This is a genomic window from Candidatus Polarisedimenticolaceae bacterium (assembly GCA_036275915.1).
Lineage (GTDB): Bacteria > Acidobacteriota > Polarisedimenticolia > Polarisedimenticolales > DASRJG01 > DASRJG01.
In genome coordinates this window covers 748,006-805,676 of the sequence record DASUCV010000004.1, presented here as the reverse complement: position 1 = coordinate 805,676, position 57,671 = coordinate 748,006, and the positions used below count along the sequence as shown (strand labels likewise).

The 57,671-nt window shown below is 68.6% G+C and carries 42 protein-coding genes (1 of these 42 running past the window's edge); 14 read left to right on the top strand and 28 right to left on the bottom strand.

What is annotated here, in order from left to right; genetic code table 11:
- The first annotated feature begins 914 nt into the window (after positions 1–914).
- From VFV19_05760 to VFV19_05740, 5 genes are all read left to right on the top strand, one after another.
- Positions 915–1,748, top strand: a complete 834-nt coding sequence (locus VFV19_05760) for a class I SAM-dependent methyltransferase (GenBank protein ID HEX4823796.1) — start codon at positions 915–917, stop codon at positions 1,746–1,748.
- Between the two features lie 9 nt (positions 1,749–1,757).
- Complete coding sequence (locus tag VFV19_05755; GenBank protein ID HEX4823795.1) at positions 1,758–3,227, top strand: hypothetical protein; 1,470 nt, start codon at positions 1,758–1,760, stop codon at positions 3,225–3,227.
- On the top strand, positions 3,224–3,973 hold the full coding sequence (locus tag VFV19_05750; protein HEX4823794.1) for an endonuclease/exonuclease/phosphatase family protein: 750 nt from the start codon (positions 3,224–3,226) through the stop codon (positions 3,971–3,973). The genes VFV19_05755 and VFV19_05750 overlap by 4 nt, the downstream gene beginning before the upstream one ends.
- Positions 3,974–4,072: 99 nt before the next feature.
- A complete protein-coding gene (locus VFV19_05745; protein ID HEX4823793.1) occupies positions 4,073–4,594 on the top strand; it encodes a hypothetical protein in 522 nt (173 codons plus the stop codon).
- 202 nt (positions 4,595–4,796) lie between these two features.
- The gene (locus tag VFV19_05740) at positions 4,797–9,236 is read left to right on the top strand and encodes a hypothetical protein (GenBank protein ID HEX4823792.1); all 4,440 of its coding nucleotides are present in this window, start codon (positions 4,797–4,799) and stop codon (positions 9,234–9,236) included.
- A gap of 62 nt (positions 9,237–9,298) precedes the next feature.
- On the opposite strand, the gene ahcY is transcribed toward VFV19_05740, so the two are convergent.
- Positions 9,299–10,801, bottom strand: coding sequence for an adenosylhomocysteinase (gene ahcY / locus VFV19_05735; protein ID HEX4823791.1), 1,503 nt, complete (start codon positions 10,799–10,801; stop codon positions 9,299–9,301).
- Positions 10,802–10,812: 11 nt separating this feature from the next.
- Positions 10,813–11,793, bottom strand: a complete 981-nt coding sequence (locus VFV19_05730; GenBank protein HEX4823790.1) for a metalloregulator ArsR/SmtB family transcription factor — start codon at positions 11,791–11,793, stop codon at positions 10,813–10,815.
- 73 nt (positions 11,794–11,866) lie between these two features.
- Here VFV19_05730 and VFV19_05725 point away from each other — a divergent pair, with 73 nt between their 5' ends.
- Complete coding sequence (locus tag VFV19_05725) at positions 11,867–12,250, top strand: TonB C-terminal domain-containing protein (GenBank protein HEX4823789.1); 384 nt, start codon at positions 11,867–11,869, stop codon at positions 12,248–12,250.
- Between the two features lie 131 nt (positions 12,251–12,381).
- Here the strand turns inward: VFV19_05725 and VFV19_05720 are convergent, their stop codons facing one another.
- The 6 genes from VFV19_05720 to VFV19_05695 all read right to left on the bottom strand — a co-directional run bounded on the left by VFV19_05720 (position 12,382) and on the right by VFV19_05695 (position 16,319).
- Entirely contained in the window at positions 12,382–12,822 is a 441-nt protein-coding gene (locus tag VFV19_05720; GenBank protein ID HEX4823788.1) for a hypothetical protein, read from the bottom strand.
- A gap of 66 nt (positions 12,823–12,888) precedes the next feature.
- Positions 12,889–13,410 carry a GNAT family N-acetyltransferase gene (locus VFV19_05715; protein HEX4823787.1) on the bottom strand — a complete coding sequence of 174 codons (522 nt, stop codon included), beginning with the start codon at positions 13,408–13,410 and terminating at the stop codon, positions 12,889–12,891.
- Positions 13,407–14,255, bottom strand: coding sequence for an SUMF1/EgtB/PvdO family nonheme iron enzyme (locus tag VFV19_05710; GenBank protein ID HEX4823786.1), 849 nt, complete (start codon positions 14,253–14,255; stop codon positions 13,407–13,409). The genes VFV19_05715 and VFV19_05710 overlap by 4 nt, the downstream gene beginning before the upstream one ends.
- On the bottom strand, positions 14,255–14,638 hold the full coding sequence (locus tag VFV19_05705) for a hypothetical protein (protein HEX4823785.1): 384 nt from the start codon (positions 14,636–14,638) through the stop codon (positions 14,255–14,257). The genes VFV19_05710 and VFV19_05705 overlap by 1 nt, the downstream gene beginning before the upstream one ends.
- Before the next feature lie 52 nt (positions 14,639–14,690).
- On the bottom strand, positions 14,691–15,716 hold the full coding sequence (locus VFV19_05700; GenBank protein HEX4823784.1) for a putative sulfate exporter family transporter: 1,026 nt from the start codon (positions 15,714–15,716) through the stop codon (positions 14,691–14,693).
- 30 nt (positions 15,717–15,746) lie between these two features.
- Entirely contained in the window at positions 15,747–16,319 is a 573-nt protein-coding gene (locus VFV19_05695; protein HEX4823783.1) for a cysteine dioxygenase family protein, read from the bottom strand.
- A 145-nt stretch (positions 16,320–16,464) separates the two neighbouring features.
- Between VFV19_05695 and VFV19_05690 the strand changes: the two genes are divergently transcribed.
- A complete protein-coding gene (locus tag VFV19_05690; GenBank protein HEX4823782.1) occupies positions 16,465–16,794 on the top strand; it encodes a DUF6370 family protein in 330 nt (109 codons plus the stop codon).
- 90 nt (positions 16,795–16,884) lie between these two features.
- On the opposite strand, the gene ettA is transcribed toward VFV19_05690, so the two are convergent.
- From ettA to VFV19_05665, 5 genes are all read right to left on the bottom strand, one after another.
- The gene (ettA, locus tag VFV19_05685) at positions 16,885–18,540 is read right to left on the bottom strand and encodes an energy-dependent translational throttle protein EttA (GenBank protein HEX4823781.1); all 1,656 of its coding nucleotides are present in this window, start codon (positions 18,538–18,540) and stop codon (positions 16,885–16,887) included.
- Between the two features lie 88 nt (positions 18,541–18,628).
- Positions 18,629–22,279, bottom strand: a complete 3,651-nt coding sequence (locus VFV19_05680; GenBank protein ID HEX4823780.1) for a S8 family serine peptidase — start codon at positions 22,277–22,279, stop codon at positions 18,629–18,631.
- A 114-nt stretch (positions 22,280–22,393) separates the two neighbouring features.
- Positions 22,394–25,519 (bottom strand): efflux RND transporter permease subunit, encoded by a 3,126-nt coding sequence (locus VFV19_05675; GenBank protein ID HEX4823779.1) that lies wholly within the window; start codon positions 25,517–25,519, stop codon positions 22,394–22,396.
- On the bottom strand, positions 25,516–26,607 hold the full coding sequence (locus VFV19_05670; GenBank protein ID HEX4823778.1) for an efflux RND transporter periplasmic adaptor subunit: 1,092 nt from the start codon (positions 26,605–26,607) through the stop codon (positions 25,516–25,518). The genes VFV19_05675 and VFV19_05670 overlap by 4 nt, the downstream gene beginning before the upstream one ends.
- On the bottom strand, positions 26,604–28,046 hold the full coding sequence (locus tag VFV19_05665) for a TolC family protein (protein HEX4823777.1): 1,443 nt from the start codon (positions 28,044–28,046) through the stop codon (positions 26,604–26,606). The genes VFV19_05670 and VFV19_05665 overlap by 4 nt, the downstream gene beginning before the upstream one ends.
- A gap of 91 nt (positions 28,047–28,137) precedes the next feature.
- On the opposite strand from VFV19_05665, the gene VFV19_05660 reads away from it, so the two are divergent.
- Both VFV19_05660 and VFV19_05655 read left to right on the top strand, forming a co-directional pair.
- Positions 28,138–29,313 carry an MFS transporter gene (locus VFV19_05660; protein ID HEX4823776.1) on the top strand — a complete coding sequence of 392 codons (1,176 nt, stop codon included), beginning with the start codon at positions 28,138–28,140 and terminating at the stop codon, positions 29,311–29,313.
- Positions 29,314–29,459: 146 nt separating this feature from the next.
- Positions 29,460–30,326: a DUF4349 domain-containing protein gene (locus tag VFV19_05655; protein HEX4823775.1), complete on the top strand. Its 867-nt coding sequence runs from the start codon at positions 29,460–29,462 to the stop codon at positions 30,324–30,326.
- Between the two features lie 2 nt (positions 30,327–30,328).
- On the opposite strand, the gene VFV19_05650 is transcribed toward VFV19_05655, so the two are convergent.
- The 5 genes from VFV19_05650 to VFV19_05630 are packed head-to-tail and all read right to left on the bottom strand — an operon-like array spanning position 30,329 to position 35,041.
- Positions 30,329–31,045: an ABC transporter ATP-binding protein gene (locus VFV19_05650; protein HEX4823774.1), complete on the bottom strand. Its 717-nt coding sequence runs from the start codon at positions 31,043–31,045 to the stop codon at positions 30,329–30,331.
- Positions 31,046–31,047: 2 nt separating this feature from the next.
- On the bottom strand, positions 31,048–31,821 hold the full coding sequence (locus tag VFV19_05645) for an ABC transporter ATP-binding protein (GenBank protein ID HEX4823773.1): 774 nt from the start codon (positions 31,819–31,821) through the stop codon (positions 31,048–31,050).
- The gene (locus VFV19_05640) at positions 31,818–32,876 is read right to left on the bottom strand and encodes a branched-chain amino acid ABC transporter permease (GenBank protein ID HEX4823772.1); all 1,059 of its coding nucleotides are present in this window, start codon (positions 32,874–32,876) and stop codon (positions 31,818–31,820) included. The genes VFV19_05645 and VFV19_05640 overlap by 4 nt, the downstream gene beginning before the upstream one ends.
- On the bottom strand, positions 32,873–33,799 hold the full coding sequence (locus VFV19_05635; protein HEX4823771.1) for a branched-chain amino acid ABC transporter permease: 927 nt from the start codon (positions 33,797–33,799) through the stop codon (positions 32,873–32,875). Before VFV19_05635 ends, VFV19_05640 begins: the two co-directional genes overlap by 4 nt.
- A 24-nt stretch (positions 33,800–33,823) precedes the next feature.
- Positions 33,824–35,041, bottom strand: a complete 1,218-nt coding sequence (locus tag VFV19_05630; protein HEX4823770.1) for an ABC transporter substrate-binding protein — start codon at positions 35,039–35,041, stop codon at positions 33,824–33,826.
- An 80-nt stretch (positions 35,042–35,121) separates the two neighbouring features.
- On the opposite strand from VFV19_05630, the gene VFV19_05625 reads away from it, so the two are divergent.
- Positions 35,122–36,051: an ATP-binding cassette domain-containing protein gene (locus VFV19_05625; GenBank protein ID HEX4823769.1), complete on the top strand. Its 930-nt coding sequence runs from the start codon at positions 35,122–35,124 to the stop codon at positions 36,049–36,051.
- Positions 36,048–37,367, top strand: a complete 1,320-nt coding sequence (locus tag VFV19_05620; GenBank protein ID HEX4823768.1) for an ABC transporter permease — start codon at positions 36,048–36,050, stop codon at positions 37,365–37,367. Before VFV19_05625 ends, VFV19_05620 begins: the two co-directional genes overlap by 4 nt.
- A 1,337-nt stretch (positions 37,368–38,704) precedes the next feature.
- On the opposite strand, the gene glmM is transcribed toward VFV19_05620, so the two are convergent.
- The 9 genes from glmM to VFV19_05575 all read right to left on the bottom strand — a co-directional run bounded on the left by glmM (position 38,705) and on the right by VFV19_05575 (position 48,961).
- On the bottom strand, positions 38,705–40,045 hold the full coding sequence (gene glmM, locus VFV19_05615; GenBank protein HEX4823767.1) for a phosphoglucosamine mutase: 1,341 nt from the start codon (positions 40,043–40,045) through the stop codon (positions 38,705–38,707).
- Entirely contained in the window at positions 40,042–40,953 is a 912-nt protein-coding gene (locus VFV19_05610; GenBank protein HEX4823766.1) for a CdaR family protein, read from the bottom strand. The genes glmM and VFV19_05610 overlap by 4 nt, the downstream gene beginning before the upstream one ends.
- On the bottom strand, positions 40,946–41,791 hold the full coding sequence (gene cdaA, locus VFV19_05605) for a diadenylate cyclase CdaA (protein HEX4823765.1): 846 nt from the start codon (positions 41,789–41,791) through the stop codon (positions 40,946–40,948). Before cdaA ends, VFV19_05610 begins: the two co-directional genes overlap by 8 nt.
- A 12-nt stretch (positions 41,792–41,803) precedes the next feature.
- Positions 41,804–42,973, bottom strand: coding sequence for a dihydropteroate synthase (gene folP, locus VFV19_05600; protein HEX4823764.1), 1,170 nt, complete (start codon positions 42,971–42,973; stop codon positions 41,804–41,806).
- Positions 42,974–43,019: 46 nt separating this feature from the next.
- The gene (gene ftsH / locus VFV19_05595; protein HEX4823763.1) at positions 43,020–44,960 is read right to left on the bottom strand and encodes an ATP-dependent zinc metalloprotease FtsH; all 1,941 of its coding nucleotides are present in this window, start codon (positions 44,958–44,960) and stop codon (positions 43,020–43,022) included.
- A 94-nt stretch (positions 44,961–45,054) separates the two neighbouring features.
- On the bottom strand, positions 45,055–45,567 hold the full coding sequence (locus VFV19_05590) for a phosphoribosyltransferase family protein (GenBank protein ID HEX4823762.1): 513 nt from the start codon (positions 45,565–45,567) through the stop codon (positions 45,055–45,057).
- 12 nt (positions 45,568–45,579) lie between these two features.
- Complete coding sequence (tilS, locus tag VFV19_05585; protein ID HEX4823761.1) at positions 45,580–46,557, bottom strand: tRNA lysidine(34) synthetase TilS; 978 nt, start codon at positions 46,555–46,557, stop codon at positions 45,580–45,582.
- The gene (locus tag VFV19_05580) at positions 46,554–48,197 is read right to left on the bottom strand and encodes a hypothetical protein (GenBank protein HEX4823760.1); all 1,644 of its coding nucleotides are present in this window, start codon (positions 48,195–48,197) and stop codon (positions 46,554–46,556) included. The genes tilS and VFV19_05580 overlap by 4 nt, the downstream gene beginning before the upstream one ends.
- The gene (locus VFV19_05575) at positions 48,194–48,961 is read right to left on the bottom strand and encodes an ABC transporter ATP-binding protein (protein ID HEX4823759.1); all 768 of its coding nucleotides are present in this window, start codon (positions 48,959–48,961) and stop codon (positions 48,194–48,196) included. Before VFV19_05575 ends, VFV19_05580 begins: the two co-directional genes overlap by 4 nt.
- A gap of 77 nt (positions 48,962–49,038) precedes the next feature.
- On the opposite strand from VFV19_05575, the gene VFV19_05570 reads away from it, so the two are divergent.
- Together VFV19_05570 and VFV19_05565 are read left to right on the top strand one after the other, a co-directional pair.
- Positions 49,039–49,938 (top strand): ABC transporter ATP-binding protein, encoded by a 900-nt coding sequence (locus VFV19_05570; protein ID HEX4823758.1) that lies wholly within the window; start codon positions 49,039–49,041, stop codon positions 49,936–49,938.
- Entirely contained in the window at positions 49,935–53,528 is a 3,594-nt protein-coding gene (locus VFV19_05565) for a M1 family aminopeptidase (protein ID HEX4823757.1), read from the top strand. Before VFV19_05570 ends, VFV19_05565 begins: the two co-directional genes overlap by 4 nt.
- A 74-nt stretch (positions 53,529–53,602) precedes the next feature.
- Here the strand turns inward: VFV19_05565 and VFV19_05560 are convergent, their stop codons facing one another.
- Complete coding sequence (locus VFV19_05560; GenBank protein ID HEX4823756.1) at positions 53,603–55,924, bottom strand: sulfatase-like hydrolase/transferase; 2,322 nt, start codon at positions 55,922–55,924, stop codon at positions 53,603–53,605.
- 113 nt (positions 55,925–56,037) lie between these two features.
- Here VFV19_05560 and VFV19_05555 point away from each other — a divergent pair, with 113 nt between their 5' ends.
- On the top strand, positions 56,038–57,671 hold the 5' portion of the coding sequence (locus VFV19_05555) for a TonB-dependent receptor (protein HEX4823755.1). It continues 1,117 nt past the right edge of the window; only the first 1,634 of its 2,751 coding nucleotides appear in the window; it begins with the start codon at positions 56,038–56,040; its stop codon lies off the right edge, out of view.

Genomic DNA, 57,671 nt, shown 5'->3' with positions numbered 1-57,671 from the left:
GGCGAACGAGCGCGCGATCCACGCGCCGAAGGAACGGTAGCCCTCTTCGGCGGCTCCCGCCTTCGGGAGGACGCCGTTCGCGCGCTCGCGCGCGATCGCGTAGTCGACGACCGAGCGGAGGCGCGTCAGGTCGTTCTGCTTGAGCGGCGCGAAGAGGTGCGAGGGACGCAGGAGGTTCTTCGCCGCGCGGACGTTGATCGCGAAGCCGCCCGGGAGCGCGATCACCGCGAGCACGCGCTCGGTCGCGATCCCGTTGCGGTGGAACGTCTCGGAGAGGAGCGCCGCGGCCATCCCCTCGTCGACCGACGCGGTGCCGCACCCGTACGAGGCACTCCGGCTCCCGCTCTTGTAGAAGCGCTTCGTCTCGGCGGTCGCGGGGCAGAGGCGCGTGACGCCGGTCCCGCAGCTCGAGAGGTCCCAGGTCGTCCCGTCGTGGCGCCACGAGCCGTTCCAGACGCTGCGGCCGTCGCCCGACGTCGTCCCGCGGCGGTCGGGGTGCTGGAGCTGGAGGTAGCGCGTCGCCATGTAGGGGTGGGGCATGCGGTCCTTACGCTTGACGGCGAGACCGTGCGCGAGGTCGTACTCGTTGATGATCGCGAGCGCGAAGGCGTCGAGGACGGCGCGCCTCAGTCCCGGCGTCAGCCGGTCGGGATGCGTCTCGGGCAGGAGGCCCATCTCGCGCGCGAGCGCGAAGTTGAAGAAGGCGACCTCGCCGTCGTGGCGGCGCCTGGCGGCGTAGTCGACCGATCCGCCGGGCACCGCGTCGCGATACGGGTGCCGGCCGTCGATCGCGGCGAACCCGCGGTACGCGAAGGTCGAAGTCGAGCGCGCGGCGGCACCGGCCATGCACAAAAACCTAGGTTCGACGCCCGGCACGAGGCAAATCGGGCGCCGGCGTGGCAGGATGGGCCCTCATGAGCGAGGCGAAACACCCGCACAACCCCCAGTACGAGCAGATGGCGGACGAGTCGATGGTCCGGAACCTGGCGCACCAGGCGGAAGCGATCTGGCCGCAGGAATCGGCGATCTTCCGGGCGTACGACCTCAGCGGACCGCTGGCCGTTCTGGACGTCGGGTGCGGCACCGGGGAGATCACGGGGCGCCTCGCCGAGATGTACCCGGAGGCGACGCTCGCCGGCGTCGACCTCATCGAGGATCACCTCCGCGTCGCCCGCGATCGCTGCGCTTCGATCGGGGCGCGGGTCACCTTCCGCACCGCGGACGCGTTCGCGCTCCCGTTCGGTGAGGGCACCTTCGACCTCGTCGTGTGCCGCCACATGCTCCAGGCGGTTCCGCGCCCGCACGAGGCGATGGCGGAGATGGTCCGCGTCCTGAAGCCGGGCGGACGGCTTCACCTCCTCGTCGAGGATTACGGCATGATCCAGATGGCGCCGACGAAGCTCGACGCCGACCACTTCTGGAAGATCGGTCCGCCGGCGTTCGGGCGCGCGACGGGGACCGACCTGCACATCGGGCGCGACGGCTTCCATCACCTGAAGAAGCTCCCGGTCGACGAGATCCGGATGCACTACGTCGTCGTCGACACGATCCGGGTGCCACGCGAGACGTTCGCCGGCATCTGGGAAGCGTGGCGCGACGGTTACGTCGATCCGATCGCCCAGTACACGCCGTTCACGCGCGAGGAGGCGCTCGCGTACTTCGACGACATGATCGCCTGCATCCGCGACCCCGAGGGGTACGCCGTCTGGCAGGTGCCGATCCTGAGCGCCCGCAAGCGCCGAACGTAGAATTCCTCCGTGGAGGCGCTTCTCCTCGCGGCGGCGCTCGCCTCGGCCCCGAAGCTCGCGGCGGCCGAGCGCGCATTCGTCGCGTTCCGCGACGCCGACGATCTGCAGCGGCGCACGCCGTCACCGGCGCACGAGCGCGCGCGAGCGCGGGCCGTACGGTCGGTCGAGGAAGCACTTCGCACCGTCGCGCCGGGCGCGGACGACCGCGCCGTCGACGCGATGAGGCACGCCATCGGCCCGGATGATTCAGCTCCCGACGCGGAGGCGAAGCGCGTGTACGAGGCGTTCGGCAAGGCCGCGTCCTCGATCCGGTTCGACGGCGAGACGCTCGACCGCCTGACCGTGCTGAGCCGGCTCGGGTCCGAGCCCGATCCCGAGCGGCGCCGCCGGTTGTTCCTCGCCCTCGCTCCGATGTGGGAGACCATCAGCGGTCCGTATCCCTCGCTCGTCGCGTCGCGACGGGAGACCTTCACCGCCGAAGTGACCAAGAAGGCGCAGGCGTGGGGGATGTCGGTCGGCGCGCTCGAAGCGCTCCTCACGACGATCCTCAACGCGTGGCGGGACCAGCTTCCCTCGGCGAAGCCGGTCGAGCCGTGGGATTGGTTCCACGAGAACACCGCTGCGAGCCGCGCGCTGGCGCCGAGGCTTCCGCGCGATGTCGCGATCGAGACCGCGCTCCGCTACTACCGCGACCTCGGCGCGGATCCCGAAGCGCTCCATGTGAGGCTCGACCTCTTGCCTCGTCCCGGGAAGGATCCGGTCGCCTTCACCGATTTTCTACGGCATGGACGGCTTTCGGGAGATACGTTCCAGCATGGGCGGTTCTTGATCTCGACCTCGTACGCCGAAGGCGGTCTCGGCAATGTCTACGAGCTGATGCACGAGATGGGGCACGCGGCGCACATCGCCGCGATCCGGACTCGGCCCGCGTTCAACGATTGGCCCGACGACGACGTCTTCACGGAGGCGCTCGCCGACATGCTCGGCACCGAGGCTTACGAGCCGGGGTTCGTGCGCCGCTACATCGGCGTGGATGTCGACCGGCGCGCGCTCGTCCGCGAGGCGCTCGCCGCGACGATGATGGATGTCGCCTGGGCGCTCTTCGAGATCCGTGTCCAGGCCTCCTCCGTCCACCCGAGCGTGATCTGGACGACCATCACCACCGAGTACCTCGGAATCGCTCCGCATCCCGAGCTTCCCTGGTGGGCGATGCGCGGCCAGCTCATCGACGCCCCCGGCTACATGACGAACTACGCGCTCGGGGCCGTCATCACCTCGGCGCTCCGCGCGCGGGTGCGGGAGCTCTACGGCGCGCGGGCGTTCGAGGATCCGTCGCCGGCGCTCTACGCACGGCTCTCCGAGCGGCTCTACCGCTTCGGCCTCGAGCGACCGTCGCGCGCCGTCGTCGAGGAGTTCCTCGGAGGACCGCAGGGCACGCGCGCCCTCACGTCCGCGATCGCGGAGGCGAGCGCGCGATGATCGTCAAGCTCGTCACCTACAACATCCACCGGGCGATCGGGGTCGATCGCCGCTTCCGCCCGGATCGCGTGATCGACATCTTGAAGCACCACGACGCCGACCTCGCCCTCCTCCAGGAAGTCGACGAGGGCGCGCCGCGCTCGCGCGAGATGGACCTCGCCCGGGAGATCGGCAAGGAAGCCGGCTACGCGCACGTCGCCGCCGGCTACAACGTCTCGCTCCGGAAGGGCCGCTACGGAAACGCCATCCTCAGCCGTTGGCCCTTGCTCATCACCCGCAACATCGACCTGACGATCGGCACGCGGAAGCGTCGCGGCTGCATGCACGCGCGCATCGCGATCGAGAAGCCGCAGCACAAGACGCCCCGCATCCTCGACGTCTTCAACCTCCACCTCGGCCTCTCCGCCAATGAGCGCATGCGCCAGGTCGGCGAGCTCGTGCGCTCGAAGGAGTTCGAGGACGTGCCGCAGGATGCTCCGTGCTTCGTCGGGGGCGATTTCAACGACTGGCTCAGCCAGCTCCACCCGATCTTCCTCGACATCCTCGGATTCAGATCGGCGACCGGCGATCGCTTCGGCTACCCGGCGCGCATCCGGACGTACCCCTCGTTCACGCCGACCGGCACGCTCGATCGCATCTACTTCCGCGGGCCCCTGCGTCTCATCGCCGCGCGCGGCTGCCGCCTCGCGGTCTCCCGCGTCGCGAGCGACCACCTCCCGATCGTCGCGGAGTTCGAGCTGACCTAGTGGGGACGGATCGCGCGGAGCGAATGCCGCGACAAGATCGATCGTCCGGGCAAATTCAAGCGCGTAGTACGAGACACTTCATTCCTTCGGAGGGGCGTCATGCGACTGCATGCCATCGTCTTTGGAACGCTCGCACTCGGACTGGGAGGTTGGTCGGCCGCGCAGGACGCTCCTCCGAAGCCCCCGCCGCAGAAGCCGTGCAGCGCGCCCGAGAACCGTCAATTCGATTTCTGGCTCGGCGAGTGGAACGTCACGAACGCGCAGGGCGCGCGCGCGGGCTCGAATCGGATCACGGCGGAAGAACAGGGCTGTGTCCTCCACGAGCACTGGAGCGGGGCCAAGGGCGGCACGGGGCAGAGCTTCAATCTCTACGATGCGACGGACGGTAAGTGGCACCAGATCTGGGTCGACAGCCAGGGCGGCCTGCTGCAACTCTCCGGCGGCATCGTCGACGGCAAGATGGTTCTCGAAGGGCCGGGACGCGGAAGCAAGAGCGAGCCGGTGATCAACCGGATCGTCTGGACGAAGCTCGACGGCGGCAGAGTCCGCCAGACGTGGACGGTCTCGAGCGACGACGGAAAGACGTGGACGACGTCGTTCGACGGAATCTACGCGAAGTAGTCGACCGTCAGGCCTTGCAGCCGGGAATCCTGACGCAGCTCGGACAGCGGAAACAGCTTCCGCCCTTTGGCAACGCGCGATGAACCTGAACGCTCTCCTTACCGGAGTGAACTGGTCGACTTGGTTGTGATGTGTCGAGCGAAGAATTCACATTCGCGACGTCACAGCGCAGGCGTAACCTCCGCGGTCGGGGGGTCCAGCCATGTCGCGACGTTTCCTCTCGATCCCGCTCTTCGTCTTCTTCCTATTGCAGCTCGCCGTGTCCGCGAACGCCGGGGTCGCGATCGGCGGCTACAAGTGGAGCTCGATCGGCCCCGCGCCGACCTGCTGCTTCTTTCCCGGCGGCGAGACCGGGCGCGCGACGTCGATCGCGGCCGACCCGCAAGATCCGAACGACATCTGGATCGGCACCGCAGGAGGCGGTGTCTGGCATTCGACCGACGGAGGCTCGACTTGGGCGCCGACGTCGGACGATCAAGCGTCGCTCGCGATCGGCGCGGTCGCAATCGCGGGCTGCACAGCGGGGAGCGGCTGCAGCGCGATCTATGCCGGCACAGGGGAGAACGCGATCCGGCGCGACACCTACTACGGCGCCGGCCTCCTCGTGGGAACGAGCGACATGTCGGGAGTGCACTGGACGCTCTCGGACGGCAAGCCGACCTACGACTTCACGCACGGATCGATCTACAACGTCGTGCTCGACCGGACGACCTCCGGCGCGAGCCAGGTCCTCTACATCACGCTGTCGAGCGGCGTCACCGCATCGGCGTCCGAGTCGACGGTCTCGGCACTCGAGCCGTCGCCCGGAGGGTGGGGGATCTACAAGTCGCTGAACAACGGGGGGAGCTGGAACAAGCTCACCGTCCCGGGAAGCGTCATTCCCGGCACCGGGCGACCGACCGATCTCGAGATGGACCCGACGAACGCCAGCGTCCTCTACGCTGGCTTCCTCGGCCGCGGCATCTTCAAGACCACCGACGGAGGCGCTACCTGGTGCCCGCTCGATCCCGGGATTCCGAGGCCGAACGGGTGCCCCTTCACGTACGGCCTCCCGAACCCGACGACCGACACGTTCGATCACGTCGAGATCGACATCTACCGTCAGGATCACCTCCATCTCTACGCGAGCTTCGGCCAGTGCCCCGACCGGCTGCTCAACGACTGCGAGGCGTCGATCTACGAGTCGACCGACGGCGGCATCCACTGGATCCAGCGCTATGCGGGCACGACGCAGCGAACGTTCCCGGGCTTCGATCTCACATGCCCGAGCGCTTACACCCGGTACATGCACGCGCTGACGATCTCGCCCACCGATCCGGCGACGCTCTTCCTCGGCGGCTATCACCTCTGCCAATCGAACGACAACGGACGGTCGTGGGGCCAGTCGGACGACAACACGGTCGCGACCTCGCTCGACGACTTCTGGATGCTCCACCCCGACCATCACCGGGTCGTCTTCCACGACACGGCGACGAACCGTGCCTACGACGCGAACGACGGAGGGATCGCCACTTCGACCGACGGCGGCAACAACTGGACGCCGAAGGCGTCCGGCGGCCTCGACACGATCGAGTTCCAATCGATCGCGACATCGCCTCTCACCACCGACGTGATCGGCGGAACGCAGGACAACTCCGGGATGCGCTGGACCGGGTCGAAGCAGTGGGAGCACCTGAAGTGCTGCGGCGACGGCGGCTTCTCGATCCTCGAGGCGTACAACGTGAAGAACATGTACATCACGTCGAATGAGGGCGACAAGGTGCTGCCGGTCCGGTCGCTCGACGGTGGAGGCAGCTGGCAGGATCAGACGACGTTCAACTACGACATCGGGATCAACACGCTCGAGCCGCGCTCGTTCTATCCGCCGATGATGGAGACCGTGGGCGGCGTGATCCTCTTCGGGACGACGCACCTCTGGAACAATACGAACGTGCTCGTCAATTTCAACGACATCAGCCCGACGCTCAGCTCCGTCGCGGAGCCGGAGATCGTCGGCGGCACCGACGCGGTGACCGCCGTCGCCGACGCGCCGTCGGAGCAGAACCGCATCTACCTGGGTTATTACAGCGGCAACATCTGGGTCTCGACCGGCGCGTGCAGCAGCCTGGGCTGCTGGCCGGTGCACGGCGCGGGCCTGCCCGGCGCACCGATCACCTGGATCGCCGTCGACCCCGCGACGTCGACGACGGCGTACGCCACCGTCTCGGGGTTCGGCCCCGGCGTGCACGTCTACAAGACGACCGACGGCGGTGCGACCTGGGGGCCGACCGGCTCGACCACCGGCATGAACGGCGTCCCTGCGAACACGATCGTGGCCGATCCCAGCAACGGCAGCAGCCTCCTGCTCGGGACCGACAACGGGATCTACAAGAGCATCAACGGCGGCGCCTCGTGGTACCGCTTCAGCGCCGGGCTCCCGAACGTTCCGGTTTACGCATTCGCGATCGACGCCACGCGCTCGCGAACCTACGCCGCGACGCATGGGCGTGGCGCGTACGTGCTCACGCCGGTGTTCGTGAAAAGCTATGTCGAGGGGCCTATCAAGAAGCTCGTCCTCGACCAGCCGGCGTTCGGCGGCGGCTACCGCGCGAACCTCGGCTGCTCGATCAAGGTCAAGGCGGCGAGCGGGCGGGTGTGCGCCTCGGGAACGCTCGACGCGCTCGGCGGGACCGTGCACACCGACGCCGAAGGCGTGCTCGTGTCGACGAAGAGCGGTGTTTTCCAGGACCTTCCGGTCGTGTGGGGATGCACGCAGGGGCATTGCCTGAGCGCCGACGCGGCCGATTGCATCGAGAACGGGGCTCCTCCGTCGTCGATCGAGGTCGATTGCGGGACAGAGATCGCGACCGCGGCCACCGCAGCCGTCCCGTCGAGCGCCGGACCGCCGAGCGCGTTGTTGACGATCGGTGGGGCGGGCCCGAGCCCGATGGCGCACGCCGGAGGGTTCCAGCTGGTGCCCGCGGTCCAGGCCGGCGGGGGCGCGACGCACGTCCTCTGCTCGGTCCCCGTCTCGTTCACCGCGGGTCAGACTCAGTCGAGCGTGCTCCATGCGGCGAGCGATGCGGTGAACGGCGACCCGTCGTGCGCGGCGAGCGGCGTCACCGCATCGGTGCAGGAGCCGGCGACGACCGGAGCCGTCGAGGACCAGTTCCCACACTCCGGCAGTCTCGTCCTCCAAGCGCCGGAGATCACCGGCAGCGCGCTCGTTCCGTCGATGCGCACGTCCCCCGGCCAGGCCCCCGGGGCGTGCTTCAGCTTGAGCGGGATCGACGACACGGTCGAGGGGCGAATTCGCAGCATGAAGGTGCGCTTCACGACCGCGGCCGTCGGGGCGGCAGGTGGGACGATCGGGATCACCGAGCGGTCGGGGTTGGGGGAATGCGGGATCATCATCGTGATTCCGGCCGGTAGCAACGCGGCCGCGGTCGCCAGCGCGATCGCTGCGGCGTTCCAGGCGCCCGGGATCCCCGGCCCGAACCCGGCGTGCCCGTCGAGCGTCAACGCGCGCGACCTCGTCGCCGACGGCGCGGCAGTTCGCACCGCGCTTGCCTCGGAGCTCGAGATCTGCGTGAACGACGCCGGCGTCGGAGCGTACCTGGCGCCGACCGAGATCTGCCAGACCGACGCCGAGTGCGACGACGGCAGCCCGTGCACCGTCGACACGTGCAACCCCGCGACCGGCCAGTGCCAGTACGCGAACGTTCCGAACGGGACGACGTGCGACGACGGGAACCCCTGCACGACCGGCACGCGCTGCATCTCCGGTACCTGCGGCACGCCGGTCGTCTGCAACGACGGCAACCCCTGCACGATCGACCATTGCTCTCCCACGGCCGGCGGCTGCGTCTTCACGCCCGTGGTCTGCGACGACGCGAATCCGTGCACCACCGACACGTGCGCGGTGGCCAGTGGCGCGTGCGTCTACACACCGAACCCGGGGGCGCCGTGCGACGACGGCGATCTCTGCACGCACCAGGACAGCTGCGTGACGCAGCCGGGCAACCCGATCCCGACGTGCCAGGGCACGCCCACGTGCGCCGACGCGGACCCGTGCACGGCCGACCTGTGCGATCCCGCGACGGGCGCGTGCTCCTTCCCGCCGATCGTCTGCGACGACGGCAACCCGTGCACGGCCGACGCGTGCGTGGGCGGCGTGTGCACGTCGTCGCCTCTCGTCGGCGCCCTCTGCAACGACGGGAACCGCTGCACGACCGGCGACACCTGCGTCAGCGGCCCGGCGGGACCGGTCTGTGTGGGCCAGCTGGCGGCCTGTGACGACTCGAACACGTGCACGGCGGACAGCTGCGACCCGGTAACCGGCGGCTGCGTCCACACGGCGATCCCACCCGGCGGAGTCACCGGCCTGGTCTTCACCTCGAAGACCGTCATGACGTGGTCCGCGGTCTCCGGCGCGCTCCACTACAACACCTACCGCGGTGTCTTCCCCGTTTACGACCAGACCTGCTTCGAGGCGGGCGACAGCCACGGGGACGGCGCGCTCGTGTCGACGGACGCAGCGATCCCGCCGCCGGGTGGCGTCTTCTACTACCTGGTGTCGGAGGTGAGCGGGTGCGCGGAGAGCGCGCTCGGCACCGACTCGAACGGCACGGTCATCCCGAACGCCGCACCGTGCGGACCGTGATGGGGACAGTAACCGGGTTTTTCTGACACCGTCAGAAAAACTCGGTTACTGTCCCGCCGCAGTCAGTAGCGGTAGTGGTCGGGCTTGTACGGCCCGGTCACCGGGATGCCGAGGTAGTCGGCCTGCTCCTGCGTGAGCTTCGTGAGCCGCACACCGAGGTGGTCGAGGTGGAGGCGGGCCACCTCCTCGTCGAGCGCCTTCGGGAGCACGTAGACCTTCCGCTCGTACTTCGCGTTGTTGAGATGCAGCTCGAGCTGCGCGAGCACCTGGTTCGTGAACGACGCCGACATGACGAAGCTCGGGTGGCCGGTGGCGCAGCCGAGGTTCAAGAGGCGCCCCTCGGCGAGCACGAGGATCGAGTGGCCGTCGGGGAAGACCCACTCGTCGTACTGCGGCTTGATGTTGATGCGGTTGATCCCGGGGAACTTCTTGAGGCCGGCCATGTCGATCTCGTTGTCGAAGTGGCCGATGTTCCCGACGATCGCCTTGTCCTTCATCTTCGCCATCTGCGCGGCGGTGATGATTCCCTTGTTGCCGGTCGCGGTGATGAAGATGTCGGCGGTGCCGAGCACGTCCTCGAGCGTCGAGACCTGGTAGCCCTCCATCGCGGCCTGGAGCGCGCAGATCGGATCGATCTCGGCGACGACGACGCGGCAGCCCTGGCCCTTGAGCGCCTGGGCGCAGCCCTTGCCGACCTCGCCGAAGCCCATGACGACCGCGACCTTGCCGCCGAGCATGACGTCGGTGGCGCGGGCGAGGCCGTCGGGGAGCGAGTGGCGGCAGCCGTAGATGTTGTCGAACTTGCTCTTCGTCACCGAGTCGTTGACGTTGATCGCGGGGAAGAGGAGCGTGCCGGCCTCCATCATCTGGTAGAGCCGGTGGACGCCCGTGGTCGTCTCCTCGGAGACGCCGCGGAGATCCTTCGCGACGTCGCGCCACCGGCGGGGGCTCTTCTTCATCTCGGCGCGGATGAGATCGAGGATGACGCCCCACTCTTCGGGGTCGGCGTTCGCGTCGAACGAGGGCACCGCGCCCTTCGTCTCGAACTCGGCGCCCTTGTGGACGAGGAGCGTGGCGTCGCCGCCGTCGTCGACGAGGAGGGTCGGGCCAGAGCCGTCGGGCCACTGGAGCGCCTCGCTCGTGCACCACCAGTACTCCTCGAGCGTCTCACCCTTCCACGCGAAGACGGGGATCCCGCGCGGCGCCTTCATCGTCCCGCCGGTCTCCTGGCGACCGACGACGACCGCGGCGGCGGCGTGATCCTGGGTCGAGAAGATGTTGCACGAGACCCAGCGCACGTCGGCACCAAGATCGGCCAAGGTCTCGATCAGCACCGCCGTCTGCACGGTCATGTGGAGCGAGCCCATGACCCGGGCGCCGGCGAGCGGCTTCCCGGCCGCGTGCTTGCGACGGATCGCCATGAGCCCGGGCATCTCGTGCTCCGCGAGGCGGATCTCCTTGCGGCCGAGCTCTGCCAAGGCGAGGTCGGCGACCTTGTACGGGACGCGGCCGCTTTTGGCGGCGGCGTCGAAGGCGTGGACGGTGTCGGTGACGGTGCGGGACATCGGGGATCTCCTCAGCGTCGCGACGACGCGGCTTGACGTTCTTTCGTGACGGCGGGCCGGACGGCGCGCGCCGCGAAGAGGACGGGACCCTTGGCTTTGGGATCGGCGGGGAGCGGGCGGACGCGCGCCTCCGCGAGCCCGGCCTCTTCCAGGGCGCGCAGGATGTCGGCCTCCTGGAAGCCGAGCCAGCGGTGCCCCATGTGCTGCCGGTACTCCTCGCGGTCGTGCGGGAGCATGTCGACGACGACGAGCCGGCCGGACGGCTTGAGCGTGCGGGCGACCTCGCGGAGCGCGGCCGCTGGGTCTTCGACATGGTGAAGGACGAGGACGACGATCGCGGCGTCGAGCGACGCGTCATCGAGCGGGAGCGCCTCGAGCGCGCCGGCCTTGACCTCGACGTTCGGGAAGCGCGCGAGGCGCTTGCGCGCCGCGCGGAGCATGGCGGGGGAGGCGTCGACGGCCACGACGCGGCCGACGTACGGCGCGATCGCCTCGGCGACGGGGCCGGTGCCGCACCCGAGATCGCCTACGACGGTACGGTCGTCCGCGAGACCGAGGAGCGCCGGCAGGAAGAAGCCGTGACCGAACATCTCGTCCCGTACGCGATCCCACTGCGCCGCCCCCGCGGCGAAGAACGCCTGCGAGCGCGTGCGGCGATCGGCGAGGACATCTTCGAGCCGGCGCTCGTCCTGGCGTGACGCCGGCGTGTCGGCCAGCTCCTTGCGCACGACGAGCCAGAGGGCGCGTGAGCCCGGGGGAAGGCCGGCGGTGTGGAGCGCGTAACGCCGATTCGTGCCGTCGGGGCGCGAGACGAGCCAGCCCGCGTCGGCGAGCGCCTTCAGATGGCGGCTGACGGTCGACTGCGGCGCCTGGAGGACGCGGCAGATCTCGCCGACGGTCAGCTCCCCGCGCTCGAGGACGGCGAGGAGGCGGCTCCGGAACGGGTCGCCGAGGACCGTCATCTGCTGGAGGATCGCGGGGGCGCGGCTCATCAGGACTCCATCCGTCAATGCGGATAGAAGGTTAGACCATCCCGCGCCGCTGTCAAGGGCTAGAATGCCGCCCATGCGATTCGGCTGTCTCGCGCTCGCCGGCCTTCTCTTCATCGGGAGCGCCTTCGCGGCGGGCAAGATCGTGCCGCGGTTCACCGCCTACTTCACCCCCGCGTTCACCGACGTGGCCTATCAGAAGGTGGCGGCCGAGAAGGTCCGCAAGGCGTGGCACGCGCCCGCGGGCGCCCCGGTGGGGAAGAAAACCGTACTGATCGCCGAGATCGCGACGGACGGCAAGCTCTCCGGCCTCCGCGAAAACATGCTGACCGGTTTCAAGCCCTGGGACGATGCCGCCGTCGCCGCGGTGAAAGCCGCCGCGCCGTTTCCGCCCCTGCCGAAGTCGTGGACCTTCCCGACGATGGAGGTCCACTTCCACTTCGAGGCCGCCGCGAAATAGTAAGGGGACAGTAACCGAGTTTTTTCTACACAGACACAGAGGGGACAGCTTCCGAAACACTGAGGTGCGAGTTTCGGAAGCTGTCCCCTCTGTGTCTGTGTAGAAAAAACTCGGTTACTGTCCCACTTCTATTACGCGCCGAGCTTAGCGGCCGGGCATTCGGCCCAGGCGATGGTCTTCACCGCGGCGGTGACGACGTAGATGCGCGCGTTGTTGCTGCGCGGATCGGCCGGGACGACGAAGAATCCCTGCTTGTCCTTCGCGTAGCCGGTCGTGAATCCGGCGACGACCTCGTCGTCCATGAACGTCACGATGATGCGGCGGCCCTGGCCCGCGGCGCCGGCGACGTCGAGGTTCTCGACGTGCCTGGCGTTCCCGTCGTACGTCTTCACGAAGAAGACGGCCTTCAACGACGCGAGCGGGACCAGGAGGCCGCGCGCGCTCGCGTCGCAGACGCCGTGCAGGTGGAAGACCTCCTTGCTTGGCGAGAAGTCGTGGGTCGTCCCCTTGAGCACGCGGCCGTCGACGAATCGCGCGACGACGGCGACGCCTGAGGCACGCATCGTATCCATGCGGCCAATGTTGGTTGCCGGGGGCCCGGCGGCAAGCCTCCGAAGCGCGTTTTTCCTGAAAAGAACCTAGGAAACCCGCGAGTTTGGAAGATGACCGGCGTTGTCGGCCAGCATGAGGTCGTAACGCTCTTCGACGACCTCGACTCCCCAGTGCCGGCCGGCCCGCTCCTCGACCTTGGCGAACCCCGCGGCCTCGTAGCGCCGGGCCGCCGCGGTCAGCAGGCTCACCGTCCAGAGGAAGATCGTTCGGTACCCCGACTGGCGAGCGAATGCGATCGCCTCGTCGAGGAGGGCGGTGCCGAGCCCGGCGCCCCGCGCGGCCGGGGAGACGAGGTACCAGCGGAGCTGCGCGATCCGCGTTCCCGTGTCGACGATCGCGATGCAGCCGACGATGCGCCCTTCGGATTCGGCGATCCAGATCCGCTCGTGACGCGACGTCCTGGCACCGAACGCCGCCAGCGGACCTGCGACGTAGGTCTCGAAGGTCGCGTTGAAGCCGCACTCGCTCGCGTAGACCGTTCCGTGGAGGCGGACGATCTCGTCGAGATCGCCCGCGCGGAGCGCCGTGCGCACGGCGATTCCCGTCATCGCTCGTCGGTCACGACACGGAAGCCGATGTGCTTGTCGCCGTAGCTCGGCGGATCCTCGAAGTGGCGATAGGCGGCCCGCGCAACGTACCGGTTCGCGCCCCACCAGCCGCCCTTCTCGACCTTCACCTTTCCGGTGGAGGGCCCCGCCGGATCGGTGACGTCGTCGACGGCGTACGGCGCGAGCCAGTCGGAGACCCACTCCATCGCGTTTCCCGCCATGTCGGAGGCGCCGACCCAACTCCGCCCCGACGGGAACTTCCCCGCGGGAGTCGGACCCGGGCTGTCCTCGACGTTGCAGCGCGACGCGTCGAACGCCATGCCCCAGGGGTAGACCGACGAGGCCGGGCCGCGCGCGGCGAATTCCCACTCGGCTTCGGTCGGGAGGCGCCCGCCGCGCCACCGCGCGTACGCCTCGGCCTCGAACCAGGTCACGCACCGCCGCGGCATCTCGGGCTCCGTGCCGAGGCACGTAGCGGGAAGGGCAGCGCGATCCTGGTGCGCGAGCCACGCGAGCCCGTCGGCCGACCAGAGATCGCGGCGTCCGTACCCGCCGTCCTTGACGAAGCGGTCGAACGCGGCATTCGTGACCTCGCGCTCATCGATCCAGAACCCGTGCGAGAGGCTCACGTGGTGCGCGGGCGCCTCACGCCCCACCGCGCGCGCGACCCAGTCCGGCGGCTTCTCCGCGCGCAGCAGCGCGATCTCGCCTTCGGTCGTTCCCATCGTGAAGCTGCCGGCCGGCACCCAGACCTGGCCGATTCCCGCGGCGTCGGTCCGCGGCGCGCCCGGGGCGCGGCACCCGGCGAGCGCCAGGGTGGTCAGCGCGGCGGCGGCCGCGCGCATCACGCCTTCTCGGGCCACACGGCGAGGCCGAGGAGGGCGCCCGGCACGATGAAGACGAGGAAGAACGGATTGAACCGGCTGGCGACGAACGCGCCGATCCCGAACAGGAGATAGGCGAGCGCGATGATCGCGACCGCGCCGAGCGATGCCTGAGGGTTCCGCTTCCGCGCGAGGAACGACGCGATCGCAATCGCTCCGAACGCGAACATCGCGACGCCTCCGAACGTCCAGCCCAGGCCGAGGTTGTCGACGACGTCCGAGCCGACTCCGGCGGCGTCGAGCGCCGCGCGCATCACCTTCCAGCCGACGAGTGTGTGCATGACGCCGTTGGCGATGACGAGAAGCGACGCCGTGATGCCGACGGCGAAACGCCAGCCCTTCATGTCGACCCCCTTGCGAAAGAAAAAGACTAACGCACTTTCGGGCGGAGCCGCGTCACGCGGACGCGGCGGCGCCGAAGGCGTGGATCATGGCGTAACTGGCGCCGGCGGTGACGAGGGCGGTCGCGAGCCCGACCCAGAACGGGCGGAGGCCGATCCGTCGCATCGCCGAGAAGCGCGTGCCGAGCCCGACGCCGGCCAGGGCCACCAGCACGAGGAACTTGGCGGCGGTCTGCGCGTCGGCGGAGAGGTCACGGTGGAGGAGGTTCCCCACGGTCGCCAGGACCCCCACGGTGTTGAGGAGGCACGTGAGGAGGAAGCCGAGGACGAACAGGGGCACCGACTGCTTCACGCGCTGGCCGATCGAGCCGGTGGCGCTCCTCCCGTAGAGGACCGCCATGAGGATGATGACCCCGCCCATGAGCGTGTTCCGTGTCAGCTTGACGACGGTCGCCACTTTCCCGGCGGCCGCGCTGTAGGCGAAGCCGGTCGCGACGACCTGCGACGTGTCGTTGACCGCCGTCCCCGCCCACGTGCCGAACGCGGGGTCGGAGAGGTGGAGGGCATGGCCGAGGATCGGGTACGCGAAGACCGCGAGCGTGCCGAAGAGGGTGTTCGTCGCGATTGCGAACGAGGTCTCCTCGTCCGCAGCGCCGATGACCGGGGCGACCGCCGAGATCGCGGTATTCCCGCACACGGCGGTGCCGACGCCGATCAGCGTGGAGAGCTTGCCGGGCACGCCGACGATTCTGCCGAGGGCATGAGCCGTCAGGAGCGCGAGCGTCATGAGGGCGACGACCATGAGGAGCGCGCGCGCCCCGATCGACAGCGCCGCTGTGAACGTGAACGTCGCACCGAGGAGGACGATCGCGAGGCGGAGGAGGGTCTGAAACGCGAACTTGATCCCGGGCTCGGCGAACTTGGGGATGCGGAAGATGTTCCCGACCGCGAGGCCCAAGATCACCGCGAAGATCACCTCGCCGACGAGCTTCCCGATGTCGGGAGGGACGCGGCCGTGGATCAAGCGGGCGACGACGGCCAGGGCCACCACGAGGGCAAGCCCCGGTAGGACCGCGAGCACTCCGTTCTTCGAAGGCAAAGGGAGTCGGGCCTACTCGTCGTACTGGAGGCGCTTCTCGCTCCGGCGCCACAAGCCGTCGGCCTCCGGCTCGAAGATGCTGCAGCGGTCCATCTCGCCGCCGTAGATGTGGAGGGTGACGGAATTCCGGTCGGAGAGGGCGTTACCGAGCACGTGGTACTCGTACGGCGGGATCAGCGCCCCCGACGACCCGACGCCGGCCAAGACCTCCTCGACGAGCGTGAACTTGTAGCGCCCCTCGACCTTCTCGAGCAGGTCGTAGCGGGTGACACTCATCTCGCCCGCGATGACCCCTTCGACGCACCACATGCCGTGGTGGTCGTGGAGGGTCGTCTGCTGTCCAGGACCCCACGTCATGACGACCGCGGTGTAGCCCAGCTCCTCGTTCCGGTGGAGGAGGCGTCGGGCGTAGCGGTCGGGGTGCGGGCGGCAGAACTTGTCGGGGATCTCGAGCGTGTGCGCACGGATCAGGTCGCACAGGGCGGTCTTGACGTGGCTCGTGACCGTGTGGACCTCGCCCAGACGCACGGAGGCGTCGAGCCGGTCGACGAGGTGTTGCAGTGTCTGCAGCGAAGCCTGTCGCATGTTTGCCGCCCCAGGGAAGGGTGACGCAGGGGGACGGTGGTGTCAAGCGCGCCGGCCGCGGCCCCCGCCGCGCGCGCCCGGATTCTGGCGCCACCGGAATCCCGCGATAGAATGACGCGGGACCCATCCCAAGAGGAGTCTGCCCATGAAGATCGTCCGTCTGCTCCTGGCCCTCGTGGCCATCATCGGCCTCGCCTCCCTCACCTTCGCGGGCGACGCGAAGGACGTCACGGTGACCGGCAAACTGGTCTGCGCGAAGTGCGCGCTGAAGGTCGAAGGTCAGAAGGAGTGCCAGAACGTCATCGTCGCGACCGTCGACGGCAAGGAGACGCAGTACTACGTCGCCAAGAACAAGGTGGCCGAAGAGTTCGGACACGTTTGCAAGGGCGAGAAGAACGTCGTCGCCACCGGCAAGGTCACGCAGAAGGATGGCAAGAACTGGCTGGACGCGACCAAGATCACGCAGGCAAGCTGAGAAGAAGTTCACAGTCGACAGTCGACAGTTAACAGTCGACGGTTCCGATTCCGGAAACTGTTGACTGTCGACTGTTGACTGTTGACTTTCTTAGGATCTCGTCAGCTTCCGATACTTGATGCGGTGCGGCTGGTCCGCTTCCGCTCCGAGCCGGCGCTTCTTGTCGGCCTCGTACTCCTGGTAGTTCCCCTCGAACCACACGACCTGGCTGTCGCCCTCGAAGGCGAGGATGTGCGTCGCGATGCGGTCGAGGAACCAGCGGTCGTGCGAGATGATCACCGCGCAGCCCGCGAAATTGACGAGCGCTTCTTCGAGCGCGCGCAGCGTGTCGACGTCGAGATCGTTCGTCGGCTCGTCGAGCAGGAGGACGTTCCCGCCCGCCTTGAACATCCGCGCCATGTGAACGCGGTTCCGCTCGCCGCCCGACAGCGCCTTCACCGGCTTCTGCTGGTCCGAGCCCTTGAAGTTGAACCACGAGCAGTACGCGCGCGACGGGACCTCGCGCTTCCCGAGGGCGATGAGGTCGTGGCCTTCGGAGATCGCCTGCCAGACGGTGTCGTCGTCCTTGAGGACGTCGCGGCTCTGATCGACGTACGAGAGCTTCACGGTCTCGCCGATCCGTAGCGTCCCCGCGTCGGGCTTCTCCTGGCCGACGATCATGCGGAAGAGCGTCGTCTTGCCGGCGCCGTTCGGGCCGATGACGCCGACGATGCCGCCGGGCGGGAGGTTGAACGCCAGGTCCTCCATGAGGACGTTGTCGCCGTAGCCCTTGCGGAGGCCCTTCGCCTCGACGACGACATCGCCCAGGCGCGGGCCGGCGGGGAGGTAGAGCTCCTCGAGCTGATCCATCCGCTTCTCGGTGTCCTGGCGGAGCAGCTCTTCGTACGCCGTGATGCGCGCCTTGCTCTTCGCGTGCCGCGCGCGCGGAGCCATGCGCACCCATTCGAGCTCGTGCTCGAGGGTCTTCTGGCGCGCGGTCGATGCCTTCTCTTCCTGCGCGAGGCGGCGCTGCTTCTGATCGAGCCAGGAGGAGTAGTTCCCCTCCCACGGGATCCCCGCGCCTCGGTCGAGCTCGAGGATCCAGCCCGCGACGTTGTCGAGGAAGTAACGGTCGTGCGTGATCGCGACGACGGTGCCCTCGTACTCCTTCAGGTGCCGCTCGAGCCACGCCACCGACTCGGCGTCGAGGTGGTTCGTCGGCTCGTCGAGGAGGAGGAGGTCCGGCTTCTGGAGGAGCAACCGGCAGAGCGCGACGCGACGCCTCTCGCCGCCCGAGAGCTTCGTGACGTCGGCGTCGCCCGGCGGGCAGCGGAGCGCGTCCATCGCGATCTCGAGGTGCGTGTCGAGGTCCCAGAGGTTCTGCGAGTCGATCTGGTCCTGGAGCTTCGCGGCCTCGTCGGCCGTCTCCTCCGTGTAGTTCGCCATCAGCTCGTTGTAGCGATCGACGATCGCCTTCTGCTTGGCGACCCCTTCCTCGACGTTGCCGAGGACGGTCTTGGCCGGATCGAGCTGGGGCTCCTGCTGGAGGAACCCGACCGTGGCGCCCTTCCCGGGAAACGCGTCGCCGGTGAACTGATCGTCCTGGCCGGCCATGATGCGCAAGAGCGACGACTTGCCCGCACCGTTGTGGCCGAGCACGCCGATCTTCGCGCCGTAGAAGAACGAGAGCCAGATCCCCTTCAAGATCTCCCGCTTCGGCGGGACGGTCTTGCGGAGATCTTTCATGGTGAAAATGAATTCAGGCATCCGGGGATCGTAGCACGGGCGAAAAGTCGACAGTTGACAGTGCACAGTCCGGAAACTGTCAACTGTGAACTGTCGACTGTGAACTTTCCTAGGGGCAGGCGTTGTTCGTGACGTGCGCCGCGATCGCCGGACAGGCCGAGGACGCGCCGGCGTAGAAGAGCTCGCTGCCCGTCACGCCCTTCGCGTAGCTGCCGTCGGTTGATCCACCGTCGGTGGCGACGACGAGGAACCACGAGTTGTCGGGCATCGCCACGGTGGCGCTTCCCGACGGCGCAAGCCCGCAGCTTCCGCCGTTGAACGAGGCGAAGCTCCCGATGGCGCCGCGGTAGATGTTGACCGCGGTGGCGGGGCATTGCGTCGCGTCCCACGTGATCGCCACGGACGTGCCGCTTCGGGACGCGTGCATCGTGTCCGGAACCGGCGGCGGTCCCGCGGCGATCGACTGGCACGAGCCGGGGACGAGCGCCTGCGTCACGCTGAGATCGTCGAGCCACCAGTGGCCGCCGGGGTAGAGGAGATCTCCGGACAGGTGGAAGCGGATCTTCACGTCGCCGCCGGCCCAGTTGGCGAGCGACGCCGAGTACTGCGTGTACGTCGTGTGGAGGCCGGTGAAGTAGTTGCCCGGGTTCTGCGTCGTCGTGCACTGGTTGTACGGGAAGTCGACCGTCTCGGGGTAATCCGGCGTGAGCGGCACACGGGTCCAACCGGTGAACGACGGGCCGGTCGCGATCTCGACCTGCCCGACCGAGCCTTCGCGACCGAAGATCTCGCCGGTCGGGTCGTAGTCGAGGTCGTGCTTGGTCCAGAACGTGAGCTGCGGTCCCTGTGCGGGGCTGGCGAGCGTGATCGTCGGCGTCGGCAGGTCGGCGCAGATGCCGGAGGAGCTGTTGCCCGTGTAGACGTGCGGCGCGGCGTGGCCGCCGGTCGCATCGTCGGACCAAGGTGAAGCCGCACCCATCTTCGCGGTGCCGGTGTCGCCGGCGTCGTCGCTCCAGGTGCCGAGCGCCGGCGGCCCGTCGGGAGCGACGGCCGCCATTACCGCGTTGGCTTCTTCGTTCCCGCCGTGACAGGGGCCGCCATGGCCGCTCGTCCCGTCCTCGGCGCGGACGGCGTACCAGTAGGTCGTCCCGTACGCGAGGCTCACCGAATCGGTGAAAGTCGTCCCTGAGACGCACCGCGCGACGCGATTGCCCGGGCCGGGCACGAAGCCGCTCGACGTCCCGCGGTACACGTTGTAAGTGAGTCCGCCGCTGCAGTACGCCGTCGCGGGATCCCAGCGCACGTCGACGGAGCAAGCGCTCAAGCCGTCGCTGACTGCCTCGCGCACACCGTGGAACGCGGGCAGAAGCGTGCAGTCGCCCGTCGGAACGACGGACGCGCATCCGGAGCGCGCCGACTCGCACGCGGCCGAGGGATCGGAGGCCGCGGTCACGACGTAGCTGTAGGCGGCGCCGCCCGAGACCGTCGTGTCGAGGAACGAGGTCCCCGCGACCGCCGTCGCCACCGGCACCCACGGTCCGCCGGGGCACGGGCCGAAGCTGCGGTAAACGTTGTAGCCCGCTGCGCCCGAGACCGGCGACCACGTCACCTGGACCTGATGATCGGCCGGCGTCCCGAGCGCAGGGGCCGGAGGCGCCGGCGGCGCGGGGCAGTCGGTCATCGCCCCGCGCACGACGAGCGCGAACGGCTGCGGCCCGAACGGCACATCGATCCCGCGCACGCGGACGATCCACCGGCCCGGAGCCGGCGTCGCGAAGACGAGGCGCTCCTCGACGTTCCGTGTGTCGTGCGGGAGCGCCCCGTTCGAGGTCGGAACGGGCAGGCCGGACGTCGCATCGAGGGTCTGGAACCAGGTCGTGCCCGAGGGATCGACGACCTCGAGCTTCAGCTCGTTGACGCGCGCGACGTCGGCATTGAGGGCGCCGGGATAATCGGTCCAGACGAGGGTCGCCCGGAACGGCTGGCCGGCGGCGACGTCATAGGCGTGCGAGACGACACTCCCGGTCGTGACTCCCTCACGGCGGTCGTCGACACGGAGGGCGAACGGGCCCCCCGTGAACGCGAGCGTGCGGTCGAGCTCGATGCGCCCGAACCCGGAGGTGAAGTCGGGGTCGGACGTGTTGGCACCGAGCGCGACGGCGCCGTCGATCAGGGTCGCCTTGAGGAGCGCGCCGGACGGGACGAAACCGCTCCCCGGGTTGCGCGCCCCCGTCGCGTAGAACCCGGTGGTGTAGTACTCGCGCACGAGCGCGGCGAGCCCTGCGGTCGTCGGCGCGGACATCGACGAGCCGTCGAGCGAGCAGGTCCCGCAGTTGTTCGTCGCGAGGTTCGCGTCGGAGGCCGCCGAGACCGTCGACTCGCCCTGCGCGGCGACGGCGGGGGCGAGGCGGCCGTCGTGCACCGGCCCCGGGCTCGTGAAATACGAAGGCGTCGTCGCCGCGGTCCCATGACCGACCGACCCGACCGCGAGCACGTTCTTCGCATTCGCGGGCGTGCCGACCGAGATCGGCGCCGGACAGTACGCGCCGCCGTTCCCGGCCGCGGTCACGATGAGGAGGTCCGGATGGCTCCACATCGCGAGGTCGGCGTCGCGCGCGTATGAGTCGTACGGCATCGTGCATCCCGGCGTGCAGTCGCCGAAGACGTCGTAGCAAGCGCCGCCCCACGAGTTGGAGTGGATGCGCGCGCCGGTCGTGAAGGCGACGTCCGTGAGGTTCCACAGCGTCCCGCCCAAGTCGTTGAGGTACTCGAACCCGTCGCCCATCTCCTCGACGACGAGCTTCGCGCCGGGCGCCAATCCGTCGCCGCCGTTCCGGCCCGGGGTGGTGAACCCCGCGCAGTCCGCGTACGGCGCCGCGTCGCCGGCGATCGAGCCGGATGTGTGCGTCCCGTGCCCCGACGTGCCGGTCGTCGTCGCGGGGCAGGTGTCTTCCTCGCCGGTCGGGCCGCCCGACCAGTTGTAGTAGAGGACGTCCTTGCGGCGATTCCCCGCGGGCGCCGCGGCCGGGCACGGCGGCGTGGAGCACGTCGCGATCGGCGGCGGGCCATTGACGGTGTCGCGAAAAAAGCAGGCGTCGTAGTCCTGCGCCGTGTCGGCGATCCCCACGATCTGGCCACAGCCGAAGATGCCGTGGTCGAAGACGGGTGTCTGCTGCGGCGACGGCCCGACGAACGACTGGTGGACCCACACCGCGTCCTGGTTCAGCGCGCGGATGACGCGGACCGGCTCGATCCCTTCGACCTCGGGAAGCGCCGCGAGCCGATCGAGGAGCGCGCCGAGCGCTGTCCCCGGGACCGTCGCGACGATGCGCCACGCACCGTCCTTCCCCGCCGCGGTCGCACGGGGATCGTGTCCGTCGAGGAGATCGAGGACGCGCTGCGCCGGCTCGCCGCCATCGAGGACGACACGGATCGCGACCGGCGCGGGCCCGTTCGACGCGAGGGAGAGCTGTGGGTCGATCTTCCGCTCGGAGGTCGGCGCGCCGAAGCCGTCCACGAACGGAAGCCGCCGGATCGCGTTCTCCGCCCCGGGCGCGAAGCGGATGCGATAGGCCCCCTTGCCGGCAGAATCGAGGAGCACCGCTCCCGCCGACTCGAGCTGCTTGTGCTCGTCGACCGAGAGCGCGTGTCGCACCGTGACGACCGCGTATCGAAGACCGCGTGCGCTGAGATCAGCCGGCGGCGGTGTCGCTCGCGCGAGCGTCGCGAGAAGGACGAAGGGAAGGATGCGTAACCGCATGAGCCGCTCCTCCGCGGCTCAATATAGGGCTGGAATGGTTAACAGTTAACAGTTAACAGTTGACAGTTCAAAGTACTGTCGACTGTTAACTGTGAACTGTTAACCCTCTTTCAATTATGCAACCGGCTGCGCCACGTGCCGCTCGGCGGTTCGCCGCCCCGTCAGGCCGCGAACCCACACCTCGAAGCTGTCCATGTAGGTGTAGACGACCGGGGTCACGAAGAGAGTCAGCATCTGCGAGAAGAGGAGGCCGCCGACGACGGCGAGGCCGAGCGGCTGCCGGGCCTCCGCACCGGCGCCGAGGCCGAGCGCGATCGGCAGCGTCCCGAAGAGCGCCGCCATCGTCGTCATCATGATCGGGCGGAAGCGCACGAGGCACGCGTCGTGGATCGCGCGGAACGCGTCCTTCCCCTCGTTCCGCCGCGCCTCGATCGCGAAGTCGACCATCATGATCCCGTTCTTCTTCACGAGGCCGACCAAGAGGATGACCCCTACGAACGCGATCACCGAGAGGTCCTTCCCGAAGACGAGGAGCGTCAAGAGCGCGCCGAAGCCGGCGAACGGCAGCGCGGAGAGAATCGTCAGCGGGTGGATGAAGCTCTCGTAGAGGATCCCCAGCACGACGTAGATGAAGAGCACCGCGATCACGAGCAAGAGGCCGAGCCCCTGCTGCGACGCCTGGAACGCCTGCGCCGTTCCCTGGAACGCCGTGGTCATCGTCGCGGGGAGGACGCGGCGCGCGGTGCGCTGGACGGCGGTCACGCCCTGCCCGAGCGAGACCCCCGACGCGAGGTCGAACGAGAGGGTCACCGACGGGAGCTGGCCGGAATGGCTCACGGTGAGCGGGCCGACGCCGGTCGCCATGTTGACGAGCGTGTCGATCGGGATCAGCTCGCCCTTCGACGAGCGCACGTAGAGGAGCGGCAGCGCCGACGGGTCGTTCTGATATTGCCGGTCGACCTCGAGAATGACCTGGTAGGACGCGTTCGACGCGTAGATCGTCGAGACCTGGCGGAAGCCGTACGCGGTGTAGAGCGCGTCGTCGATCTGATCGGCGGTGAGGCCGAGGGCCGCGGCCTTGTCGCGATCGATCTGGACGTTGACCTGCGGATTGCGCACGAGCAGGTCGGTCGTGACGTCGCGGACCTCGGGGAGCTGCTTCATCGCGGCTTCGAGCTTCGGCGCGTACTGGTAGAGGCTGTCGATGTCGGTGCTCTGGAGCGTGAGCTGGTACTGGCTCTTCGTGAGGCGCCCGCCGAGCCGGATCGCCGGCGGGTTCTGGAAGAAGACGCGCATCCCGGCGACCGGCGCCACCTTGTCGCGCAGGCGGGCCATGATCGTGTTGACGCCGTCGCGCTCGTTCCTCGGCTTCAGGCGCAGGAAGACGATCCCCTGGTTGTTGCCGGTGATCGTGCCGCGCGAGCCGGCGGACGACATGAACGCCTCGATCGACGGCTCCTGCGCGACGATCGCGGCGATCTCCTTCTGGTGCGTGACGAGTGCGTCGAAGCCGATCCCCTCCTGGCCTTCGGTGAAGCCGAGGACTTGCCCGGTGTCCTGGTCGGGGATGAACCCCTTCGGGATGACGACGAAGAGCGCGACCGTCCCGGCGACCATGACGAGCGTGAGCGCCATGATCGAGATCCGGTGCCGGAGCGACCAGGTGAGCCCGGCGTCGTACCACGCGAGCGACTTGTCGAACCACTTCTCCGTGACCGTGTAGAAGCGGCCGTGGTGCGCCTCGCGCTCGGGCTTCAGGAAGCGGCTCGAGAGCATCGGCGTGAGCGACAGCGAGATGAACCCGGAAATCAGGACCGCGACGCCGATGACGACCGCGAACTCGTGGAAGAGACGCCCCATGATCCCGCCCATGAAGAGGATCGGGATGAAGACGGCCGAGAGCGAGATCGTCATCGAGATCACGGTGAACCCGATCTCCCGCGAGCCGTCGATCGCCGCCTCCATCGCGGGCTTCCCCATCTCCATGTGGCGGACGATGTTCTCGAGCACGACGATCGCGTCGTCGACGACGAACCCGACGGCGAGCGTGAGCGCCATGAGCGACAGGTTGTCGAGGCTGTAGCCGAACCCGTACATGACGATGAACGTGCCGAGGATCGAGAGAGGGAGCGCGAGGCTCGGGATCACCGTCGAGGAGAGGTTCCGCAGGAACAGGAAGATCACGAGGACGACGAGGACGAGCGTGAGGCCGAGCGTCGTCTGGACGTCGCGGACGGATTCCTTGACCGTCTCCGAGCGGTCGAAGAGGACCTTGAGCTGGACGGCGGCGGGAAGCTTCGACTGGAAGTCGGGGAGGAGGGCGCGGACCGACTTCGCGACCTCGACCGTGTTCGTCCCGGGCTGCTTCTGGATCGCGAGGACGATCGCGCGCTGCGCGCCGTCCTTCTGGTCGACGTACCAGGCGGCGGTTTTCTCGTTCTCGACGCCGTCGATGACCGTCGCGAGCTCATCCAGGCGCACCGGCTGGCCGTTGCGGTAGGCGACGATGATCGGCCGGTACGCCTCGGCCTTCAGGAGCGAGCCGTTCGTCTCGACGGTGTAGGTGCGCTCGGGACCCCACAGCGCACCGGTCGGGAGGTTCGAGTTCGCGTTGCGAAGGGCGGTCGCCACCTCGTTGATCCCGATCCCGCGGCTGGCGAGGGCCTGCGGGTCAATCTTGACGCGCACCGCGTACTTCTGCGCACCGTTGATCTGGACCTGCGCGACGCCCGACACCTGCGAGATGCGCTGGGCGAGGAGGTTCTCGGCGTACTCGTCGAGCGCGTACGTCGTGATCGCGGTCGACATGAGAGCGATGTAGAGGATCGGCTGATCGGCAGGATTCACCTTCTGGAACGACGGCGGGGTGGGCATGTCCGCGGGGAGGTTCTTCGCCGCGCGCGCGATCGCGGATTGCACGTCCTGCGCCGCCGCGTCGATGTTCCTGTCGAGGACGAACTGGAGGGTGATCTGCGTCGAGCCCAGGGCCGAGGCCGAGTTCATCTGGTCGAGCCCTGCGATCGTCGAGAACTCCTTCTCGAGCGGGGTCGCGACCGACGCCGCGATCGTCTCTGGAGAGGCGCCGGGAAGGTTCGCCGTGACCTGAAGCGTCGGGAAGTCGACGTTCGGGAGGTCGCTGACCGGCAGGTTCCCGTGCGACGCCCACCCGAAGGCGAGGAGGGCCAGCATCACGAGCGTCGTCGTGACCGGCCGCTTGATGAAGAGGTGGGAGATGTTCACGGCGACGCCTTGGGGGCGACCTTGGCGCCGTTCACGACGCGGAGCTGGCCGTCGATCACGACCGTATCGCCGCCGGCAAGGCCGCTCGCGACGATCGCCGCGCCGTTCTCGGTGCGGCCGATCTGGACGGGGCGCATCTCTGCGGTGTTGTCCTGCTTCACGACGTAGACGTAGCTTCCCTGCTGGCCGACCTGGATCGCCGACGCCGGCACCACGACGACGTCCGCTTGCTCCGAGACGGTGAGCGCGACCTCGACGTACTGTCCCGGCCAAAGGGCGCGATCGTCGTTCGGGAACTCGCCGCGGAGCTTGATCGTGCCGGTCGTCGTGTCCACCGTGTTGTCGATGAAGGCGAGGCGGCCGGGGTGCCCTCCCCCGGTCTCGCCCTTGTTCGACGCGCGGACGTCGAGCTGGTGCTTTGCCGACGCCTCGCGCACCTCGGGCAGACGCTTCTCCGGGATCGAGAAGGTCACGTGGATCGGCTTCATCTGGAGGATCGTCACGAGCGGCGGGTCGTCGTTCGCTTTGACGAGGTTCCCCGTCCGGAGCATGACCGTTCCGGCCTTCCCGTTGATCGGCGCCGTGATCGTGCAATAGGAGACGTTGAGCCGCGCCGCGTCGACGGCCGCCTTGTCGGCCTGGATCGTCTGCGCGAGCGATCCGGACTGGGCGACGGCGCCTTCGTACTGCTCGCGGGTGACGTACTCCTTCTCGACGAGCTTCTCGTAGCGCGCTACGTCGCTCTTCGCCTTCTCGAGGAGCGCCTGGTCGCGGCCGAGCTGCGCCTCCGCCCCCGCGAGCGCGATCTTGAACGGCTCCGGATCGATCGTGAAGAGCGTTTGGCCCTTCGTCACGTCCGCGCCGTCGGCGATGTGCACCTCCAGGATCGATCCGGCGACGCGCGAGCGCATGGCGACCGACGCCATCGCCTCGACGTTCCCGATGGAGCGGATCGCGACGGGAACGGTCTTCACCTCCGCCTTCGCGACGACGACCGGAGCGGGCGCGGGCGGCGCCGTCGCGGCCTGCTTGTCACCGCACGACGCGAGGCCCAATCCGACAGCGAGGAAGAGAAGGCGACGGATCATCGGACGACCTCGGCACCCGCGGGGCGGGGGATGACCTCCGGCCCGGTGAGGCCGCCGGTGGCGTAGAGGAGCTTGGCGGCGGCGGAGAACCAGTCGCTGCGGGCCGCGATCTCCTGCGCGCGGGCCAGAGCGAGCGCGGACTGGGCGTTCAGGAGATCGAGGAGCGTGCCGACGCCTTCGGTGTACCGGCCGAGCGCCACCGCCTCCGACTCCGTCGCGCTCTCCAGGAGGTCCTTCGACGTCGCCACGCGCTGCTTCGCCGTCGCGAGGTCGTACCAGCTCGTCCAGACGTCGTTGATGACCGTCTGCTCGACGGAGCGCGCGGACGCGGCGGCCTGCGCCTCGTCCTCCTTCGCCCGCGCGATCTCGTGCTTGTTACGGAGACCGTTGAACACGGGGATGCGCAGCGTCAGGCCGATCGCCCATGGCTCGAAGCTGGAGACGAACGGCGCCGGGCTGTAGTAGTTCTTGTTCGCGGTGCCCGTGAGGTCGAGGCGCGGCAGCCACGAGCCGCGCACCTCCTTCACGTCGGCCTTCGCCTTCAGCCACTCCTCGCGAGCCGAGGCGAGATCGGGCCGTTGCGAGAGCGCCTTGTCGATGAGCGCGTCGACCGAGTCGCCGAACTGGACGACCGGCGGCTCCTCCGGCAGCTCGATCGATTCGAACGGTACATTCGCCGGCAATCCCATCGCGGTCGCGAGAGAGCCCCTTAGCGAGCCGATGCTCCCCTCGATCGTCTGCATCTGGAGCGTCGCCTGCGAATGCTGCGTACGCGCCTGGAGCACGTCGGCGATCGTCGCCAGGCCCGCCTCGCGGCGCTGCTGCGCGGCGTCGAGGTTCTTCGCCGTCTCCGCCTCGGTCGTCCGCGCCGCGCCGAGCTGCGCCTTCGCATCGACGTAGGCGACATACGCCTGCGTCGTCTCGAGTACCTTCGACTGGACCGTCGCGCTGTGCGACCACACCGCGGCGAACGCATCGGCGCGTGCGCTCGCCACGGCTCCCGACCGCCGTCCGAAATCGAGGATCTCCCAGGTGAGGATCGCGCCCGGCCCGTAGGTCGTCTGCTCGAGCGTGAACAGTCCCCCCTGGACCGCGGTCTTCGCCTTGGTGGCGCCGGCGGTGACGTCGAGATTCGGCCACCAGGCCGACTTCTCCACCCCGACCGTCTCGGCCCGCGAGCGCGCCTCCCGCCAGGCCACTTGCGTCGTCGGGTCGTTCGTGAGCGCGACCTCGAGGACATCCGCCAGCGTCAGCCGGTCGCGCCGTGCCAGGATCTCGGGTGAGATCGGCGCCGGCTGATACGGCGGCGCCGCCGGAAACGACTCCGGAACGATCCCGCGCCCCGGGTTCTCGGGGAGGGGCACCGAGCCCGCACGCACGGCACTAACGGCCGCCAGAGCGGCACATGCCACCACCCACCGAGTGAGAACGCGAGCCATGGGTCCGGGGATTATCGCAAGGCCCGCGTCTCTTTGCCCATACGTCATAGAGACCCGGAAACCGGCCCAAACGTTTAGGATCGCCACGAAAATGCCTAGGTCCCGGAACGTCGCCGTCCTCGCCGGGAGCATCTTCGGCCTGTCGATGGCCGAGGAGCTGTGGCAACAGTTCCTACCCAAGTACATCGCCGCCCTCGGCGCGGGGGGACGGACGATCGGGGCGTTCGCCTCCGTGCGGGACCTCCTGGACGGCCTCTACCAGTACCCCGGAGGTTGGCTCGCCGACCGGTTCGGCCGCAAGCGCGCGCTCATGCTCATGACGGCGATCGCCATGCTCGGCTACGTCGTCTACGCCGTGGCGGGGACCGGCCCGGCCGTGATCGCCGGCCTTTTCCTCGTCATGGCGTGGAAGTCCGGCGCGTTCCCGACGACGTTCGCGGTCGTCGGCGACGCCCTCCCCAAGGAGCGTCGGTCGGTCGCCTTCGCCGTCCAGTCGGTCCTCGTCCGCGTCCCGAGAGTCATCGGCGCCCCGATCGGCGGCGCGCTCATCGTCGCCCTCGGTGTCGTCGCGGGCGTGCGCGCGGCGCTCCTCGCCTCGATCACGATCGCGGCGCTCGTGCTCCTCGCGCAGCAGATCGGCTTCGCCGACGCGGAAGCCACCACGGCCGCCGACCGATCCTCCGCGCGCGTCGTGTGGCAGCGCATGGCGCCGTCGCTCAAGCGCCTCCTCGCCGCCGACGCGCTCGTGAGGATCGGCGAGGGGATCGCGGCGTCGTTCATCGTTCTCTACGTCACCGGCCCGCTCGGACGATCGGCCGCGGCGTTCGGCGTGCTCTACGCGATCCAGCAGTCCGTCGCGATCGTCATGTACCTGCCGATGGGACGACTCGCCGATCTCACGGGACGCCGGCCGCTCGTCGCGGCGACGTTCGTCGCGTTCGCGGCGTTCCCCGTCGCCGTCCGCTTCGCGCACGGCTGGCCCGCTCTCGTTGCCGCGTTCGTCGTCGGCGGCTTGAAGGAGATGGGCGAGCCCGCGCGCAAGGCGATGATCGTCGATCTCTCCGACCCCGCGCATCGCGCCCGATCGGTCGGCGTGTACTACACGATCCGGAACCTGCTCGTCGTACCGGCGGGCGCATTCGGCGGATGGTTGTATACGCGAGAGCCGGGGTTGCCGCTCATGGTCGCCGGAGCCGTCGGAGCGATCGGCGTGATCGTCTACCTCGCCACAACGCGTCGCGCTGAGGTGAAATCACCGCGGTCGTGAGGCTCCGGCGTCCCAGGCGGCGCTCGAGCCGCCGTAGCATCGAGGATGGCCCAGCACTCGCCGGGAACCTTCCTGCCCCGCCGCTGTCCAACCCATCGTTCGCGGCGCCAACCCCCACGAACCCGGGGCGCCGCGGGAGGACTCGCATGAAAACAAGGCTCGCGCTCGTTCTGGTTGTGATCGGTTTCGCCGCCATGGCCTGCAACCGGTCCGCGCCCCTCCTCGCGAGGCGTCAGGCGGACATGGCGCTCGAAGCCAAGGACGTAGGCAGGCTCGCGTCGCTCGGCTACATAGGGGCGGCTGCGGCCCCTCCCCCACGCGACGCCGCGAAATCGTCCGGCTCTCCGGACCCGATGCTGGCGATGACCGGCGGACTGAAGCTCGAGGTCAAGGACGTCGAATCGGCGGCGCGTGAGGTACAGGTCTTGGCCGACGGCGCCGGGGGATTCATCGGCAACGCCAACGCCGGCCGCAACGTGAACGGAACGCCCTTCGCGACGCTCGCCATGCGCATCCCGACGAAGCGCGTGTCGTCGACGCTCGAATCGCTGCGCGCCTTGGGAAAGGTCACGCTCGAGACCGTGACGACCGAGGACGTCTCGAAGTCGTACTTCGACCTGGCGACGCGGCTGCGTGCCAAGCGCGGCACGGAAGAGCGCCTGCACGGAATCCTTGCCACCCGAACCGGCAAGCTCTCCGACGTGATCGACGCCGAGAAGGAGCTCGAGCGCGTCGTCGGCGAGATCGAGGAGATCGAAGGGACGCAGCACTTCTACGAAGGCCGCGTCGCAATGGCCACGCTGACGGTGGAGCTGATGCCCACCGACACCACGCCCGCTCCCAGTCGCTTCGCTGCGATCGGTCGTGCGTTGCACGACGCGGAGGACACGTTTCTGACGTCCGTCGCCGGAACGATCTACTTCCTCGCGTGCATCATCCCGTGGCTCGTCATTGCGACGCTCGGCTTCCTGCTCGTGAAGTGGGCGCGGGTGCGCATGCGGAGGACGGCGTAGGACTACGCAATCCCCAGATACGCCTTCTTCACTTCATCCGAGGCGGCGAGCGTCTTCGCGTCACCCTGCATGACGACGTTTCCGACCTCGAGCACGTAGGCGCGATGGGCAACTTGAAGCGCCATGTGCGCGTTCTGCTCGACGAGGAAGATCGTCGTGCCGGAGGCGTTGATCTCGCGGATGATCTTGAAGATCGTCTGGACGAGCTGCGGGGCGAGGCCGAGCGAGGGCTCGTCCAAGAGGAGGAGGCGTGGGCGCGCCAGAAGCGCGCGGCCGATCGCGAGCATCTGCTGCTCGCCGCCTGAGAGCGTGCCGGCGCGCTGCGCGATGCGTTCCTTCAGGCGGGGAAACAACGTGAACACGCGGTCGCGATCTTCCGCGACCTCTCGCTTCGACTTCCGCACGAAAGCACCGAGGTCGAGGTTCTCGTCGACGGTGAGGTTCGGGAAGATGCCGCGGCCTTCGGGGACCTGGGCGAGGCCGAGGCGGAGGATCTTGTGCGGCGGGAGACCGGCGAGATCGTGGCCGTCGAAGACGATCTTGCCGCCGGTGCACTTGCAGAGGCCGCTCACCGCGCGGAGCGTGGTCGATTTGCCGGCGCCGTTCGCGCCGATGAGGGTGACGATCTCGCCGGGCTCGACGGTGATCGAGATGCCGTGGAGGGCGCTGATCGCGCCATAGCGAACGTGGAGGCTCTCGATCGTGAGGAGCGGCGCCACGGTCAGGCCTCCGTGGCCTGGCCGAGGTAGGCCTCGATGACGCGCGGGTTCTTCTGGATGTCGGCGGGCTCGCCCTGGGCGATCGTGATGCCGTAGTCGAGAACCATGATGCGGTCGCAGATCTTCATGACGAGGCCCATGTCGTGCTCGATGAGCAGGATCGTCACGCCGAACTCGTCGCGCAACCGCTTGATGAGAGCGGCGAGCGCGTGCGTCTCCTTGGGGTTCATGCCGGCCGCGGGCTCGTCGAGAAGGACGACCTTGGGCTCGGTCGCGAGGGCGCGCGCGATCTCGAGGCGGCGCTGGTCGCCGTAGGGGAGCGAGCGCGCTTCTTCGTGGGCGCGGTCCTCGAGGTCGAAGAGGCGCAGCAGGTTCATCGAGCGGTCGAGGATCTTGCGCTCCTCGGCGCGCTGGCCGCCGGTGCGGAGGATCGTTCTCAGGAACGAGTGCTTGCCCCGGACGTGGCAGGCGATGCGGACGTTGTCGAGCACTGAGAGGTTGGAGAAGAGGCGGATGTTCTGGAAGGTGCGCGACATCCCCGACGCCGCGATCTGATGCGGCTTGAAGCCGAGCAAGTCTCTTCCGTCGAGGCGGATCGTTCCCGTGTCGGGGCGGTAGACGCCGGTCAGGATGTTGAAGACCGTCGTCTTGCCGGCGCCGTTGGGGCCGATGAGGCCGTAGAGCGCGCCCTTCGGGATCGCGAGCGTGAAATCCTGGACGGCCTTGAGGCCGCCGAAGGAGATGCCCGCGCCTTTGACGTCGAGGAGGCCGCTCATGCTGCCGCCTTCTCGGTCGGCTTCGTCTTGCGCTTCGGGAACCACGACAGCTCCCACAGTTCTCTGAGGCCGAGGATCCCCTGCGGGCGCAGGATCATCATGAGGATGAGGGCGAGCGCGTAGATCGGCATCCGGAACTCGGAGAAGCTGCGCAGCGCTTCCGGCAGGAGCGTGAGCACGATCGCGGCGAGGACCGCGCCGGAGACGGAGCCCATGCCGCCGAGGACGACCATGATCACGATGTCGAACGATTTCTGGAAGCCGAGCTCTCTGGGGTTGAGTGAAGTGCCCACTTCGTGAGCGAAGAGGCCGCCGGCGATACCGGCGAACGCGGCCGCGAGGACGAACGCTCTCACCTTCAGTCGCGTCGTGTTGATGCCGACCGCTTCGGCCGCGATCTCGTTCTCCCTCACCGAGAGGAACGCGCGCCCGTAGCTCGAGAACTTGAGGCGGAGCGCGACGACGAGCGTGATCGTGACGAAGGTGTAGATCCAGAAGAGATCGGTGTAATAGGGGATTCCCGAGAAGCCGAGCGAGCCGCCGAGGCTCGTCGCCAAAGTGCCGACGCTGGCCTTGTGCACCTCGTCGGCCGTTCCGAGGACGTCGCCGGTGCGTTGGAGCATGACGCGAAGGATCTCGCCGAAGCCCAGGGTCACGATCGCGAGGTAGTCACCTCGGAGTCGCAGCGATGGAAGCCCGACGATGATGCCGGCGATCGCCGCGACGACCGCGCCGGCGAGACAGCCACCGAGGAAGAGGAGATCGCCGTGCGAGAGCCAGCCGGGCTGCACCTGCGTGTTGCCGAAGAGCAGGAACGAGCCGTAGTAGGTGATGCAGCCCGCGGTGTAGCCGCCGACCGCCATGAAGCCGGCATGGCCGATCGAGAACTGGCCGGTGAAGCCGTTCACGAGGTTCAAGGACACCGCGAGGATGACGTTGATCCCGATGTCCATGAGGAGCTTGGCCGCGAAGGGGCCGATGATCGGCCCGGCGGCGAGCTGGACGAGCACGGCGAGCGCCACGCCGATCAGGACCGGCACCGCCGCCTTGATCACACCTTCTCCGCGACGGGCTTGCCGAGGATCCCGGTGGGACGGACGAGCAGCACGAGGATGAGGATGGAGAAGACGTAGATGTCGCGCAGGTGCGGCGAGAGGTAGGCCGCACCGAACAGCTCGATGAACCCGATGAGGATGCCGCCGAGCATGGCGCCGCGGATGTTGCCGATCCCGCCGATGACCGCCGCGACGAACGCCTTGAGGCCGAGGAGTACCCACGTCGCGTGGGCGGGCTGGTTCAGGCCGGGGTACTTCATCGCGTAGAGGAACCCGGCGGCCGCGGCGAGCGACGACCCGAGGACGAAGGTGAACGAGATGACCGCGTCGACGTTGATCCCCATGAGCGACGCGACCGCGATGTCGTGGCTCACCGCGCGCATCGCGCGGCCGAGGCGCGTCCGGAAGATGAGCCAGTCGAGGACGACCATGAGGCCGAGCGCCGTCGCCGCGCCGATGAGATCGACCGAGTGGATCTGCACGCCCGCGAGCGAGCCGAGGATCCGGTCGTCCAGGACCGCGGGCATCCGCTGCGGCTGCGTGCCGAAGAACCACTTGAGCTGGCCGACGTTCTGGAGGAAGAGCGAGACGCCGATCGCGGTGATGAGCACGTTGAGGCGCGGCGCCTTGCGAAGAGGGCGATAGGCGAGCCGCTCGATCGTGAAGCCGACGGCGCCGCAGGTCGCCATCGCCGCGAGGATGATGAGGAGGCTCTCCCACGCGGGCGGCGAGGTCGTCGCCGCGGCGTAACCGAGCGCGACCGCGATCGTGTACGAGATCCACGCGCCGAGGACGAAGATGTCGGAGTGCGCGAAGTTGATGAACTGGAGGATGCCGTACACCATTGTGTAGCCCAGCGCGATGAGCGCGTACAGGCTCCCGACGGCGATGCCGTCCATCAACGTCTGGAGGAACTTCGTCACGGGCGAGAGGCTTCGGGGACCGCTCTACTTCGGCGGCTCGATCTTCGTGACGAAGACCGGCATGCCGCCCTTCACCTGGACGATGACGGCGGACTTCCGCGCGTCGCGGTTCGCGTCCATGGTGATCGACCCGGTCACGCCGTTGAAATCCTTCGTCGCGGCGATCGCGGCGGCGAGCGTCTTTCCGTCGAGAGCGGAGGCGCGATTCATCGCGTCGAAGAGGAGGCGCGCGGCGTCGTAGCCGAGCGCGGCGAGGCCGTCGGGGACCTTGCCGTAGTCGGCCTTGTACTTCTCGACGAAGTTCTTCACCTCGGGCCGGTTCTCCTGGAAGGAGTAGTGGTTCGAGTAGTAGCTCCCCTCGATCGCGTCCTTGCCGATCGCCTCGAGCTGCGTGCTGTCCCAGCCGTCGCCGCCGATCAGGGGCACGGTGATGCCGAGCTTGCGCACCTGGATCGAGATGTTGCCGGCGTCGGTGTAGTAGCCGGGGACGAGGATGACGTCGGGGTTGGTCCCGCGGATCGTCGTGAGCTGGGCCGAGAAGTCCTGGTCGCCGCCGGTGTACGCCTGTTGCGTCGTGATCGTGCCGCCCATCTTCTCGAAGGCGTCCTTGAAGAAGTCGGCGAGACCCTTGGAGTACGCCTGCGCCTGGTCGTAGAGGATCGCGGCCTTCTGCGCCTTGAGGTTCTCGCGCGCGAACTTCGCCTCGACCCATCCCTGGAACGGGTCGAGGAAGCAGACGCGGAAGACCATGTCGCCGATCTGCGTGACCTTGGGGTTCGTCGAGGAGGGGGAGATCATCGGGACGCCGTACTGCTGGGCGACGCGCCCGCCGGCGAGCGAGAGCGACGAGGCGACCTCGCCCAGGACCGCGGCGACCTTGTCGTCCGTGATGAGACGCGTGACCGCCGTCCCGGCCTCCTGGCTCTTGCCCTGATCGTCGTAGGTCTTGATCGCGATCGGCCGGCCCTTCACGCCACCGGCGGCGTTCACTTCCTTGATCGCGAGCCGGATCCCGTTGTCGGTCGACTGGCCGAACGTCGCCTCGGATCCGGTCATCGAGCCGAAGTGGCCGATGAGGATCGCATCGCCCGAAGGCGCGGCGGCGGCCTGAGCGTTTCCGGCGGCAGGCGCGGCAGGAGGAGGCGTCGCCGCCTCCTTGGAGCCGGAGCCCCCGCCGCCGCAGGCCGTGAGTCCGGCGGCAAGAAGAGTGAAGGCAGCGAAACGGCGAGCGATCGGGCTCATGCGGGAGGTCTCCGGGTGGCACCTGCCCCTCGGGGCCGGCGGGCCGGATTATGGCATGGCCGGCCCCTTATAATCCGCGGATGCCGTCACTCTCAGCGGAAGATGTCTCCAAAGCTTACGACGGAAAGGTCGCCGTCGATCGCGTCTCGTTCGAGGTGCAGGGCGGGGAGATCTTCGGCCTCCTCGGTCCGAACGGCGCCGGCAAGAGCACGTTCATCCGGATGGCGATGGACATCCTCCGGCCCGACTCGGGCCGGATCCTCGTCAGCGGCCGGCCGTCGCAAGAGGCCGATCACGACCGCGTCGGGTATCTCCCGGAGGAGCGCGGCCTCTACCGGAAGCAGAAGGTGCTCGACGTGCTCGACTACTTCGCCCGCCTCAAGGGGATGACGGGGCCGGGTGTGAAGAAGAAGGCGCAGGACGCGCTCGACCGCGTGGGCCTCGGCGAGTGGGGCAAGAAGCGCGTCGACGCGCTCTCGAAGGGGATGCAGCAGAAGGTCCAGATCGTCGGCACGCTCCTCCACGACCCCGAGGTCGTCGTGCTCGACGAGCCGTTCTCCGGCCTCGATCCGCTGAACGCGCGCATGGTCAAGGAGATCATCCACGGCCTGAAGCGCGACGGGCGCCTCGTCGTGCTCTCGACGCACCAGATGGATCAGGTCGAGGAGCTGTGTGACCGGATCGTCATGATCGATCGCGGCAAGCGCGTCCTCTACGGCACGGTGCGCGAGATCAAGAAGAAGTACGCCGCCGAGATCCGGGCGGCGAGCGGGCGCGGCAACGTCGTCGTGGTGGACGGCGAGGGGCCGCTCGCATCGGTCCCCGGCGTGCTCGCGTCGGAGACGGTCGGCGGGGAGCTGCGCCTCACGCTCGATCCCGCCGTCACGCCCGAGACGTATCTCCGCGAGGCGCTGGGCGCCGGCTGCACGGTGGCGCGCTTCGAGGCGGCGCCGACGCCGCTCGAGGAGATCTTCGTCCACGTCGCGACGCGAGAAGGGGCGGCCGCATGAAGGGGAAGGTCGGCGTCGTCTTCCGGCGGGAGTTCCTGAGCACGGTGAAGCGCCCCGGCTGGCTGATCCCGACGTTCGGTATGCCCGTCTTCGTGGGCCTCTACGCGGGGCTCATCTTCCTCATCGCCTCGGCCGGGGCCAAGCTCGACAAGCCGGTCGGCAAGGCGGCGATCGTCGATCACGCGGGGATCGTGCGCTTCGAGGCCGGCCCGACCTCGCCGCTGGCGGAGGCGCCGCACGAGGCGAAGGAGGCGATCGATCGCGTCCTCGCCATGTCCGGCAAGGCGGGGGGCGATGGGGCCGCGATGGCGAAGTCGCTGCTGAGCGGCACGCAGTTCATCCCGTTCGATGACGAGCAAGCGGCGCTCGCGGCCATGGCGCGCAAGGAGGTCGGGGCGCTCTACGTGATCCCCAAGGACTACGTCGCGACCGGGAAGATCACGGCGTACGACCCGAGCGAGTCGATCGTGTCCGAGGGGAAGCTCGCGATGGTCCCGCTGCGTCTCCTGCTCGTGCGCAGTCTGACCGCCGACCATCTCCCGCCGGAGGTGGCGGAGCGGATCCTTAACCCGGTCGACGCCACGACGCTCCTCAAGCGGCCCGACGGAACCTGGACGGAGAGCGGACTCGGCGAGAAAATCCGCCGCCTCGGCGTACCGTTCGCGTTCGTGATCCTGCTCGCGATCTCCATCGTCGCGAGCGGCGGCACCATGATCCAGGGGGTGAGCGAGGAGAAGGAGACCCGCGTCATCGAGATCATCCTCTCGTCGATCGACGCGCGCTCGCTCCTGATGGGGAAGCTCCTCGGGCTTGGCGCGGCCGGGCTCCTCCAGCTCGCGATCTGGCTGATGATGGCGGTCGTCCCCGCGGCGGCGCTCGTCGCCGGGCTCGCGCTCTCGCCGATGACCGTCATCCTCTGCCTCGCGTACTTCGTGCTCGGCTTCCTGCTCTACGGCACGCTCATGTCCGCGACCGGCGTCATCGGCACGACGGCCCGGGACATGCAGCAGTACGGGATGCTGTGGGTGATCGGCGCCGTCTCGCCGCTATGGTTTTCCGCGGTGCTCCTGCGCGAGCCGCACGGGACCACCGCCCGGATCCTCTCCTACATCCCGATCACGTCCCCTTCGACGATGATGTTTCGCATCGGCACCGGCGGCGTGCCTTGGTGGGAGATCGTCCTGACGCTGGCGCTACTGGTGGGCTGGGTCTTCGTGCTCCTGCGCTTCGCCGCCCGCATCTTCCGCACCGGCCTGCTCATGTACGGCAAGCGCCCGTCGATCCCCGAGCTCTTCCGCTGGTTGAGGCAAGCTTGACGAGGGAGCAGGCGAACTCGGCGACGTCGCAAAGTCTTAACAGTTTTCGTAGTTGCGTCGGCACGGAGCGGTGAGATACTTCGCCGGTCAGTTTGAGGGCTCTGAGTTGTCAGGAGCCGCACCATGCGTGAGCGCACCGCAGCCATCACTGTTTGCATACTTCCAATCTTGCTGGCGATGATTTGCCCGTCACGACCTTGCCTTGCTGGCCAAGGGACCACCGATTCATCGCTTGTGGCTAAAGGTCCAGATGTAGAGAGGCAATACAAGGGCTTGTTTGATCCAATTGGGCCGTTCGCATGGCGTGACCTGAATGGACGCGAGTTCACGGATCGTGATTTTGGTGGACGAGTTCTGATAGTGGTGCAATGGGCTGCATGGTGCAGTCCATGTATCGATGGTTTCCCGGACGTCCAGAAACTTTTCAGAAAGGTCCGTAGGGACGCTTCTCTGGCATTTGTGAGCGTAAATATGGATCGAGATCTGCCGGCGATTGCGGAGTTCCTCAAGGAGTTCCGGAAGGAATACTCGTTCCCCGTGCTGCTCGGTGGGGAACACCTAAGGCTCAGGGCACTTCCCTGCACTTGGATTGTGGATCGGGAAGGCTACATCCGAGAGGTCGTACTTGGATCTGGAAAGGGTTGGTTGGAGAGGGTTCAAGAACTTGTGGAAGCCGTAAAGCATCGACCCTCCGTTTCCACTCTCCCTCCGGAGATACTGACGAGCCAACGACAGAAAAACCAACAAGAGGCCTCTCAGAGCCGGTGAGACAACGATTTCCAGGTCGTCACAGGGAATTGCATCGACGTTCAAATCCCAGGAGGTTGGCATGCACCGAGACAAATTCAAGCGAGCGCTGGTCGGCATTTCAATTGGACTGATCTGCTCAGTCGGAATCGTCCACGCGACGGACACGTACTCCGGCGTTCGCATCTGGGATTCCGGAACGTGCACTGTATGGTCTTGACACCTCGCAGCGCATTCTTGGCGTCATCTGCGCTACGAAGGGGTTCGCCTTGACCTATCCCATTGGATCGACGCCCCCCTCGATTCAGACGTTCTCCGATCACGTTGAAATCGCAGTCCCCGCAGCAAAGCACCTCGGGCCTGTCGGGCCGCATCAAGGAATGATCACGCACTGCGAGAACAATGGCCCCAACATCTGGTGCTACTGTATCGTCTCCGATCCTCAGAACGTCTGCGACCAGGGCGGCATCCTCACGGGGTCCGCCACAGCCTCCTGGTATGACATGTAGTGTTTGTTCGGGACTGAAGGTTTGTTCTGCGGCGGCAGTCCGCTGCGGAACCAGCGCTGGCGCGTGGTTTTCCATGCACGCCTAGCCTAAGTACTCTCGGATTACCGCGCTGATGCGGTCGACGCCGTTCTTGACGAGGGTATGGTCGTCGGCCTCGACCATGACGCGGGCCAGGCCTTCGGTGCCGGAGTAGCGGAGGACGACACGGCCGCGGTCGCCGATCTCGCGCTCGACGGCGGCGACGACGGGGCCGATCGCGGGATGCGCACGCAGGTCGGGCTTGTCCTTCACGCGCACGTTGACGAGGAGCTGTGGGTAAGGGGCGATGCCGTCCATCGTCGTCTCGAGCGCGTCGCCGTCCTCGAGGACGGCGTCCAGGAGCATGAGGCCGGTCATGATCCCATCGCCGGTCGTGCCGCGATCGCGGAAGATGACATGGCCCGACTGCTCGCCGCCGAGGACGGCGTCTTCGGTCACCATGCGCTCGAGCACGTACTTGTCGCCGACCGGCGCGCGGTGGAGGCGGATACCCTCCTGCGCGAGGCGCTTCTCGAGCCAGAAGTTGCTCATGATGGTCGCCACGATCGAATCGCCGACGAGCGAGCCGCGGCGCTTCAGGCCGCGCCCGCAGAGGAAGAGGATGTGGTCGCCGTCGATGAAGCGCCCGGTCCGGTCGACGGCGAGGCAGCGGTCGGCGTCGCCGTCGAAGGCGAGGCCGAGGTCGAAGCCGCCGCCGCTCATGCGCGACGCGAGACCGTCCAGGTGAAGGGAGCCGCAGTCGAGGTTGATGTTGCGGCCGTTCGGCGCGTCGCCGAGCGTGTCGACGGCGGCGCCGAGGTGCCGGAAGACCGGCGGCGCGATGCCCGCCGCGGCGCCGTTCGCGCAGTCGAGGAGGAGGCGCAGGCCGGCGAAGCGGCCGCGCGGGAGCAGCCGCTCGAGCGACTCGATGTAGCGGCGAACGAGCGACCCGTCCTCGGTGGCGCGACCGGTTCCCGCAGGCGGCGCCTGGAGCGCGGCATCGAGGATCAGCGACTCGATCCGCGCCTCGACCTCGTCGGCGATCTTGACGCCCGCGCTGCCGAACACCTTGAGGCCGTTGTCCTCGAACGGGTTGTGGCTCGCCGAGATCATCACGCCGGCGTCGAAGAGGCCCGCGTGGGTCGCGTAGGCGAGGCCGGGGGTCGTGATGACGCCGGCATCGACGGCGCTGGCGCCGCGGCTCGCGAGCCCGTCGGCCACGGCATCGCGGATCCACGGGCCCGACTCGCGCGTGTCGCGTCCGACGACGACGCGGGGCGCGTGCGACAGCTCGCGCGTGAGCACGGCGGCCAAGGCGAGGCCGAACTTCCGGACGGTCGGCGGATCGAGCGGGGGAGACCCGGCGACCCCGCGGATCCCGTCGGTCCCGAACAGACGCTTCATCGTGTGCTCCTGCGCGCGGTGACTTTCTTCGGGGAGAGATCGAGGACGGTCACCTTCGCGCGCTCGTCGGGATCGAGCCCCGGGAACTCGACGTGGAGCGGCCCGTCGCCGCCGTCGGCGACGGCGCGGAGATGCCCCGCGCGGAGCTTCGGCACGAGCGACGACGGGGCCGAGACGGTGACGACGACCGAGGAAGGGGACGAGGCCGCGCCGGGCCCGCCGTTCACCACGACGACCGGTACGCGCTCGATCGTCGCCGTCACCGGCGCGAGATCGACGTAGACCGTGACGTCGAGCGGACGGCTGTCCGACACGCGGATGTTCGGGGTGTCCGGCGTCGCGCCGACGCGGGCCACGAACGCCTCGCGCTGATCGTCGACGCGGATCGGATCGGTCTTGAGGCGTGTCTGCGCGGTGAGCTTCGTGTCCGGCCCTTCGACCTCGAGCGCCGAGGGGCGCGCGGAAGCACCGTAGACGGCGTACCCGCGCGGAGGGCGCCCGACGATGGTGGGCACGACCGGGACCTCGCGCCGCTTCTTGTGCGCCACCGTGAGGCGGAGGCGATCCGGCTCGACCAGGGCGACCTCGACGTCGCGAGGCACGCCGGCGACGTGGCGGGAGGTGAGCGTGACCGACTGGTCGCCGCTCGGCGCGTCGCGCAGGTCGACGCGGACCGAGAGGTCGAACGGGTCGAGCCGCCTCAGGAGCGATTCGGGACCGCGCAGGCGGACGAGGACGTTCGTCGGCGGCGCGCCGAGGAGAGCCGCGTCCGAGGCGAGCGAGATGTCGACCGGCACGTGGTAGTCGGAGACGCTACGGCCCTCGCCGATGACCGCGACCCACACGGCGAAGGCGAGCCCGATCGCCAGGACCTTGAGGTGCCATCGGCGGAGCGCCCACTCAAGCACGGGGGGCCTCGACCCGCGAGTCCTGGGCATCGCGCCGCGCGAACGGCCACCAGGTCTCGCGGCGCGGGGCGAGCGCCTGCTGGAGCCGCTCGGTCAGGCTGCGGGCGTCGAGATCTTCCTCGATCCGGCCGCCCTCGCAGAACGAGACGGTGCCGCGCTCCTCCGAGACGACGATCGTGACGGCGTCCGATTCCTCGGTGATGCCGATCGCCGCGCGGTGCCGCGTCCCGTAGGTGCGGGAGAGGTTCGGGTTCGTCGTCAGCGGCAGGTAGGCGCACGCAGCGCGGATGCGGTTGCCGACGATGACGACGGCGCCGTCGTGGAGCGGGGCGCCCCGCTGGAAGATCGAGAGGAGGAGGTCGTAGGAGACGTAGGCGTCGAGCGTGATGCCGGTCTCGGAGAACGCGCGCAGCCCGAGCTCGCGCTCGAAGACGATGAGGGCGCCGAGCTTCTTGCTCGCGAGCGACGTCGCGGCGAGCGCGACCTCCTCGACGACGTTCTCGTGGGGCTTCCTCGAGACGAGCGCGGCGATCGGGTTGCGGCCGACGCGCGCCAGCACTTGGCGGAGCTGGTTCTGGAAGAGGACGATGACGGCGAACGGGATGTAGAGGAGGAGGTCGCCCAGGACCGAGTGCACCGCGGGAAGGTAGAAGAGCCCGGGACGCGTGAGGAAGTGGAGGACAACGAGCGCGACGACGCCGACGATCATGTGGACCGCGCGCGTGCCGCGGATGAGCAGCAGGATCTGATAGATGATGACCGCGAGGATGACGATGTCGAGGGCCGCGAGCCCGTTCAGCTCGTGCAGGTGCACGGCCGCGGCGAGTCGCTCCCACATCGTCTTCGGCCCTCAGGTGGTCCGGATCGTGTCGATCATGCGCGTCACCCGCTTCGTCGCGGCGACGTCGTGCGCGCGAACGACGTGAGCACCGCTCCAGGCCGCGAACGCCGCGACCGCCAAGCTCCCCTCGAGCCGCTCCCCGACCGGGAGGTCGAGCGTGCCGCCGATGAACGCCTTGCGCGACGCGCCGACGACGATCGGACGACCCACGCTCTTGAGCGTCGGCAGCTCGCGCAAGATCTGGAGGTTTCCGGCCGCCGACTTCCCGAACCCGAGGCCCGGATCGATCAGGATCTTATCATCCGCGACTCCGGCGGCCACCGCCTTCTCGACGCGGTTCCGGAGGAAGCCGACCACGGAAGAGAGCAGGTCGACGTACTGGGTATCCTGCTGCATCGTCTTCGGCGTCCCGCGGCGGTGCATCGCGATCGCGGGGACCCGCATCGCGCGGATGACTGCGAGCATCTCGGCGTCGGCGAACCCCGAGACGTCGTTGACGAGGTCGGCGCCGGCTTCGATGGCGAGGCGCGCCACCGCGACCTTCGTCGTGTCGACCGAGATGCGTACGGGGCACCTTCGTTTGATCGCTTCGATCGCCGGGACGACGCGGCGGACCTCTTCGTCCTCGAGGACGGGGTCCGCGCCCGGGCGGGTGCTCTCCCCGCCGACGTCGACGAGATCGGCGCCCTCGTCGAGCATCCGCGCGGCGGCGTCGGCCGCCTGCTGCGGCGTGAGCACGGCGCCGCCGCCTGCGAACGAGTCGGGGGTGACGTTGAGGACGCCCATGACGCGCGTGCCGTCCGCGAGATCGAGGAGTGTGCCGTCGGCGAAGGCGAGACCGAACGCCGTCCGGTCGTAAGCGGTGAGGGCCGTGCGGAGAGCGCTCCCGACCGCGCGAAGCCCGCGTGTCTCGAGGTTCGTTCCGAGGCGCCGGAGCGACGGATCGTCGGCGACGACGATCACCGGCGACTTCCCGCTCGCGCCGTGGATCCCGGGCAGGACGACGACGCCGGGGCCGACCGCCTCTTCGCGCAGGCGCGCGATCTCGTCGGGGGTCAGCGCGTCGAGGCGGACCGAGCGGCGGCGGCCGTCGGACAGGCGCGCCGCGGCCTCGGCCTGCGGCAGGTCCACGTCCCCCATCGAGCGAATCGCTTGGGGGAGCATGGCCAGCTCGATCACACGGGGATTGTGTTCCACCGGTGCTCCTCGGCGCGGGCGGAGCGGATCAGGCCGGCTGGCTTCCGGGCGTGGGAAGCACGGCGGCGCGCCCCTTCGCCTCCGCGGCTTCCGGTGTCTCGGCAGGCGCGGTCGGCGGCGTCGACGAGCGCGGCGGCTCGGCGAGCGACTCGCCCCGGACGAGCGCGGCGATCTGCTCCGCGTCCAGGACCTCGCGCTCGAGCAGCGCTTCCGCGATGCGCGAGAGTGCGGCGCGGTTGGCCTCGAGGATCGATTTCGCCGTGTTGTAGCCGGCGAGGACGATCGATTTGACCTCGCGGTCGATCTCGACGGCCGTCGACTCGGAGTAGTCGCGGTGCTGGGCGATCTCGCGCCCCAGGAAGATCTGCTCTTCCTTCTTGCCGAAGGTGAGGGGGCCCATCGCGTCGGACATGCCCCACTCGCAGACCATCTTCCGCGCCAGCTCGGTGACGCGCTCGATGTCGTTGCCGGCGCCGGTGGTCATGCGCTGGAAGGTCAGCTCCTCGCTGACGCGTCCGCCCATCAAGACCGAGATCATCGACTCCAGGTACTCCCGGGAGTACGTGTGCTTGTCGTCGACCGGGAGCTGCATCGTGACGCCGAGCGCGCGGCCGCGCGGGATGATCGTCACCTTGTGGAGCGGATCGGCGTACGGGACCCTGTACGCGACGAGCGCGTGGCCGGCCTCGTGGTACGCCGTGATCTTCTTCTCCTCGTCCGAGATGATGAGCGACTTCCGCTCGGCGCCCATCAGGACCTTGTCCTTCGCGATCTCGAAGTCGTCCTGCGCGACCGCCTTGCGGTTCTTCCGCGCGGCGAAGAGCGCGGCCTCGTTGACGAGGTTCGCGAGGTCGGCGCCGGAGAAGCCGGGCGTTGCGCGGGCGAGGAGCGAGAGGTCGACGTCGGGGCCGAGCGGGATCTTCCGCGCGTGGACCCGCAGGATCTCTTCCCGGCCGCGCACGTCGGGACGGCCCACGACGACCTGGCGGTCGAAGCGGCCCGGCCGGAGCAGGGCGGGATCGAGGACGTCGGGACGGTTCGTCGCGGCGATCAGGATGACCCCTTCGTTCGTCTCGAAGCCATCCATCTCGACGAGGAGCTGGTTCAGCGTCTGCTCGCGCTCGTCGTGGCCGCCACCGAGGCCCGCGCCACGGTGCCGGCCGACCGCGTCGATCTCGTCGATGAAGATGATGCAGGGGGCGTTCTTCTTCCCCTGCTCGAAGAGGTCGCGGACGCGGCTGGCGCCGACGCCGACGAACATCTCGACGAAGTCCGAGCCCGAGATCGAGAAGAACGGGACGTTCGCCTCGCCGGCGATCGCGCGGGCGAGGAGGGTCTTGCCCGTTCCCGGGGGGCCCATGAGGAGCACGCCCTTCGGGATCTTCCCGCCGAGCTTCTGGAATTTCTGCGGCTCCTTGAGGAACTCGATGATCTCCTGGAGCTCTTCCTTGGCCTCCTCGACCCCGGCGACGTCCTTGAAGGTGACGCGCTTGCCCTGGGCCGAGGTCAGCTTCGCGCGGGATTTCCCGAACGACAAAGCCTTGTTGCCGCCCGACTGCATCTGCCGCATGAACACGATCCAGACCACGACGAGGATCAGGATCGGGGACCACGTGAGGAGGAGGGCCAACATCGAGTTGTCGGCCGGCTTCTTCGCCTTCACCGTGACGCCGGCGTCGCGGAGCTTCTGCATGAGCGCGTCGTCTTTCACGGTGTAGACGCGGAAGTTCGAGACCTGCTGGCCGGACCCGTTGTCCAGCTGGCCGGTGAACTTGCCCTGGATGTCGTAACCGACGGTGTCGCCGGAGATGGTGACCTCGGAGACCTTCTTATCCTCGACGGCTTTGTAGAAAGCCGAAGAGTCGAGGTCCACCCTCTGCGCCGAGGCCGTCGCGAAGATCTGATAGGCGATGACGACGACGCCCAGGAAGACGAGCCAAACGAGGATGGTCCTCAGGTGGTTGTTCAACGCTCCGGTACCTCCAGGCCCCTTGGACTTCTTCAATATATAGGGGTTACCGGGACCTCGCCAAGAAATCGCAGCGCCGTGAGGCCGGTCTAGGTCACTCCAGAAACGAAATGTAGGGCAGATTCCGATAAAGTCCCTCGGCATCCAGCCCATACCCGACGATCCAGCGGTCGGGGACCTCGAAGCCGACGTAGTCGGGAACGAGGGGAGCCGCCCGCCGGGCCGGCTTGTCCAGGAGGACGGCGATCCTGAGGCTCCTCGGCCGGCGCCGGAGCAGCTCGTCCTTGAGCGCCAGGAGCGTCCGGCCCGTATCGAGGATGTCCTCGACGACGAGGACGTCCGCACCTTCGACCGGGAACCCTTCGGGGAGGCGGAGCTGACGCGGGTCGCCGCCGCGATCGATCGAGGGGAGCGGCACGAGCGCGGTGTGGACCGGCATCGGGAGGCGCCGCACGAGGTCGCCGCCGAACATGAAGGCGCCGTCCAGGACGACGAGGACCGAGAGCGGGCCGCCCTCCGCGGTGTCGGCGGCGATCGCGCGCGCCATCGCCTCGACGCGGGTCTTGAGGGCGCTCTCGCTGATCAGGATCTCGCGGGACAGGCGCATCGCGGCACAGTATCAAAGGACGATCCGGCCGCGGCGTTTTTCGGCGCGACGCTTCCCGGGGAGATCGATCGACGCGCCTTCCGCGAGGGCCGCCAGACCGACGACGGCGCCGACGTGGCGCGCGGAGACGTGCCGTGGGTCGCACCCGGCGGCAACCAGCGCGAGCCGGGCAACCCGCGAGGCGAGCGGGCCAGGGAGCGACGCGAGGCCGGCTGCGTCGATTCCGACACGGCCGCCCCGGCGCGTGGCGATCGCGTCGAACCGCTCGAGCGCGAGCGCATCGAGGAACGCCGCGTCGGAACGGAGCCTCGCGGCGGCCTCGACGAGATGCCGCGCGGCCTGGGGGTTCACCGCCTTCATGAGGGCCGGCACGACGAGGCGGCGCACGCGATTGCGATCGAAGGCGAGGTCGTCGTTCGTCGGATCGTCGCGGTAGGCGTGTCGCCTCCTCCGGAGCCATGCGCGAAGCTCGGCGCGCTCGAGGCCGAGGAGGGGACGGACGAACGGGCCGGGACCGGACGGCGCCATCGCCGCGAGCGCCGCGGGCCCAGCGCCGCGGGCGAAGCGCATGAGGATCGTCTCGGCCTGGTCGTCCTGCGTATGACCGGTCGCGACGAGCGAGGCGCCGCTCCTCTCTGCCGCACGCATCAGGAACGCGCGGCGCACACGCCTCGCCGCCTCCTCGAGCGATTCGTCGCGGCGCCTCTCGCCCTTCACGAGACAACGCTCGGCAACGACGGGAAGACGGAGCGTCGCCGCGAGCGCCTCGACGAACCGCCGGTCGGCGGCCGACCCGCGCCTGAGGCCGTGATCGAGGTGAGCGACGGTCACCGCGATGCCGTGTCGCGCGGCGTACGGGCCGACGAGGTGGAGGAGCGCCACCGAGTCTCCGCCCCCCGAGACCGCGACGACGAGCGGCGCGCCGTCGGGGACGAGCCCGCGCACGGCGCGGTGGAACGCGATCTCGACCGGGTCGGCCTTCCGGCTCACCGGCCCTGGGCCATCATCGCGAGGTTCTCGCGGCGCGCGTCGAGCGCCCGTCCCGCGAGCGGCCAGCCCGCGCGCGCGATCGCCGCCGCCGCGGCGAACACGGCGATCGCCGCCGCGAGACCGCCCCACCGCGACCCGGTGAGCGCGAGCGCGCTCGTGAAGACGCCGGCGCACGCCGCGAAAGCGATCACCGAGACGAGGGACGTGACGATCGACGCGAGCGGGTGCGGGTTCCCGCCGCGCAGGCGCGTGAGATCGAACGGCGCCGGGAGGACGGCGGCGATGAACGCGGCGACCGGCGACTGCGCGAGGAACGCCGCGAACACGCAGAGGATCGCCCCGAGCCACACGACCGGGGATCCGTGGGGGTAGAGGACGATCGCGATCGTCAATCCGCCCGCGACCGGCATCGCGAAGGCTCCCAGGGCGGCGGCCGCCTTGCCCACGACGATCTCGTTCCCGCTGATCGGCGTGAGGAAGGTCAGGGTCAGCCCCGCGCGATCGACGGCGAACTGGTCGGACTGGAACGGCGTCATCGAGATGAGGGTGAGGAGGGCGGCGCCCGCGACGACGAGGAGCCCCGTGTAGGCGGGATCGACGAGCCCCATCGAGCGCCCGCGCCAGAGGAAGCCGAAGAGGAACGAAGGCAGCGGCGCCGTGAAGAGGATGATGCGTCCCCGGACCGAGCGGGTGACGAGCCGGAAGAACGCGCGCGCCACCGCGGAGGAAGCCGGAGACAACCCGGGGATCCGCCGGAGGCGCTCCTCGCGGCGTTTCGCCCGGGAGCGCCGGTCGCCGGGGGCGCTCATGATCCGCGCAAACGCGAGAGCGCCCGCGAGCGTGAAGACGGCGGCGGTGGCGGCGAGACCCGCAAGGGTCCCCCACGGCACGCGCTCGAGCCCGGCCTCCAAGCCGCGCGCGTAGAGCTCCCACGGCATCGCGGCGAGCCAGGGGTGCGCCTCGAGGTCGAGCCTGATCGGAGCGCCGAGCGCGTCCGCGCCGTGCGAGCGGAGGATCGGCACGTAGGCGAGGAGGGTCATCCCGACGAGGAGGCCGACGCTCGCCATCTCCCCGAGGCGCCGGTGGCGGAAGACGAGGGCGCCGAGGAGCGCCGACATGCTGCCGGCGGCGGCGAGGACCACGAGCGCGAGCATCCCGAGGACGAGGGCCGAGGCCGCGGCGCGGAACGCGCCCTCCGCCGCGAGGCCCGCCGGCAGCGACAGCAGCGCGGGAACGATGACCAGGATCCAGGGATCGGCGAGGTGGCTGGCGATCTCGGTGACGAAGAGCGCGCGCCTCGGGATCGGGAGGAGGGCGAGGCGCGTCATCGATTGCGCCGCGCCGCCGAAGCGGAGGATCGGGCTGATGAGGACGACGATCAGGACTACCGCGAGGACCCCCCGCGCCCCGATGAGGAGCGCGGCAGCGTGTGGCTCGCCGAGCGCCATGCCGCGGCCGCCGGTGAAGGCGAGGACGCCGAGCAGGATGGAGCCGGGGAGGAGGGCGACGACGAGGATCGCGAGCACGAGCAGTCGCGCCGCGCGGGAGACCTGCTCGAGCGAATCGCGGCGGCGCCCCCTGAGGCCGTTCACGAAGAGGCGCCAGCGGAGCCAGGCGAAGGCGCGGAGCGAGCGGATCATCCGCCGAGCCAGTCGAGGTGCGCCGAGTCCGCGCGCGGCGCGTCGACGAGGCGCAGGAAGAGCGCCTCCAGCGTCTCGCCGCCCGCCGTCCCCGCGCGCAGCGCGTCGATCGGCCCCTGCGCGACGAGGCGCCCGCGGTGAATGACGCCGATGTGGTCGCACAGACGCTCGACGACCTCGAGGATGTGCGACGTCAGGAAGATCGTCCCGCCGTGCTTCACGTAGTCGAGGAGGAGGTTCTTGATCTGGCGGCTGGCGACGGCGTCGATGCCCTCGAACGGCTCGTCGAGGAAGAGGAGCTTCGGGGCGGGCAGGAGCGCCGCGGCGAGCGAGGTCTTCTTCCGCATCCCGTGCGAGTAGTCGGCGACGAGCAGGCCCGACGCGTCGGTGAGATCCATGAGCGCGAGCAGCTCGCGGCTGCGCTCCCTCACCGTGTCGGCGGAGAGGCCGTGGACCTGGCCGACGAACGCGAGCGTCTCCGCGGCGGTCAGCTGCTCGAAGAGGGCGAGGTCCTCGGGGACGACGCCGACCTGCCGCTTGGCCGCGATCGGGTCGGCGATGGGGTCGATCCCGAGCAGGGTGATCGAGCCGGCGCTCGGGGCGAGAAGGCCGGTGAGACACTTGATCGTGGTCGATTTTCCGGCGCCGTTGGGGCCGAGGAAGCCGTAGACCGACCCGCGCGGCACCGCGAGGTCGATGCCGTCCACCGCGACGAACTCGCCGAAGATGCGCCGCAATCCGGAAGTGGCGACCGCCGTTTCCACGGCGTGGATTCTAAGGGCCGAAACCCTTCTCCCCGGCGGGCCGTTTACACGGGGGAAGAAAGAAGGGGAGGCACGACATGCTCGAGCTCCGCGATCTCGTCAAGGTCTATCCGGGTCCCGTCGCCGCGCTCCAGGGAGTGAGCCTCACGATCTCGGGAGGGATGTTCGGCCTCCTGGGACCGAACGGCGCCGGCAAGACGACCCTCATGCGTATCGTCGCCGGCCTCCTCGAGCCGACGTCGGGCAGCGTCGTGCTCGACGGCGTCGAGGTCACCGAGAACCCGCAGCACGTGTGGGCTCGCCTCGGGTACCTCCCGCAGGAATTCGGCTTCTACCCGCACCTCACCGGCGAGGCGATGCTGCGGCACCTCCTCGAGCTGAAGGGGGTCGAGGCGCGGGGCGGGATGAAGGCGCTCGTCGCGGAGCTCCTCGACCGGGTCAACCTCTCGTTCGCGGCGAAGCGGAAGGTCAAGGGGTACTCGGGCGGGATGCGCCAGCGCCTCGGGCTCGCGCAGGCGATCGCCGGGAACCCGCGGCTCATCATCGTCGACGAGCCGACGGCGGGACTCGACCCCGAGGAGCGCTTCCGCTTCTACCGCCTGCTCGCCGAGCTCGCGGCCGACCGGATCGTGATCCTTTCGACGCACATCGTCGAGGACGTCTCCGTCCTCTGCTCGCGCTTCGCCGTGATCCGCGGCGGCCGCGTCGTCGCGCTCACGACCCCGGCCGAGGCGCGCTCGCTGATCCAGGGGCGCATCTACCAGGGCGTCGCCGACTCGCGCGAGCATCTGGACGACATCGGCCAGCGGCACCGCGTGACGCAGTCGATCCTCGTCGAGGGCCGGAACCAGGTGCGCGTCTACCAGAACGGCGGCGGTGTGCCCCCGGACGGCTTCGCGCCCGTCGAGCCGAACCTCGAGGACGCCTATTTCGTGCTCATGACCGGAGTGGGGTTCAAGGACGAGGTCCTGTCGTGAGCTTCCGGCGGCTCTGGCTCGTCTTCAAGACCGATCTCGCGCTCCACGCGCGGCGGCCGCTGACATGGATCTTGGTCGTCATCATGATCCTCGTCGTCTGGGGCCTGTCGACCGGCAACGTGCGGATCGACAGCGGCGACGCGTCGGTAGGCGGCCGAAAGGCGTGGATCACCTCCGAATTCGCGATCGCGTTCACGCTGAGCGTCATCACGTTGCTCTTCTACACATTCTTCGTCGCGGTGGGCGCCGGGATGGCCGTCATCCAGGACGACGAGCGCAAGGTCGGCGAGGTCCTCCACGCGACCCCGCTCACGCCGCACGAATACGTGTGGGGCAAGCTCCTCGCGGTGATCGCGGCGTTTGCCGCCGTGCTCGCGATCCAGCAGCTCTTCGCGATCGTGGCGTATCAGTGGTTCCCGAACGCGAAAGCCGACGAGATCCGCGGTCCGTTCACCGTCGTCGCCTACACCGTCCCGGCCCTCCTCTTCGCGATGCCGACGATCCTCTTCATCGCCTTCACCTCGTTCGCCGTCGGGCTCCGGTGGCGGAAGCCGATCCTCGTCTTCGTCCTCCCGGTCGCCATGCTGCTGGTCTGCGCGTTCTTCCTGTGGAACTGGTCGCCGACGTGGCTCGACCCGAAGTGGAACAAGCTCCTGATGGCGCTCGACCCGGCGGGGTTCCGCTGGCTCAACGAGACCCACCTCAAGGTCGATCGCGGGGTCGATTTCTACAACAAGGGGACGATCCCGTTCGACGCGGTCTTCTGGGTCAGCCGCGCCGCGATGCTGGGCGTCGCGCTCCTCTCGTTCGTCCTCGCCGAGCGTCACTTCGCACGCACGATGCGCGGCGAGGTCTCGCCGGCCGAGAAGCGCCGCCTCGTCGCCGCGGCCCCTTCGGCGCCGCCCGCACTCGCGCGCCCGCAGATCGCGACGGCGCCCCTGGGCGCGCTGGCGATGCGCACGGTGCCTCCGCGGTTCTGGCAGGGGGCGATGGAGGTCGCCCGCACCGAGCTCAGGGAGCTGGCGCACGCGCCCGGTCTCTACCTCTTCGTCCCGCTCATCCTCATCCAGACGATCGGCGCGAACTTCACCGCGCTCGGCCCGTTCGGCACGTACGTGCTCGCGACGCCGGGAACGGTCGCCGTGCGCATGATGAACACGCTCACCCTCCTCGTCTCCTTCCTCCTCCTCTTCTACACGGTCGAGTCGCACCAGAGGGAGAGGAACACGGGGCTCGCCGCGATCTTCGACGCGACGCCGGTGAGGACGGCCTCCGTTCTCTTCGGCAAGTCGGTGGCGAACGCCGTCGTCGGCATCGCGGTTCTCGCCGGCTGCTTCATCGGCTCCGCGATCATCATCCTCGTGCAAGGCAAGGTCTCGCTCGCGATCTTTCCGTTCCTGCTGACGTGGGGCCTCCTCCTCGTCCCGACGTTCCTCGTCTGGAGCTGCTTCGTGATGGCGGCCGTGTCGATCACGCAGAGCCGCTACGCCACCTACGGCATCGGGCTCATCGCGCTCGCCGCGAGCGGGTGGGCGCAGGTCCGCGGCCACATGAGCTGGGTCTTCAACTGGAATCTCTGGGGCGCCCTGCGCTGGACCGACATGGGCCCGTACCAGATGGATCGCACGGCGATCGTCCTGAACCGGGTGCTCGTCCTCTCGCTCGCCGCGCTCTTCGTCGTCGTCGCGGTGAGGTTCCACGGGCGGCGCGACGCGGATCCGGTGCGGATCATCCACCGCCTGCGGCCGCGGGCGCTCTTCGGGAGCGCGCTCAGCCTTTCGCCGTATGCGCTCGTGCCGCTCGTCCTCGCGTCGACCTTGGGCGTCATGATCGGACGCGGCGAGGAATCCGAAGCCGCGAAGAAGAAGGCGCACGATTACTGGAAGCAGAACCTCGCCACGTGGAAGGACGCGCCGCAGCCCGAGATCGTCGACCTCAAGATGAAGCTCAAGCTCGATCCGGAGAAGCGCCATTTCGCGGTCGAGGGCGGCTACACGCTCTCGAACCCGCACGACAAGCCGCTCGCGCGGTTCGCGCTCACCGGCGGCTTCCACTGGACCGAGCCGAAGTGGACCATGGGTGGGAAGGAGTACAAGCCGGAGAACCGGACGTCGCTCTTCGCGTTCACGCCGCCGAAGCCGCTCGGTCCCGGCGAGACGATCGACGTCGGTTTCGCCTATGAAGGGACCTTCCCGAAGGGTGCGACGAAGAACGGCGGCGGATCGGACGAGTTCATCTTCCCCGCCGGCGTCGTGCTCACCGGGTTCGGCCCCTCGTTCGCGCCGGAGGTCGGCTACGACGAGGGGATCGGAATCGAGGAAGAGAAGAACCGCTATGAGACCAAGGTCTACCCCGACGACTTCTACGTGGGCCAGACCGACCCGGCGTTCGGCAGCGGCTCCGCGTTCACCGCGCGCATCGAGATCACCGGGCCGGAGGAGTATCGCTACAACTCGGTCGGCATCCTCGAGTCCGACAAGGTCGAGAACGGCATGAGAACCGCCGTCTGGAAGACCGACCGCAAGGTCCGGATGTTCAACGTCGTCGCCGGAAAGTGGGCCGTGAAACAGGGCGAGGGGACGGCGATCTACTACTATCCCGGCCACGACTACAACATCGACGAGCTGCTGGCGGGGCTGAACGGCGCGAGGAAGTACTACGCGCAGTGGTTCCACGAGTATCCGTGGCAGGAGCTGAAGCTGTCGGAGTTCCCCGGCCTCGCGACGTACGCGCAGGGGTTCGCGACCGACATCACGTTCTCGGAGTCGATCGGCTTCTTGACGCAGCAGGAGAAGACCGGCGACGCCCCGTTCACGATCGCCGCGCACGAATCGGCACACCAGTGGTGGGGCAACCTGCTCCTCCCCGGCAAGGGGCCCGGCGGCAACCTGCTCTCGGAGGGGATGTCGCACTACTCCACGATCCTCCTGACCGAGCAGGTCAAGGGCGTGGGCCCGCGCATCGAGTTCTGCAAGCGCATCGAGGAGCGCTACGGCGAGAGCCGGCAGGTCGACTCCGAGAAGCCGATGGTGAAGATCGACGGCTCGAAGCCCGGCGACACGACCGTGACCTACGACAAGATGGGCTGGGTCGTCTGGATGCTCCAGCAGCAGATGGGGCGCGACAATCTGCTCCACGGCCTCCACGATTTCCAGACGGCGTACGACGACAACCCCGATCATCCGGTGCTGCAAGATCTGACGGCGTTCCTGCGCCCGTACGCACCGGACGCCGCGGCGTACGACGCGTTCATCCAACAATGGTTCAACGACGTCGTCGTGTCCGAGTACACGCTCGACGGCGCGAAGAAGACCGAGGCGAACGGCGGCTGGGACGTCACCGTGAAGGTGACGAACAAGGGTTCCGCGACGATGCCGGTCGAGATCGCGGCGGCGACGAAGGCCGAGCGCTTCGACGACAAGGGCGTGGCCTCGAACGACTACAAGGACGCGCGCGCGACCGTGACCCTGGCGAAGGGCGAATCGAAGGACGTCACGATCCACTGCGCGTTCGCGCCCGAGCGCGTCCTCGTCGATCCCGACGCCCTCGTCTTGCAGCTCCGGAGAAAGACCGCCGTCGCCAAGCTCTGAAATCAAGAGGACAGCTACCGAATTCTCACCCAAAGTCGAAGGGTGGTTAGTTTGAGAATTCGGTAGCTGTCCCCTTAATTCCTGTCCAGCGCCGCTGCCTTGTTCATCTCGGAGCGCGCGAGGGCGGCATCGCCGCTGCGGTTGTAGACGTCGGCGAGGACGTAATGGCCGACCGCGGCGTACGACGACTTGTCGTCGATTGCGAGACCCCGGAGCGCTTGGTCCTTGGCACCAGGCACGTCACCGCTCAAGATGAGCGCCTTGGCGAGGTAGAAGCGGCCGATCGGCCAGTTGGGCTCGTGGGTGACGCAGGCCTGGAGCGCGGCGACGGCGCCCGGGAGATCCCCCGACTTCCCCAGGAGGATTCCCAGGTTGAACTGCGCCTTGTAAGCGTCCGGGTAGTCGGCGATCTCGGCGCGGTAGCCCGCGATCGCCCCCTGCACGTCCTTCCGTGCCTCCGCGATCAACGCCAGGTTGTAGCGCGCCCACCGCGCCTTCGGGTCGATCGCGAGCGCCTTCTTCAGGCCGAGGGCCGCCTCGTCCGAGCGCCCCTGGTGGAAAGCCACGACACCGAGGCCGACCTCGGCGCGCGCCGTTCGCGGCTCCGCGTCGAGCGTCTTCTTGAAGTTCGCCGCGGCGTCGGCATCGCGGCCGTCGTCGAGCTGCACCTGCGCCAGACGGTAGAGGATCTGCGCGTTCTTCGGATCCTGGCTCAGGAAGTGCGTGTACCCGGCGATCGCGTCGTCGACCTTGCCCTCGGCGACGAGCATGTCGGCGAGGCCGATCATCGCGTAATCGTGGTCGGGCCGCAGCTCGAGCGTCTTCTTGTAGTACGCCGCGGCCTCGGTGAACTTGTGGTCCTTCGCGAGGCAGTTGCCGAGCGTGTAATACGCGTCGATGACCTCGGGCGCCTTCGCGAGGATCGCCTGGAGGATCGGCACCGCCTCGGCTTCCTTCCCGTCCTTGACCAGCTCGCGCACGTGGTTCATGTCGTCGTAGACGGGGAGGCGATCCTTCGGATCGGGGAGATCGCGCCACGACTTGCCCGACGTGTCGGTCGTGCCGCCGACGTAGCCGAGCGAAGCGAGCTTCTTGAGCGTCTCCTCGTCCTCCTCGACCGGCGCCGCCGCGGCGAGCTTCGCGATCGACTCCTTCTCGAACTCGCCGAGCGATCCACGCAGGCGGTCGATGACGTCGAGCTCCCTTGATGCCACGTTCGTCGTCTCGCCCGGGTCGGCGTCGAGGTCGTACAGCTCCGCCTTCGGCGCCTCGATGAAGTGCCACCGCTTCGTGCGCACCGCGCGCAGCTCGCTCCAGCCGTAGTGGAGGCGCGCGTAGAACGACTCGCTGTACCCGTCGCCTCCCGCCGCCGACGCGCCTGTGACGAGCGGCACCGCGCTCGAGCCGGTCCCGAGCGTCACCCCGGCGACGCCGAGCAGGTCGAGGAGCGTCGGCGCCAGGTCGATCGACTTCACGACCGCGTCGACGACCTTGCCGCGCGTGCCGGAGTACGGCGTCACCAACAGGAGCGGGATGTGCGTCACCTGCTCGTAGACGAAGTAGCCGTGGCCGTGCTCGCCGTGCTCGCCGAGGCTCTCGCCGTGATCGGCGAGCACCGCGACGACGGTGCGGTCGGCGACGCCGAGATCGCGGAGCGACGCCAAGATCCGTCCGACGAGCTCATCGGTCCACGCGATCTCGCCGTCGTACGGGCGATCGCGGTACTGCGATCGATAGGGCTCCGGCGGCGCATACGGCGCGTGCGGGTCGTAGAGGTGGATCCAGGCGAAGAAGCGCTTGTCTTTGACCGTCCGCAGCCACGCGACGGCATGGTCGACCGTCTCGTTCCCCGGCCGCTGGATGTCGCCCATCGACAGCTTCTCCTGCTGCTTCAGGTCGAAGTCGTCGAAGTAGGTGTCGAACCCCTGCGCGATCCCCCAGCGATGATCGAGCACGAACGCCGAGACGAACCCGCCGGTCGCGAACCCGCGCTCCTCGAGCACCTCCGCGAGGGTGACGTGCTCCGGCGACAGCTTGAACCCGCCGTTGTCGCGGACGCCGTGCGCGCCGGGGAGGAGCCCGGTGAAGATCGTGCAGTGCGCCGGCAAGGTCAGCGGCATCGGCGAGACCGCGCGCGTGAACCGCACACCGTCTTTCGCCAGGGCGTCGAGGTGCGGCGTGGCCACATTTTTGGCGCCGTAGCACCCGATGCGATCGGCCCGCGTCGTGTCGAGTGTGACGACGACGAGGTTCAGGTTCGCGGCATGGATGCCGCGCGGCAATGCGCCGAGCCCCGTCCGGCGCTCTCCGCATGCGTAGATAACAAGTGAGAGGAGCAGCAGCACCGGCCATCGGGGACGGCGCTGCGGACCAAGGTCGCGACCTGGAGGGCGCATCGACCCATTGTAGAAGGCGCGTGTCGGCGTAACCCATCGACGTCGAAACGCAAATTCCTGTTGTCTCATCGATCCGCCCGATGTTACGGTCCGGTCACGACCGGGAGGAGACGATGAGACTGACCCATGCCGTACGGCTCGCCGCCGTCGCGTGCTTGCTCTTCGCGATGCACGCGGGCGCTTTCGCTCAGAGCAAGACTACTTCGGCCATCACGGGAATGGTGCGCGGCCAAGACGGCGGCGCCATCATCGGCGCCGCGGTCACGATCGAGAGCCCCCAGCTCATCGGCGGCGCGCGATCGACGGCGACCGACGCGAAGGGCGGGTTCCGGTTCCCCGAGATCGCACCGGGCATGTACACGGTCACGGTCGTCATGGCCGGCTACAAGACGCTCAAGCGGGAGGATGTCCGGATCCAGGTCGGCGGAACACTCGACCTTCACCTCGATCTCACGCCGTTCGCGGGCCAGGAGACGGTGACGGTGACCGGCGAGCCGCCGAACATCGACGTGACGAGCCCCGAGACGAAGAGCATCCTGTCGAACGAGGTTCTCGCGAACATCCCCGCGAGCCAATTCCAGCCCGACGCTTTGAACCTCGCACCCGGCATCAACAATACGGTCGCCTATGGCGGCGCCTCCGACACCGGGGTCGCCTGGAACATCGACGGCGTCGACACCTCGGATCCCGAGGCCGGCTCGGCGTGGTCGTTCGTGAACTTCAACATCATCGACCAGGTCGAGCTGGCGGGGCTCGGCGCCCCGGCCGAGTACGGCGGCTTCACCGGCGTGATGTTCAACAGCACGACGAAGTCCGGAAGCAACCTCTTCCACGGCCTCGTCGACGCCTACTACACCGACGACAACCTGGCGTGGTCGAACAACGCCCCGGCCGGAGCGAACCCGACCGAGGCGAAGTACCTCAACACGACGGCCAACTTCGGGGGGCCGTTCGTCAAGGACAAGCTCTGGTGGTACATCTCCGGCCAGTACTTCAACGAGGTGACGAACAACGGCGGACCGGACATCACCACCAAGTCACCCCGCGGATTCGGGAAGATCAGCTGGCAGATCAACGCGAACAACAACTTCGACGCGTGGGTCGAGTGGGACTACTACGACGTCAAGAATCGCGGCGGCGATCTCATCACCCCCGAGGAGGCGACCGTCCACGAGACGGCTCCCGAATGGGTCTGGAACGTCGCCTGGAAGTCGGTGCTCACGAACAACACGATCCTGGACGTCACCTTCCAGGGGTACGAGGGCTACTACTACCTCGACCCGACCGTGGGCTACGGCCAGCCCGGGCTCTACGACGGGATCACCGGACTCTACAGCCAAAACTCGTATTACTGGTACAAGGCGGATCGCGGGCGTAATCAGATCAACGCGTCGATCTCCCAGCACGTCGCCGACTGGGGCGGGACGCACGACTTCAAGTTCGGGATGGAGGTCGAGCGGTCGACGCTCCGCAGCCGCTACGGCTACCCGACCGGCCAGTGGATCTACAACAACTACTACGGGACCGATCCCGGCACCGGCGTCGGGGGCTACGGCACGGCGCACTACTACGGCGCGGCCTACGACGTGAAGGCGACGAACGAGCGGGTCAGCGGATTCGCCCAGGACGACTGGCAGATCACGCCGAGGCTGACGATCAACCCGGGCGTGCGCCTCGACTACTACCAGGGACGCGTGCCCACGCTCGGCAAGGTGTACGCGTACATGGGGATCGCGCCGCGGCTCGG

Excerpts from the sequence above, each read along its gene's own strand:
- VFV19_05760 (HEX4823796.1), top strand. The coding sequence starts at position 915 with ATGAGCGAGGCGAAACACCCGCACAACCCCCAGTACGAGCAGATGGCG.
- VFV19_05750 (HEX4823794.1), top strand. The coding sequence starts at position 3,224 with ATGATCGTCAAGCTCGTCACCTACAACATCCACCGGGCGATCGGGGTC.
- VFV19_05745 (HEX4823793.1), top strand. The coding sequence starts at position 4,073 with ATGCGACTGCATGCCATCGTCTTTGGAACGCTCGCACTCGGACTGGGA.
- VFV19_05740 (HEX4823792.1), top strand. The coding sequence starts at position 4,797 with ATGTCGCGACGTTTCCTCTCGATCCCGCTCTTCGTCTTCTTCCTATTG.
- ahcY (HEX4823791.1), bottom strand. The coding sequence starts at position 10,801 with ATGTCCCGCACCGTCACCGACACCGTCCACGCCTTCGACGCCGCCGCC.
- VFV19_05730 (HEX4823790.1), bottom strand. The coding sequence starts at position 11,793 with ATGAGCCGCGCCCCCGCGATCCTCCAGCAGATGACGGTCCTCGGCGAC.
- VFV19_05725 (HEX4823789.1), top strand. The coding sequence starts at position 11,867 with ATGCGATTCGGCTGTCTCGCGCTCGCCGGCCTTCTCTTCATCGGGAGC.
- VFV19_05720 (HEX4823788.1), bottom strand. The coding sequence starts at position 12,822 with ATGGATACGATGCGTGCCTCAGGCGTCGCCGTCGTCGCGCGATTCGTC.
- VFV19_05715 (HEX4823787.1), bottom strand. The coding sequence starts at position 13,410 with ATGACGGGAATCGCCGTGCGCACGGCGCTCCGCGCGGGCGATCTCGAC.
- VFV19_05710 (HEX4823786.1), bottom strand. The coding sequence starts at position 14,255 with ATGCGCGCGGCCGCCGCCGCGCTGACCACCCTGGCGCTCGCCGGGTGC.
- VFV19_05705 (HEX4823785.1), bottom strand. The coding sequence starts at position 14,638 with ATGAAGGGCTGGCGTTTCGCCGTCGGCATCACGGCGTCGCTTCTCGTC.
- VFV19_05695 (HEX4823783.1), bottom strand. The coding sequence starts at position 16,319 with ATGCGACAGGCTTCGCTGCAGACACTGCAACACCTCGTCGACCGGCTC.
- VFV19_05690 (HEX4823782.1), top strand. The coding sequence starts at position 16,465 with ATGAAGATCGTCCGTCTGCTCCTGGCCCTCGTGGCCATCATCGGCCTC.
- ettA (HEX4823781.1), bottom strand. The coding sequence starts at position 18,540 with ATGCCTGAATTCATTTTCACCATGAAAGATCTCCGCAAGACCGTCCCG.
- VFV19_05680 (HEX4823780.1), bottom strand. The coding sequence starts at position 22,279 with ATGCGGTTACGCATCCTTCCCTTCGTCCTTCTCGCGACGCTCGCGCGA.
- VFV19_05670 (HEX4823778.1), bottom strand. The coding sequence starts at position 26,607 with ATGATCCGTCGCCTTCTCTTCCTCGCTGTCGGATTGGGCCTCGCGTCG.
- VFV19_05665 (HEX4823777.1), bottom strand. The coding sequence starts at position 28,046 with ATGGCTCGCGTTCTCACTCGGTGGGTGGTGGCATGTGCCGCTCTGGCG.
- VFV19_05660 (HEX4823776.1), top strand. The coding sequence starts at position 28,138 with ATGCCTAGGTCCCGGAACGTCGCCGTCCTCGCCGGGAGCATCTTCGGC.
- VFV19_05655 (HEX4823775.1), top strand. The coding sequence starts at position 29,460 with ATGAAAACAAGGCTCGCGCTCGTTCTGGTTGTGATCGGTTTCGCCGCC.
- VFV19_05645 (HEX4823773.1), bottom strand. The coding sequence starts at position 31,821 with ATGAGCGGCCTCCTCGACGTCAAAGGCGCGGGCATCTCCTTCGGCGGC.
- VFV19_05630 (HEX4823770.1), bottom strand. The coding sequence starts at position 35,041 with ATGAGCCCGATCGCTCGCCGTTTCGCTGCCTTCACTCTTCTTGCCGCC.
- VFV19_05625 (HEX4823769.1), top strand. The coding sequence starts at position 35,122 with ATGCCGTCACTCTCAGCGGAAGATGTCTCCAAAGCTTACGACGGAAAG.
- VFV19_05620 (HEX4823768.1), top strand. The coding sequence starts at position 36,048 with ATGAAGGGGAAGGTCGGCGTCGTCTTCCGGCGGGAGTTCCTGAGCACG.
- glmM (HEX4823767.1), bottom strand. The coding sequence starts at position 40,045 with ATGAAGCGTCTGTTCGGGACCGACGGGATCCGCGGGGTCGCCGGGTCT.
- cdaA (HEX4823765.1), bottom strand. The coding sequence starts at position 41,791 with ATGTGGGAGCGACTCGCCGCGGCCGTGCACCTGCACGAGCTGAACGGG.
- VFV19_05590 (HEX4823762.1), bottom strand. The coding sequence starts at position 45,567 with ATGCGCCTGTCCCGCGAGATCCTGATCAGCGAGAGCGCCCTCAAGACC.
- VFV19_05580 (HEX4823760.1), bottom strand. The coding sequence starts at position 48,197 with ATGATCCGCTCGCTCCGCGCCTTCGCCTGGCTCCGCTGGCGCCTCTTC.
- VFV19_05570 (HEX4823758.1), top strand. The coding sequence starts at position 49,039 with ATGCTCGAGCTCCGCGATCTCGTCAAGGTCTATCCGGGTCCCGTCGCC.
- VFV19_05560 (HEX4823756.1), bottom strand. The coding sequence starts at position 55,924 with ATGCGCCCTCCAGGTCGCGACCTTGGTCCGCAGCGCCGTCCCCGATGG.